This is a genomic window from Streptomyces sp. NPDC047079 (assembly GCF_040643755.1).
In the GTDB taxonomy this organism is placed as follows: domain Bacteria; phylum Actinomycetota; class Actinomycetes; order Streptomycetales; family Streptomycetaceae; genus Streptomyces.
The window spans coordinates 329,826-385,244 of sequence record NZ_JBEYUZ010000003.1; the positions used below are offsets into that span (position 1 = coordinate 329,826).

Genomic DNA, 55,419 nt, shown 5'->3' on the forward strand with positions numbered 1-55,419 from the left:
CGCCGATCCGCCGATCCGCCGATCCGCCGATCCGCCGATCCGCCGATCCGCCGATCCGCCGATCCGCCGATCCGCCGATCCGCCGATCCGCCGATCCGCCGATCCGTGAGTTCGTGAGTCCGTGGTCGTGACCCGGGGTCCGGACCGTCAGCCCGTCGTCGGCACCGGGGACGGGGTGGCCGACGGAGGCGGGGTGAAGCCCGCGGGCGGGGAGAGGATCACCGTGGGCTCGCCGGGCGCAGGGGCGGGCGGGGTCATGCTGCTCTTCGGGAGTTTCGGCGGTGTCGTCTCCTGGAACAGCACGGAGTCGAAGTTCACCAGGCCCGTCTGCTCCAACACCGTGATGTGGTCGAGGACCGTGTCGTTCGCCTGGTCGGCCAGCTGACGGACCAGCGTGTTCTTCGTGGTGGCGCGGATGTTGGCGATGACCGGGAAGATCTGGCCGTGCGTCACACGCAGGATGTTCGCGAGGTCCTGGTCGAACTGCTTGCCCTGGTCGGACGTCAGTGTCGCCACGAACCCCTGCTGCTGCGGGCTCGGCTGGTTCGGCAGCGTGATGTTCAGCTGCGTGGCCACCTTCCGGCAGGTGTCGTCGAGGTTGGCGTGTCCGTTGATCAGGTGCTGCCCGGCGGTGCGCACGGCCGGGATCGTCCCCTTCTTCACGGCCAGTTCCCCGGACGGGAACTCCCACAGACCGGCCGCCCGTACCTTGACGACGAAGTCGCGGTCCGCGTCGGTCAGCGGCCCCCACGAGGTGTTGGCGATCACACGCGAGGGAGCACTCGACACGGTCTGCACGCCCAGCATCGAGGGATAGACGAGAGCCGTCAGCGTCAGCGTCAGGGCGCCCGCCACAAAGACGGTTCCCGCAGCGTTCCGTGAAATGCGCATGGCACCTCCTGATGGTCCGAACGCCCGGGGGTACGCGCGTGGCGGGGCCCGGAACCTTTAGGACCGGCAAAATCCACGCCCGGCTCTGTGGGGGCCGTCACACCGGGCGGTCCACGCGCCCGCCGCGTCCTCCGGGGGGAAGAGGACGCGTGGCTGCCGGGGCGCGTGGCTCGACACCGGCTATGTTCGATCCGAACATCTGACATTCGGGGTTGCCATGCAGAAGACAGACGCAGTGGCCGCGGAGGCGGAGCCGGCCGTCGCGGTCCCCGTGGCGAGCGCCGACGCGCCCGTGCGCGGTCGGCGGCCCCTGCCCTGGCCGCTGCTGTTCGGACCGGCCGTCCTCGCCGGTCCCGTGCTGCTTCTGACCGTTCGATGGCTGGACGAGCCGGCCATGCAGGCGTGGCGGACCGTCTGCCTCGCCATCGTGGTGCAGGCGCTGCCCTTCCTGCTGCTAGGTACCGCCCTGTCCGGCGCGATCAACGCCTTCGTACCGGCCCAGGTGTTCGGCAGGGTGCTGCCCCGCCGGCCCGCGCTCGCCGTCCCGGTCGCCGGCGTCGCCGGTGCCGTGCTGCCCGGCTGTGAGTGCGCGTCGGTTCCGGTCGCGAACAGCCTGATCCGCCGTGGGGTGACTCCGGCCGCCGCCTTCGCGTTCCTGCTGTCGGCCCCCGCCATCAACCCGGTCGTGCTGACGGCGACCGCCGTCGCCTTCCCCGGCAGCCCCGCCATGGTCCTGGGCCGGCTGCTCGCCTCGCTCACCACCGCCGCCGTGATGGGCTGGCTCTGGCTCTGGCTGGGACGCGAGGAGTGGCTGCGGCCCGCCGTGCGGCACACCGGACACCAGCCGGGGCACAGCCGCTGGACGGAGTTCCGGCTCGGCTTCCAGCACGACTTCCTGCACGCGGGCGGATTCCTGGTGGTCGGCGCCATGGCGGCGGCCACCTTCAACGTGGCCGTTCCGCGCTCCGTACTCGACACCTTCTCCGGCTCACCCTGGCTGTCCGTGCTCTTCCTGGCCGGGCTCGCGATCGTCCTCGCGGTGTGCTCCGAGGCCGACGCGTTCGTGGCGGCGTCGCTGAGCGGGTTCTCGCCGACCGCCCGGCTGGCATTCATGGTGGTCGGACCAATGGTCGACCTGAAGCTGATCGCGCTTCAGGCGGGCACGTTCGGCCGGGCCTTCGCGGTCCGCTTCTCCACCGTGACGACCGTCGTCGCGGTCGTGTGCAGCTCGCTGATCGGAGGGGCACTGCTGTGAAACGACCCGTGCAGGTGATCCTGCTCGTCCTCAGCGGACTCGGCCTGCTGCACGCCTCGCTCTTCACCGACCTGTGCCTCAGGTACGTCAAGGAAGGGCTGCGGCCGATGCTGATCGCGTCGGGAGCGCTGCTGCTCGTCCTGGGCCTGGCGGACGCGGTGTGGGGCCGGGGCCGGGGCGATCACGGCCACAGCGGTCAGGGTCACAGTGGCCACGGCCATGACCACTCCGGCGCTCCCCGGATCGCCTGGCTGCTGTTCCTGCCCGTGCTCAGCCTGCTGTTCTACGCGCCGCCGGCCCTCGGCGCCTACACCGCTGCCCGCGAGGCGCCCCATGCCGTCAAGGAGCAGAGGCACTTCGATCCGCTGCCCACGACCTCGCCGGTCCCGATGACCCTCACGGACTTCACCACCCGTGTGCAGCAGGACCGCAAGCAGGCCATCAAGGGGCGCAGCGTGCGGATGACCGGTTTCGTCACGCCCGACAAGCAGGCCGGCAGCTGGTATCTGACCCGGATCATCTTCTCGTGCTGCGCCGCGGACGCGCAGTCCGTGAAGGTGCGGGTGTACGGGAAGCCGGCCCTGTCCGCCAACACCTGGGTGGCCGTCACGGGAACCTGGCATCCCGGCGGAACCCTGGGCACGAGTTCCGCGTCCGCCGCGCTCGACGCCCGTACCGTCGAGCGGATCGTACGACCGGTGAACGCGTACACGGACGACCTGCCGCTCGACCCGTCCCGCTGACCGCGGACGGCGGGACGAGCGGCCTCGGACCCGGGCTCGGCCTCGGGCTCTGCCTTGGCCTCAGGCGGACGCCGACCCAGGGGATCGCGGCGGCTCAGGCCATCCAGAAGAAGACGGCCGTCATGCGCTTGTCCTCCAGGTCGCTTCCCCAGTAACCCGTGGCGCTGTGCATGATGTTGGCCTTGTAGAGGAGCAGTCGGTTGTAGCGCTGCGGCACGCGTACGTCCTCGGTGAACGCGTCCGGTGGGACATAACGCGTGCCCAGCGCCTCGACCAGGTTGGTGTGCGGTGCCTGCACCATGTTGCCGCCGAGGACGCCGCCCGGCAGGTTCTGCCGGTAGAAACTCGTGCCGCAGTCCTTGGGGATGTCCGGGCTGAGGTAGAGCACCGCGGCGTAGCGGCACAGCGCCCGCGAGTCGGTGTGCGGACGCGGTTCGCCCTCGTCTTTGCCGACGACCTGGACGCAGTTGTGATTCAGGGTGCCCCCGCCGGGCGCGGTCCCGAGCCACAGCTTCTGCGCGCCGGTCTCCTTGCGTACGAGACGTTCGACGTGGGCGAGCTCGCCCGGTTCGAGCCCGGGCATCGTCCGCAGCCCCGGCCAGCTCTCCTGGGTGTACGGGTGCCCCTTGGTCCATTCGTCCTCGCCCTTGGCGAGACACCGGGCCCGGACCTCGTCCACGTTCGGCAGGACGCCGTCGAGGATCCAGTAGTCGCGGCCGCGCGTGGGCCTGCGGTACGGGAGCACGGGCAGGCGCGGGGGCTGTGGGGGCATGCGGGTGAACCTACAGTCGGTGTGCGCCACCGTTTCTCTTCGATTGGTCAACCTTGGGTCAACTCAATGTCCCGGAACGGCGAGGGCGTTGAAGGCGACCTGCGCGGTCCACGGTCAGGGCGTCGGTGTGGCCGGGACCGACTGAGTTCCCTGGGGGGTCTCCGCGGAACTGCTGTCCGGTGAGAACACCGCCATGCTCACGAACATCGCCGTGAGGAACAGCGCCGCCGCGGCGATCAGGCCCACGGCACCCGGCCGCCGGGTGAGGAGCGCACGCACCGAGCGCCGCGCCCGTCGCCCGCCGGACGCCGAGCGGTCGCGGTGACCCGCGGTCGGCGGGCGATCCCGGTGGCCGGCCGTGGCGGGGCGTTCCCGGTGGCCTCCCGACGGACGCTGGCGGTGGGCCGCCCGGTGGCCCGGGGCCGGGGTGGCGGTGGGGAGTTTGTACGTCGTCGCCGGGCCCGAGTCCGTGCGGGGGAGCGCCGGCGGTGCCACGGCGATCGCCGTGGCGCGCCCCGGTTCCACGACGACGGCCGGGAGCGGCTCGGGGCGGCCCCGCCAGGCGCCGGTCGCGAACCAGTCGGCGGCCTGCCGTGCGGTGGGCCGGTCCTCGGGGCGCTTGGCGAGGAGGCCCAGCAGGTAGTTCTCGAAGGCGGGCGGCAGCGAGACGCCCAGCTCCCGGGGCGGCGTGGGAGCGGTGTCCAGGTGGTGGTGGAGGATCGCGATCGCCGTGTCCGCGCGGAACGGGGTTCTTCCGGTGAGGAGTTGGTAGAGCACACAGCCCAGCGAGTACACGTCGCTGGGGGGTCCCGCGGGCTTGCCCAGGGCTCGCTCCGGCGCGATGTACAGGCTCGTGCCGACGATCTGCCCGGTCGCCGTGAGGGCACCCGAGGGGTCGTCCATGAAGCGGGCGATGCCGAAGTCGCCGATCTTGACCGTGCCACCCGCGTCGAGGAGCAGGTTGCCGGGCTTGATGTCCCGGTGCACGATGCCCTGTTCGTGTGCCACGGCGAGCCCGGCCGCGGCCTGCGCGGCGATGTCCGCGACGCGTTCGACGGGCAGGGGACCGTCGTCGGCCAGCAGCCGGGAGAGGCTGTCGCCCTCCACCAGCTCCATCACCAGGAACAGCCGGCCCTCGTGCTCGCCGAAATCGAGCACCCCGACCACATGGGGGTGGTGCAGCCGCCCCGCGGTCTGGGCCTCCAGCCGGAACCGGGAGTCGGCGGTGGGGTCGGCGTTCTGCGTGAGCAGGACCTTGACGGCGACGGGCCGGCCGAGCATCTGGTCGTACGCCCGCCAGACCTCCCCCATCGCGCCACGTCCGAGGGTGGTGTTCAGCTCGTACCGGCCCGCGATCAGCACCTGTTGTTACATCCTCATGCCGTGAGACGAATGCCGTGAGACCGCTCGACCGCCGCCGGCCATGACTCCGCCGGGGGCGGGTGATGGTGGGGAGCCGCAGCGGAGCACAGCCTATCGGCACCCTTCCTCGCTTCGATCACCGTCTCCCCTTTGTGGTGACCGAAGGGTGACGATCCGGTCGCGCAATCCCCGTGTTCAGACCGCTTCCTGACGCTCTGTCCATCAACTGGAGCTGTCGGCGCCGCGCGGGTCTCCCCTTCGTTCAGTCGGCCGGAACGGGCCGACCGGGCTCGACGGCGGTGCGGCATCGGAACGAGCTTCCGGTGCGGCATCGGAACGCGCTTTCGGTGCGGTGGTGTGACCGGCGCGGCAGCCCGCCCCTCGGTCGGCGTGTGGAAGGGCGTCCGGTCGGCATGCGGAACGGCATCCCGTTCGTGGGCCGAACGGCATCCCGTCCGTGCGCGGAACGGCATCCCGTCCGTTGCGCGGAACGGCTACGGCCGGAAGTATGAATCGCGTAGCCCGGCCGCCGGACGGCCGCCCTTCCAAGGCGGGCGCCGCAATAGTGTCCCCGCATGACGGAAATCCTGAGCAGGCCCACCATCGGCGAACTTCAAGAGCGTGCCCACAGCGAGGGGCACGACTACGCCAAGGGTTCCCCGCACATCCGGCATCACCACATCCGCGAGCGGGTGATCTCGGGCCTGCACACCCTGGTCGGTGAGGTCACGGACCGCACCGGAAAGTGCCGGGTCCTCGAGGTCGGGGCCGGGCACGGGACCTTCACCGACCATCTGGTGGCGGCCGGGGCGAGGGTCGAGGTGACGGAGATGAGCGCGCCTAGCGCGGAGGTTCTCCGGCACCGCTTCCGCAACAATCCACGCGTCACGGTCACTCACGATCCGGAAGGAAAGGAAATCCTCCGCTCGGAGCCGCTCGACGCCGTGGTGTGCATTTCCGTACTGCACCACATTCCCGATTATCTGGGCGCCGTGGAACACCTCGTCCGCCGTATCGTCCCCGGCGGAGCCTTCTTCAGCGTTCAGGATCCCTTGTGGTACCCGCGCCGGTCCGGTGTCTCGATGAATCTGGACCGTGGCGCGTATCTGCTGTGGCGGCTGGGGCAGGGGGACCTGCGGCGCGGTCTGGCCACCCGGGTGCGCCGACTGAGAGGCCGCTACGACGAGACGAACGAGGCCGACATGGCGGAGTACCACGTCGTCCGGCAAGGAGTGGACGAGATGGCCCTCCAGGGGCTGCTGCGACCCGCCTTCCACCGGGTGGAGTTGCAGCGCTACTGGTCGACGCAGTCGGGTGTGCTCCAGTCGCTCGGGGAACGCTTCGGCCCCGCCACCACCTTCGGCCTCTTCGCCCGCGACCGCAGCGCCGACTGACACGGCGCCGCGCCTTCACCGAGGGGACACCCCTTCACTCCGGGCGCATTCCCACGACCTTCGCGCCGCGGTCGTGGCCGTCCGGACCGGGTTCGGCGATCACGCTCCGAGGCCGGATCCCAGCCCCAAGGGCATCCCGCCCGTGCACCGGCTCGATGGGCTGTCCGGACTCCGGCTCGCGCAGGCACCCCCGGGGGCTCCGGTTTCCGCTGTTGTCAGGACCGGACGTCCAGGACGTACTTGCCCGTGGACGCCCGCGTCTCCAGCAGTTCGTGCGCGTGCGCCACGTCCTTCAGCGGCAGCACCTTCACATCCACGCGGACGGCGCCCTGCGCGACCGACGCCAACGCCTGTTCCAGATGGGCACGGAGCAGGTGCGGGGCGCGGCCCGCGACACCGCCGAGGTTGTAGCCGGCGAGCGAACTGTTCGTGTACCAGGGGTGGTTGCCCTCGAAGGTGACGTCCTCGGCCGCCGCGTTGCCGAAGACGACATGGCGCCCGAACGCCGCCAGCAGGCCGGTCACGGACGACCGGAACGCGCCGCCGACGGAGTCCAGGACCAGGTCCGCGCCCGCCCCTCCGGTCCGCTCGGCGACCTCCCGCTCGATCTCGTCGTACGACACGACGCTGTCGTAGCCGTAGCCGCGCGCGTACTCCGCCTTGGCCGGGGAACTGGTCACGCCGATCACCGTGCCCGCGCCCAGGGACCTGGCCAGCTGCGCCGCGGCCGTACCGACCCCGCCCGCGGCGGCGAGGACGACCACGGTCTCGCCCTGTGCGAGGTGCCCTGCGGAGGTGAGCACGCCCAGCGCGGTGGTCACGTTGCACAGGGCGCCCGCCGCCAGGGCGCCGTCCAGCCCGGCGAGTTCGCCGTCCAGCCGTACCGTGTGCTCGGCGCCGACGGCGACCACCTCGGCGTTGCCGCCACCGCCCAGGGTGAGGGCGGCCACCCGCTCGCCGACGCGCACGCCGGTGACGCCCTCGCCGACGGCGCGTACCGTGCCGACCGCCTCCAGGCCGGGGAAGTGCGGCAGATCCACCGGGAACTGGCCGCGCCGGAACATCACTTCGGCGAAGTTCACACCCGCGTACTCGACGTCGAGCGTGATCTGCCCGGGCCCCGGCTCCGGTACGGCGACCTCCGCGACGGTCAGGACGGACGGGCCGCCGCAGGACTCGAACCGGACGGTACGCATACGGCTCCCGGAGGTGGTGGGGTTCGCGGAGGTCTCAGGGGTGTTCGTCATCGGATTCCTGTCTCGCTGAGGGTGGCGGTGGGGCCGTGTCCGGTGAGCAACCGTGTGTCGTCCGGACAGGTGGTGGCGACCAGGCGGAGCGAGGCCTCCAGGCCGGCCGGGCTCGCCCCGGGTGCGTCCGCGCGCCCCTTGCCGCCGGCGAGCAGGGTGTCCCCGGTCGCCAGCAGCGGGACCGCGTCGCCGTCGAAGCGGAACATGACGGAGCCGCCGGTGTGGCCGGGCGTGTGCAGCACGGTGACGGGGCCCGCCGCGAAGGCCAGTTCGCCGCCGTCCTCCGGGAGGTCGCGCACCTCGTCGGGTTCCCGGTCGGGATGGCCGACGAGGAGCTCGCGTGGGAACGTGTCCGGCAGCCCCTTGGCAGGGGCGCCGAACTGGTAGCGGTCGGCCGGGTGGATCCAGGCCGGGATGCCGTAGCGCCGGGCGAGCGGCACGGCGTCCCAGGTGTGGTCCATGTGGCCGTGCGTGATCAGGATGGCCTCGGGTTCCAGCCGGTGGGCGCGGACGGCCTCGGCGACCGCGTCGGCCGAGTCGTGCCCGGGATCGATGATCAGGCACGGATTGCCGGGTCCCGCGGCGACGAGATGGACGTTCGTGCCGAACTTGCCGGTTGCGGCGGACAGTACGAGCATGACGCGACTCTGTCGGAGTCTTCGTTCATATGTCAATTGCCGTTGTTGAAGCAGAACCCTGGCTCAAGTCTGGCTATAGTGGCGGGTGCCATCGCCCGGTGTGCGTACCGTCGTTGCTCCAGCAGGGGGTTGTAGTGAAGGCCATCGCCATCCAGCGCTACGGAGGGCCGGAGGTCCTGGAACTCATGGACCTCCCGGAGCCGCGGCTCGGGCCGGACGTCGTACTCGTCCGGGTCCGGTACGCGGGCGTCAACCCGGCCGACTGGAAGATCCGGGAAGGCTTCATCGACGACTGGTTCGAGTCGCACTTCCCCATGGTGATGGGCTGCGACCTGTCCGGCGTGGTCGAGCGCACCGGCCTCGGTGTCACCGAGTTCGCCCCGGGGGACGAGGTCGTCGGCTACGTGCGCGCCGACCACATGCAGCGCGGCACCTACGGCGAACTGGTCGCGGCCCCCGTCCGGACCCTGGCGCACAAGCCGCGCGCCCTCGACTGGCGCGCCGCGGCCGGGCTGCCGGCCGCCGGGCTCACCGCCTACCAGGCGCTCCGCCGCCATCTGCGGATCGTCCCCGGTGAGGTGCTGCTCGTGCACGCGGCGGCCGGCGGAGTCGGCTCCCTCGCCGTGCAGATCGGCCGCGCACTCGGCGCGCGCGTCATCGGCACGGCGAGCGAGCACAACCACGAGTTCCTGCGCTCACTCGGGGCCGAGCCGGTGACCTACGGTCCCGGGCTCGCCGACCGGGTGCACGCCCTGGCCCCGGGGGGTGTCGACGCGGTCTTCGACCTCATGGGCGGTGACACCCTGCTCGGCTCGCCCGCGCTGCTGCGTCCGGGCGGCCGTCTCGCCTCCGTCTCCGGTGACGTGACGGGTCTGGGCGGACGGTATGTGTTCGTCCGTCCCGACGCCGCCGACCTCGCCGGTCTGGTGGCGATGGCGGACCGCGGGGAGGTACGGGTCCACGTCAGCGCCGAGTTCCCGCTGGCCGACGCCGCACAGGCGCATGAACTCGTGGGTAGCGGCCATGTGCGGGGCAAGGTGGTCCTGGCGGTCGCGCCGTCCTGAGCCGAAGCGGACGGCGAAGGACGACAAGCAACACCGGCGAACGCCAGGGAACGAAGGCCTGGGACGCCGGGGAACGCGAAGGAACCGTAAGGAACCGTAGGTAACCAGAAGGAACGAGAAGAAGGGCCGTCCCTCATGGGGCGGCCCTTTTCGGCATGTCCGGCGGGCCCCGTCCGCCTCTTCAGTGAAACTCCAGCGGCTCTCGATCCGGACGCGCCGGAGCCGCCGGTCAATCCCTTCGGCGTTCTCAGCCGAACCCACAGAGGCGGCTGGGAGGCTCTTTTCAGGCGGTTGTGACGCCGCTTTCCCGCCCCCAGGGGCCGCCGTAACGAACCCACCGACGAACGGAATCGGGCATGACCATTGCTGAGCGGGAGCGGCCGGAGACCGCTCCGGCCGCGGCCGAACTCGCCTACCAGCGTTCGATGGACCGGGTGCTGGTGCACCGCCGGGCCCTCATGGAGGTCTTCGTCACGGACGCGGCACGGCTCGGCGAGGAGTCGTTCGCCGTGGCCGTCCAGGCGCCCCGCGCGCACAGCTACTACAACGACCACACGCAGCGACCCGAGCTGCTGGACCCGCTGTTCCTGCTGGAGGCCGCCCGCCAGGCGGTCACCGTCGTGGCACACCAGTGGCTGGGCGTCTCGTACGACACATCGTTCCTGATCAGCGACTGGACCACCGAGTTCACTGATCTGCGGGCGCTGCGGGCCCGTGGCGACGCACCGGACGAGCTGGTCGTGGAGGTCACCGCCCGTGACCTCAAGCGGCGCGGCAGCAGGCTGCTGGCCGCCACGCTGGAGTGCGTGTTCGTCGTCGCCGGGCAGCGGGCCGGTACGAGCACCATCGTGGCCGGATACCTCAGCCGCGACGGCTACGGTGCACACCGCGCGAAGAGCCGGGGCGACGTACCTCCGCTCTCCTCCGACATGCCGCCGAACCGTGCCGGCAAGCCCGTGGAGCCCGCGCTGGTGGGCCGGGAGCGGACCGCGAACGTGGTGCTGGTCGATGTGGAACACCCCGGCGGCGCGCTCGCGCTGCGTGCCGTGCTCGACGTTCCGGTGCGGCACCCGGCGATGTACGACCACCCCCTGGACCATGTGCCCGCGATGGCGCTCATGGAGGCGGCCCGCCAGGCCGCTGTCCTGGCCGCCGGGGCGCCCGCGCGGCGACGGTACGCGCACGCCTTCGGCACCACGTTCCGCCGCTTCGTGGAACTGGACAGCCCGGTGACGGTCTCCGTCACGCCCGACGGCGGCGACGGCTTCACCGTCGACTTCCTCCAGGACGGCACCTCCGTCTGCACGGCCACGGTCGGCGTCGCCGAACTTCCGGCGCCACCGGCCCCGGAAGCGGACGGCAGGTGACGGCCCGTGCGACTGGACTCACCGCTCGGGCTGATCGCCACCTCCTGGTATCCGGAGCAGCGGCAGACGGTCGAGGAGGCCGTGGCCGCCGGTGACATCGATGCCCGCACCGCCCGCGAGCTCGGCTACACCGCCCTTCCGGTCAGCGAGCACACGGCGCCCCCGGACATGGCCGTCGAGGCCGCCGCGCAGGCGCTGACGCTCTCCGGTGCCCGGCCCGACGCGCTCTCGCTGGTGCTGCACGCCAGCGTCCACCACCAGGGGCACGACGCCTGGTCGGCCCCGCACTACGTGGCCCGGCGGCTCGGCGCCCACCGTGCCGTACCGATCGGGCTGCTCCAGCAGTGCAACGGCGGCGCCATCGGCATCGAGCTGGCCGCGAGCCGCCTCCAGGGCGACCCGGCCGCCGGGCCCGCGCTGGTGACGACCGCCGACCGGTTCCTGATGCCGAGCTGGCACCGCTGGCGCAGCGACTACGGCATGGCGGCCGGCGACGCGGCCACGGCGGTCCTCGTCCACCGCGTCACCGGGTCGTCCGAGGGAGCGGGAGAGGCGCACGCGCTCGTCCCGGACCTGCTGCTGCACTCCCTGGCGACCAAGGCCGCGGCCGAACTCGAGGTGATGCACCGGGGCGACGACGAGCTCAACGCGACGCCCATGGGTCACAGTCCGATGATCGACGTACGGCGCACCAAGCGCGCCTTCATCAAGGCGTACGGCGTCGACTTCTTCCTCAAGACCGCGGCCGACCGTATCCGTGCCGTCGTCGAGGAGTGCCTGGCCGGTGCCGGGCTCGCCGCCGACGACCCGCGGCTGCGTCACGTCGTGATTCCCCGGCTGGGGAGCAAGGCGATGGCGGAGGCGTATCTCCCGCCGCTGACGGAGGTCACCTCGGCGGAGGTGCTCGACCTCGGGCGCGGCACCGGGCATGTGGGGGCCGGCGATCTCAACGCCTCCCTCGCCGACCTGGCCCGTACGGACCTGCTGGAGCCCGGCGGTTACGCCCTCGTGCTCAACGGCGGCGGCGGATTCACGTTCACCGCGGTGGCCGTCAGCAGAAGCTGACCGCCCGTCAGGCTCCGGCCGCTTTCGCCACCCGCTCCACTCCGGACCGTCCCTTTCAACCGTCCCTTTCCACCGTTTCTCAAGGAGATACCTTCATGTCCGCGCACCAGGACCGTCTCTTCGCCCTCGTCACCGACAAGCTCGGTGTCCTGCCCGAGGAGCTGAACACCACCGCCACCTTCGACAGCCTCGACCTGGACTCGCTCGCCCTGATCGAGCTGAGCGTGATCGTGCAGAAGGAGTTCGGCGTCCAGATCGACGAGACGGCGCTCACCCCCGACAACACCCTCGGCGACGTCCTCGCCACGATCGACGCCAAGGCCGCGGTGGCCTGATGACGGCCATACGCACCGAGCGCCCTCAGGGGCGCACGCAACGCTTCGACGTCGCCGTCACCGGCGTCGGCCTGGTCACCCCGGCCGGCCTGGGCGTCGAGGCCAACGTCGAGCGGGTCTGGTCCGGTGTGTCCACGGCGGCCACCGATCCGGACCTCGCGGGACTGCCCGTCGGCTTCGCCTGCCGCGTTCCCGGCTTCGACGCGGGAGCGCTGCTCGGGCGCCGTGCCGCAGTCCGCATGGACCCCGTCAGTCACTTCGGCGTGGTGGCGGCCCGGCAGGCGGTCGAGGACGCCGGGCTCGACCCGGCGTCCTGGGACGGCCCCCGGGTCGGTGTGGTCGTCGGCACGTCGCTGGGCGGCTGGTCCACGGTCGAGCGGGAGCACGGAAAGCACCTGGCCGACGGCCCGGACTTCGTCTCGCCGCTGCTGATGGTGATGGGGCCGGTCAACATGACCGCCGGCTACATCGCCATGGACCTCAAGGCGCTGGGCCCCAACCAGGTGGTGTCCACGGCCTGCGCGTCCGGCAACACGGCGATCGGGTACGCCCGCGCGCTGCTGGAGGCCGGGGTCTGCGACATCGTCCTCGCGGGCGGCGCGGAAGCGGCCATGTCCCCGACGGCGATGGCCAGCCTGGCCCGGGCCGGCGCGCTGTCCGCGCGCACCGAGGACCCGGCGTCCGCCTCGCGTCCCTTCGACGCCGACCGGGACGGCTTCGTCGCGGGCGAGGGCGCGGCGATCCTCGTGCTGGAGCGGGTCGAGGACGCCAGGGCACGCGGGGCCCGCATCCGGGCCCGGGTGTCCGGCTTCGGGGCGTCCGCCGACGGCCACCATGCGTCGGCGCCCGATCCGACGGGCGGCGGGGCCGAACGGGCCATCCGGGCGGCACTCGCCGACGCCGTGGTCGACCCGTCCGAGGTGGACCACGTCAACGCGCACGGCACCTCCACGCCGCTCAACGACATCACCGAGGCCGGGGTCGTCCGCCGGGTCTTCGGTGAGGGGCCCGCCGTGACCTCCACCAAGGGCGTCGTCGGCCATCTGCTGGGCGCGGCCGGAGCGGCCGAGGCGGTGTACACGGTGCTCGCCGTCGAGCGGCGCCTCGTCCCGCCGACCGCCAACCTCACCAGCCTGGACCCGGGCATCGGGGTGGACGTCGTGGCCAAGGAGGCCCGTCCGATGGAGATCGGCGCGGCCGTGAACAACTCCTTCGGCTTCGGCGGCCAGAACGCGGTGATCGTGGTGACTCCGGCGTGACATCCCATCCGGACACCACCATCGACGCGCCCGCCGGCGAGCCCGGGGGCCGCTCCGTCCTCGTCACCGGGGGCAACCGCGGCATCGGTCTGGCCGTCGCCCGCTCGCTCGCCGCACGCGGCGACCGGGTGGCGGTCACGTACCGTACCGGCGAGCCCCCGGCGGGGCTGTTCGCCGTGCGCTGCGACGTCACCGACGAGGCCCAGGTGGAGCGGGCCTTCAAAGAGGTCGCGGCCGCGCAGGGCGAGGTCGAGGTGCTGGTCGCGAACGCCGGGATCACCCGGGACGGGCTGCTGCTGGCTCTCGACGACGATGCGGTCGACGCTGTGCTCGACACCAACCTGCGGTCGGTGATCCGGGTCGCGCGGCACGCCGCCCGGGGCATGCTCGGCGGGCGCTGGGGCCGGATGGTCCTGATCTCCTCCGCCGTCGCGTTCACCGGCTCGCCCGGCCAGACCAACTACACCGCCGCCAAGGCCGGCCTCGTCGGGCTGGCCCGTTCCCTGGCCTGGGAGCTCGGCAGCCGCGGCATCACCGTCAACGTCGTGGCCCCCGGCCTCGTCGAGACGGACATGCTGCGCGAGGTGCGGCCCGCCCGCCTGGACCAGTACCTGGCGATGACGCCGCTCGGCCGGGCCGGAACCGCCGACGAAGTGGCCGCGGCGGTCGGGTTCCTCACCGGCGAGCAGGCCTCGTACATCACCGGCGCCGTGCTGCCGGTCAGCGGTGGGCTCGGCATGGGTCACTGACGCCCCCTGCCGCCCCCATCACCACGCAGAAAGCACAGGAAAGGGAAATCATGCCAGTCGGTGTCCTGTCGATCGGCTCCTACACCCCGGACAAGGTCGTCGACAACGAGCAGATCAGTGCCTGGACGGGGATGCCCGAGTCCTGGGTGAGCGAACGTACGGGGGTGCTCGAGCGGAGGTACGCCGAGCCGGGCACCACGACGTCCGACCTCGCCGTCCCCGCGGCCCGCGAAGCCCTGGAGGGCGTCGCCGAGGAAGCGCGCAGGCGGCTCGGCGCGCTGATCGTGGCGACCAGCACCCCGGACGTACCGCAGCCGTCCACGGCCGCGATCCTCCAGCACAAGCTGGGCCTGTCCACTCTGCCCGCCTTCGACATCAACGCCGTGTGCAGCGGTTTCCTGTACGGCCTCTCGGTCGCCGAGGGGCTCCTCAGGGCGGGGCGCCACGGCGACCATGTGCTGCTGGTCGGCGCCGACATGTTCTCCACGATCATGAACAGGGCCGACCGGCGTACGGTGAGCCTGTTCGGTGACGGCGCCGGCGCCGTCGTACTGGGCGAGGTGCCCGAGGGCTACGGACTCCAGTCGGTGCACCTGGTCACGGACGGGGAGTTCCACCACTACGTCGGCGTGGAAGCCGGCGGTACCCGCACGCCGTTGGACGCGCGGGCCCGGGAAGCGGGGGAGCACCTCTTCCGGATGGACGGACGCGCGGTGCGGGACTACGCGCTGGCCGTGCTGGCGAAGCTGACCGCCGCGACGCTCGACGACTGCGGGCTGGCCCTGGAGGACGTCGACCGGTTCGTCTTCCACCAGGCGAACACCAGGCTCCTGGAGACCTTCGTGGAAGAGGCGGGGATCGATCCGGAGCGCGTCGCCTACACCGCGCCGCGGCTCGGCAACACCGTCGCCGCCTCCGTGCCGCTCACCCTGCACGCCACGCACCGGGCGGAGCCGCTGCGCCGCGGCGAGCGGGTGCTGCTGGCGTCGGTGGGCGGCGGTATGACGGCCGGTGCGGCGCTGCTGACCTGGTACTGACGCCCGTGCCGCACCCCTCGCGCCCGCTTGCCCACCGGCACACCGATCGGACACGTACACCACACGCAGCAGATGGAGGAGCCATGAGGCTCGACGGACAGACCGCCGTCATCACCGGCGGCACGCGGGGCCTCGGCAGGGCGATCGCCGAGGCCTACCTCGCGGAGGGTGCCTCGGTGGTGGTCGCCGCGCGCAACCCGTACGACATCAAGGAGCTGGCCGACGACCACGGCGACCGGCTGCTCTACCACCACACCGACGTCACCGACGAGGGGTCGGTGGAGGCACTGATGGCCGCCGCCGTCGAGGCGTACGGGGGCGTCGACGTCCTGGTCAACAACGCGGGCGTCAGCCGCGACGGCAAGATCTCGCGGCTCTCGGTGGCCGACTGGAACACCACGCTGGCAACCAACCTGACCGGCGTCTTCCTGTGCACGCGCGCCGTGATCGCCCCGATGACCGCCCCGGGCAAGGCGACGGGCCCCGGCGGCCGCATCATCAACGTCTCGTCCTGCGTGGCCGGACGGGCCGCGATCGGGGCCGCCGCGTACAGCGCGAGCAAGGCGGCCGTGGAGATGTTCACCCGTACGTCGGCGGCCGAGCTGGCGTCCAAGGGCATCACCGTCAACTGCCTCTCCCCGGGCTACATCGACGAGGGCATGGGCAAGGAACTGGCTGCCAACGAGCGAGCCTGGGAGAGCTACCGGGGCCGGCTGCTCTCCGGGCGGCTCGGCCGGCCCGAAGAGGTCGGTGCCACCGCCGTGTTCCTCGCCTCGCGCGACAGCTCCTACGTCAACGGCAGCGTCGTCGAGGTCAACGGGGGCCTGATGTGGGCGGCGTGAGCGAACTGCGGAAGCAGTCGTCCGTGCTGGTCGTCGGGGCCGGGCCGGTCGGTCTGGTCGTCGCGTGCGAGCTGCTCCAGCGCGGTGTCGAGGTACGGGTGGTGGACGCGGGGCGCGGGCACTCGGCGCACTCCCGGGCGAACGTCGTCTGGCCGCGCAACCTCGAGCTGCTCGACCGCATCGGGGTGACCGACGACCTGCTGGGCACCGGCCACCGGCTGGCCGGGACGGCGTTCTACTCGCGTGGCCGACGCCTGGCCACGGCCTGGATGAGCAAGCTGCCGGACTCGCCCTACCCGTTCGCGCTCACCATCTCGCAGAACGACACGGAGCGGGTGCTGCGCCGGCGGCTGGCGGCCCTCGGCGGCACCGTCGAGGAGGGGGTGCGCCTCACCTCCCTGGACAACACGGAGGGCATGCCCGCCGTCAAGCTGGAGCACGACGGCGGCCGGATCGAGGAGCTCCAACCCGGCTGGCTCGTCGGCGCGGACGGAGCGCACAGCACCGTCCGCAAGGAACTGGGCATCGCGTACGACGGCCCGCCGGTCGACGTGTCGTTCGCCATCACCGACGCCCGGCTGACCACCAGTCTCTCCGAGGACCTGTCGCACTACTGCTACGCGCCGAGCGGCGCCATCGTGCTCGGCCCGATGGGCGACGGCGTGCACCGCATCGCCCTGAATGTGCCGCACGACGTCTACGACGAGCACAATCCGCCGCCGCGAGAGATGTTCCAGCAGGTCGTCGACGACCGGGCGGCCGGCCGCAGCCGGGTCGAGGAGCTGCTGTGGAGCGGTTCCTTCCGGGTGCGGGTGAGGATCGCCTCGGCCTTCCGCACCGGCCGCTGCTTCCTGGCGGGCGACGCCGCGCACGTGATCAGCCCGGCCGGCGGCCAGGGCATGAACACCGGCATGCAGGATGCGTTCAACCTGGCCTGGAAGCTGTCCGGGGTCATCCTCGGGGAGTTCGCGGAGTCGATCCTCGACTCGTACGACACCGAGCGCCGGGCCGTCTCGCACGACGTGGCGCGCTCGACCGAGCTGCTCACCAAGGCGGGCCTGGTCAACACGCCCGCGAAGGTGGCGCTGCGCGACGCGGCGTTCATGGCCGCCGACCGGACGGGACTGTTCCAGCGCAAGGTCGCCCCGCAGCTCGGCCAGACGGCCGTCAGCTACGGCGGGGACCGCCACCCCCGGCTGCCGCTGAAGGTGTCCGGTACGAAGGGCGCGCGCGATACGTCGCCCCCCGGCAGCGGCAGCTGGCCGGTGATCGACCGGGACCGGCACACCGTGCTGCTGTGGCCCGGCACGCGTACGCCGCCGTCCGACTGGCAGCGCACACGCGACCGGGCACGCCGGGCGCTGCCCGAGGGCACGCCCGTGCTCGATCTGACCCGTGCGGTCCCGCGGGGCCTGGCCAGGGCGCTGGGCCCGGGGCCGGCCCTGGCGGTGGTCCGCCCGGACGGCCATCTGCTGGCCCGGCTCGAGCCCGGGCGACCGCAGGAGGCCGCGCACCTGCTCGCCCGAGCGGCACACAAGAGGAGCCGGCCATGACCAAGACCCCCGCCCCCGAGCACGTCACCACCGACCACTCCCGCCCGGTGGTGGCCTTCTTCGACGCCGACGAGACGCTCATCGCCATGAAGAGCCCGTTCTCGTTGCTGCGTTACCGGATGCGCCGCCAGGGGGACATCACGGGCGCCGCGTACGAACGGACGGTGGAGCCGCTGCGGCGACTGGCGGCGATGGGCGTCACACCGGTCGAGGTGGTGTCCAAGTTCTACGAGCTGCACGCCGGTCTCCGGTGGGACGACCTGGTCGCCGAGGCCCGCGCCTGGTACGCCGAACTGCGCGAGCGGGGTGCGCCGTTCATCGAGCCGACGGTCGCCAGGCTGCGCCGCCACCAGGAGGCGGGCCACCACACGGTGGTCGTCTCCGGCTCGTGGGCCGCGACGCTGCACCCGATCACCGACGACCTGGGTGTGGACCTGGTGCTGTGCACCGAGCCGGAGCTGGACGCGGACCGGTGCATGACCGGCGGTATCCGGCACGCGATGTTCGGTGCCGCGAAGGCCGTTGCGGTCCAGCAGGCACTGGAGAAGTTCGGCGCCGATCCGGCCGACTGCTATGCGTACGGGGACGACCCGGGCGATCTGACCATGCTGCGCATGGTGGGCCGTCCGACGGTGGTCGGCGCGAACCCGGTGATGACGGCGTACGCCGCCGAACACGGGTGGTCCGTCCTCCCGGCGACGCTCATGGCCGGCACCCAGCGCCAGCCGGTGTGACGTCCTGAAGGACAAAGGTGGGCGGCTTCCCCTCTCCGGCGGGGCCGCCCACCTCCGTACGCCGTCCGCGGCCTCAGCGCGCGCCGACCGCCTCGGGCAGCGCGGCCAGTTCGGCCAGCGCCTCGGAGGACAGCGTCAGCGATCCGGCCGCGACGTTGTCCTCCAGATAGCGGCGGGTCTTCGTGCCGGGGATGACCCCCACGTGCTCGCCCTGGGCCAGCACCCACGCGATCGCCACCTGCGCCACGGTCGCGCCGAGTCCGTCGGCCACGGCCCGCACCCGGTCGACGATGGCCCGGTTCGCGGCGATGGCCTCGGGCTGGAACCGCGGGATCCGGTGCCGTCCGTCCACCTTCGGCAGATCCTGCGGGCCGCTGATCAGCCCGGACAGGAAACCCCTGCCCAGCGGTGCGAACGCGATGAACGCGATGCCCTCGCGCCCGCAGTACTCCACCACCCCGTCCGTCAGGGATTCCCGGCTCCACAGGGACAGTTCACTCTGCACGGAGGCGACCGGGTGGATCGCGTGCGCCCGGCCGATCTCGTCCGCCGACGCCTCCGACAGCCCGAGCGCGCCGAGCTTGCCCTCCTTCACCAACTCCGCGAGCGCGCCCCAGCTCTCCTCCACGGGCACGGCGGGGTCGATGCGGTGCAGCTGGTAGAGGTCCACATGGTCCACCCCGAGCCGCTTCAGGCTCGCGTCCACGGCGGCCCGCAGATACTCCGGCCGGCCGTCCCGGTGGCTGCGGTAGGTGGCCGGGTCGTCCACGACGAGTCCGCCCTTGGTGGCGAGCAGCACCCTGTCGCGGTATCCCTTCAGCGCCTTGCCGACCAGTGTCTCGTTGGTGAACGGGCCGTACTGATCCGCCGTGTCGATCAGGTCCACGCCGAGTTCGACGGCGTGCCGGATGACCGCGACGGACTCGTTCTCGTCCCGGCCCAGCTCGTCATAGCCCCACGACATCCCCATGCAGCCGAGGCCGACGGCCGCGAAGGTCCGCTGCGAGCCGCCCAGTTGGATCCTGCGCATCGCCGTGCGCACCGCCTTTCCCGCTTCGCTGTCCGCTGCGCCTGCCGCCGAGTGACAGGCCATCATCTTTACACAGAACTCTGCCATACGACATTGACACCGGAGGTACTCAGGTCACTAATCTATGCCAGAACCCTGATTCATAGCTGACTACGAACAGACAGAGGTGATCCTCCGTGTCCACCGGCAACCCGCGGGCCACGCTCGCCGCGGCGTGCGTCGTCGGCCCCCTCATGACCCTGGTGGTGACCGGCCCGTCCGTGGCCGTCCCCGACATCGGCGCCGATCTGCACAGCTCACTCGCCGCCGCCCAGTGGGTGGTCGACGGCTACATGCTGACCGCGTCCAGCAGCCTCGCGGCCATGGGCTCGCTGGCCGACCGCATCGGCCACCGCCGGATGTTCACCTGGGGCATGGCCTTCTTCGCCTTCTGGATGGCCGTCTCGGGTCTGGCCAACAGCATCCTGCTGCTCGACCTGGCGCGCGCGATCGCCGGCTTCGGCAGCGGCGCGGCGCTCGCCTCCATCACCGCGATCCTCGCGCAGGCCTTCGACGGCACCGCACGCGCCAAGGCGTTCGGCCTCTTCGGCACGTTCCTGGGCGCCGGTCTGGCCTTCGGACCGATGTTCGGCGGCGTCCTGGTCAACCTGTGGGGCTGGCGCTCGGTCTTCCTCGTCCTCGCCGCGGTCTCCGCGCTGGTGCTGCTGAGCGCGCCGCTGCTGCCCCGTACGGAGCCCAACCGGGGGCCGCGCTTCGACTGGTCCGGCACCTTCGCCTTCGGCTTCGGCGTCGCGCTGTTCGTCCTCGCGCTGGTGGAGGGCCCGGGCCGCGGCTGGTCCGACCCGCTCGTACTCGCCTCGGCCGTCGGCTGCCTGGTGCTGATGGTGGCGTTCGTGGTGGTGGAACGCCGCACCGAGCACCCCATGTTCGACCTCGGCCTGTTCGCCCGCCCGCAGTTCCTCGCCGTATGCCTGGTGCCCCTGGTGCTGGCCTTCAGCTTCGTCGCGCTCGTGATCGTCCTTCCGCCGTACCTGACCTCCACGAGTGGAATGTCGGCGTTCCGTATCGGTCTCGTGCTGCTGCTGCTGACGGGCCCGTCGCTGGTGATGCCCGCCCTCACCGGCATGGTCGCCCAGAAGCTCTCCCAGCGCGTCCTGTTCGTCGTGCTGCTGAGCTTCTCCGGCGTCGGCGCCGCCTGGCTGACCCTGGTGGAGCCCGGCGCCTCGACGGCCGCGCTGGTCGGCCCGCTGCTCTTCCTGGGCATCGGCTACGGCATCTCGCTGGGCATCCTGGACGGCGCGGCGGTCTCCGCCGTCGAGCCGGAGCGGATGGGCATGGCCGCGGGCATGTTCAACACGGTGCGCCTCGCCTCCGACGCGGTCTCCATGGCCGGTCTCGGCACCCTCGTCACGGCGATCACCAAGAGCGCCCTCGACAAGGGCGCGGTCTCCGCCTTCCCGGGCGGCGCCGACGCGCTGACCTCCCGCGCGCTCCAGGGCGGGCTGCCCGAGGCCGCCAAGTCGCTGCCCGCGGGCGCGGTGCGGGACCGGGTCGTGAACGCGATGGCCGACGCCTACGCCACCGGTCTGCACACCACGATGTGGATCGTCGCGGCGGCGTGTGTGGTCAGCGCGGTGGTCGTCGGCAGCCTGCTCTCCGGCAGGAAGCCGTCCGGCGAGGCGTCCGCCGAGGTCCCCGGCGACACGGCGGCGACATCGCCCGAGCCCGCCTCCGCGCACTGAGGGGCCTGCCATGACTCAGACCGCTCTGGGCCCCATCGAGGTCCTGCCCCCCTATGTCGACCAGCAGTTGGTGGAGCGCCTCGGTATCGAGATCGCCGTCTGCGAGCCCGACCTGGTGGTCGGCACCATGCCGGTGGACGGCAACCGGCAGCCCATCGGGCTGCTGCACGGCGGGGCCAACGCGGTTCTCGCCGAGACGCTCGGGTCGCTCGCGGCCTGGGTGCACGCGGGTGCCGACCGGATCATCGTCGGCCAGGAGCTGTCCTGCACCCACCACGCCGGGGCGCGCTCGGGGAAGGTCACCGGCGTCTGCCGTCCGCTGCACCTGGGCACGCACACCGCCACGTACGAGATCGTCATCAGCGACGAGCAGGACCGGCGTACCTGTACGGCCAGGCTCACGTGCGCCATCCCGCCGACCCGGCGCCGGAAGACGCGGTGACGGCCCCCCGGCAGGGGCCGCCGACGGCGGCCGGTACGGCTACGCCATGGCACGTCTACTGCTTCGTCCTCTGTCGTATGCGAGACTATTGATATGGCGAACACGACGGAGACGGTCGCCGCCGGCCGGCTCGGGCACACGATCAAGAGGGCGGAGCAGGCCCTCATCGCGCGCAAGACCCACGTGCTGCGGGAATTCGACCTGACGGTGCCCCAGTACTCGGTCCTGCTGCTGCTGTCGGTCTCCGACGGCATGTCCGCGGCACAGCTCGCACGGGAGTGCATGGTCACACCGCAGACGATGGCCACGGTTCTGACCAACCTGGAAAAGGCCGGTCTGGTCGTGCGCGAGCCCTCGGAGCTCCACCAGAAGGTCGTGGTCAACCGGGCGACCCGCGCGGGCCGCGCCGTCGCGAAGAAGGCCGACAAGGCGGCACTCTTCGTGGAGGGCTCATTGAGTGCTGAATTCACTCCGGAAGAGCTGGCCAGATTCGAGGAGTATCTCGAGCGGGCGATCGCGGTTCTGGGGTCTTTGCACTGATCATTCGGGCGGGTTTTCGTAATTCGGGAACGGCCTGCACATCGGTGAAAGCCACGGCGAGTACGTCCATGGGACGGGTCGCCGTGGCTTTCCTTTTTCCGCCTGCCGTGAGATCGGTAACACCCAACGTTCTCGCAGGTAAACATTGGTGACGTCGTCAAACAAAAGAACGGATTCGAGCCAGGACCCTGATATGGTTGGCTGGTCACTCAGGGTGAGGCTCATGTCGTCACCCTGGGGGCAGAGGTTAGAGCATCCCGCCACTTGCGGGGTGAATGTACCAATAAGGGGGAATGGTGCAGATTCATGTCCTCGGCCCGATGACGGTCTTCGACGAAGAGTCGGAGCCGGTCGTCCTGGCACCGAAGCCACGTCGGCTTCTCGCATTGCTGGCGGTCAACGCGGACCGTGCAGTATCAGTCAATTCGCTCATGCAGGAGTTGTGGGGGAGCAATCCACCCCGGACGGCCACCGCCACGATTCAGACATATATCGGCCAGGTGCGTCGCACGCTCGCAGAGGCGCTCAGGACGAGCGTCGCGGAAGTGGCCGACGAAATTCTGATAACCGAGGGCAGCAGCTATGTGTTGTCCACTTCGCGGGTCGCGCTCGACATCGCGGAGTACGAGCTGCTGGCCGCGGCGGGCAGCACGGCGGTCCAGTGCGGTGATTTCGTGCGGGGATCCGACCTGCTCGGCCAGGCGGTGGCACTGTGGCGGGGCCCGGTGCTCGTCAACGTGGAGGCCGGTGAGCTGCTCAGCGCTCGCATCGTCCATCTGGACGAGTCCCTGCTGTGCGCGGAGGAGCACCGGATCTACGCCGATCTCCAGCGCGGCGCGCACCACACGCTGGTTCCCGAGCTCACCGAGCTGACCGCCCGCCATCCGCTGCACGAGAACTTCCACCGGCATCTCATGCTCGCGCTGTACCGATGCGGCCGGCGCGCGGAGTCGCTCGCCGTCATGCGGCGGCTGCGCACCCGGCTGGTGGAGGAGCTGGGCCTTGAGCCCTCGCCGTTCCTGATCCAGATGGAACAGGACATCCTGCGCGGCGAGCCGTCCTTGGACGGGCCGCGGCTCGGGGCGCCCGACCGGGGTTCGGCGCGGCACCGGGAGAGGAGCGCCGTGCAGAGCCTGGTGCACCGGCTGCCCAGGTCGGCGATGCAGCCGACCGGCTGAACCGTCCGCCCCGTGCACACGCGGGGCAGGTCCACGGGTCCACGGGTCCGCGGGGCACGCCGCCCCGCGGACCCCTTGTGTGGGGTCAGCCTCCGCTCACCAGCAGACACGACCAGGTGAAACCGGCGCCGGCGCTCACCACCAGCGCGTACTGGCCGGGGCCGAGCATCCGCCGGGTGTGCAGCTCCGCCAGGCTGGCCGCCGCGTCCCCGGCGCCGAGGTGCCCGGTGTCGGCGCCGGGCCGCAGCAGCTCCGCCCCGGTCAGCTTCTCCAGCAGCGGCGCATAGGCCAGGTCGACCGTCTTGCGGCCCAGCCGTGGGGCCACCACGTAACGCAGCGGCAGATCGCCCGTGGCCGACATTCCCGCGCCCTCGAGGCACGACTCCACCGCCGACCGCAGTGCCGCGGCACTGGCCGCGGTGAAGGCCTCCAGGCCTTCCGCCTGGAGGAACGCCTTTTTGGTACGGCGGATGTCGACCCGCGGTCCGAGTGAGCGGGCGGCCGGGCTGAACGGGTCGTCCCCGCGGTGCATCCGCTCCAGCCGTGGCGCGGCCACCGTGGAGAGGGAGTGCAGCACCAGGTCGGCGGGCCGTCCGCCCTCGGCGTCTTCCAGCCGGTGCAGCACGAGGGCGGTGGCCCCGTCGCCGTACGCGATGCCGTAGTCCCCGCTCCAGCGGTCGAAGCCGGGCTCGAGGAACGCGTCGGAGGTGGTCACCAGGGCGTGGCCGAGGCCCGGTTCGACGAACAGCCGGGCGGCGGCCAGTTCCACGGCCGCCGCGCCGCCGTTGCACACCTGCTGGATGCCGACCGGCACGGCGGCACCGGCGCCCAGCCGGTCGGCGATGAAGTGGGCCGGGGACCACAGGTCGTGGCCCTGGTAGTGGATCCACGCGTGCAGGACCAGGCCGACGGCGCCGGCGTCCACGCCCGCCGTGGTCAGTGCGTGGCGGCCCGCCTCGACCGCCATCTCGGGCGGGGCCAGGTCGGCCACCGGTAGCTGGGCATAGCCCAGTTCCCCGGCGGTCTCGGAGTCGACCAGCCCCCGCTCGACGGCCTCCCGCGCGCTCTGCCGGCCGGCGGGCAGCCAGAGGGAGGGGCCTGAGATGCCCAGGGGGTGAGGCAGCCGCATCACTTGCCCCGGCCGCCCGTCGTGAGCCCGTTCGTGGCGCAGCCCGGGTCCGGCGCGGGCACGGTCGGCGCGGTGGCGTCCGTGGGCAGGACGTCGACGACGTACAACTCGACGGGCTCGGTGCCGTTGTTGATGCCCATGTGGACGGTGTCGGGGCCGATGGGCTCCACCAGCGCGTCGCCCGGCCCATATTTCTTCACCGAGCAGTCCGAGCCGTCGATCCGGGTGAACGTGCCGGAGTTGATGACCGCGATCTCCTCGCCCAGGTGGTAGTGCCAGCCCGTGGACGCGCCCGGCTGTACCACCGCCTTGCGGTAGAGGACCTTGCGGTTGCCGTTCGCCCTGATCTTGAAGGGGGCCGATGTGACGCCCTGGGTCAGCATCACCGAGCTCACCGGAGCGACCTCCGCCGTGGCGATGGGAGGGGTGGCGAACACGACGCCGAGCGTCGCCGCGGCGACGGCACCGGCTACTGCGACCTTGCTCTTGTTGACCACGGGTCTTCCTCTGCTCACGGGAACGGGGGCGCGGCGGACAGCAGGACGCGGTTCGCGTCCCGTCCGTGGCACATATGTATCAGAGCATTGTCATTCAAGCGAGCCCTGTCGTGACACCCTGTTCTGCCTCTTGCGGGTCTTCAGTCGTTCTCGAGCAGGGCCTCCCGCCCGCCTGCGCCACCCCCGCGGTCCGGCCGTCCGGCCACGCCCCGGCCACCCCGCTGCCCGGCCTTCCACCACCCCGCCGCTGGGTCGCCCAGAGGCGCGTCAGCCTGCCTCGACCAGCGACATCCGCCCCTTCCGCTCGTCCCGCCCCAGCAGTTCCATGACCTTCTCGCGCGTGTCCGTGCCGGCCCGCGCCGTGTGCAGCATCAGCCGGACACCCGGACGGTCCGGGATCTCCAGCACCGAGTGGTCGAAGATCAGGCACCCTGCCCTCGGGTGGTCGATCGCCTTCACGCCCTGGTGGGTCGCCGTGATCTCGTAGCGCGCCCACAGCTCCGCGAACTCCGCGCTCTCCTCGCCGAGTCGGCGCGAGATCCGGGTGAACTCCTCGTCGTCGGGGTAGCGGGCGGCATCCCTGCGGAACTCGGACACCAGACCCGGTGCGACCTGTTCCCAGTAGCGGTGGCGTGCCCGGAACGCCGGGTTGGTGAAGAAGGCCACCAGGCAGTTGGCGTCCCCCTCGCGGAACCCGAAGACCAGCCGGGCCGCCCGGTTGGTCCCCGCGATGTTCCAGCACCGGTCGATCACATACGCCGGACTCGGCATCCAGCCTTCCAGCAGCGCCGTCAGCTGAGCGGTGTCGGACACGTCGTCCGCCGCGCGCTGCGGCGGGTTCATGCCCACCAGCTGGTAGAGGTGGTCCCGTTCCACGGGATCGAGCAGCAGCGTCCTGCTGATGGCGTCCAGGACCTGCCCGGACACCTTGATGTCCCGGCCCTGTTCGAGCCAGGTGTACCAGGAGGCCCCGATGCCGGCCAGCATCGCGACCTCCTCCCTGCGAAGGCCGGGAGTGCGCCTGCGCGTTCCCGGGGGAAGGCCCACGTCCTCCGGGGTCAGACGCTCCCGGCGCGTGCGCAGGAAGTGTTTGAGTTCCTCGCGTCGACGGGGCTCCCGTACTGCGTTGAGGCTGGGTGTCATAAACCCAGGATAAATTCAGGCTCCCCGCCGCAAGGCGCCAACTGCCAGCTTGGCGGCATGACTTACGATCCCGTCGACTCGCCGGCCAAGGTGCGTTTCACCACGCGTCAGTGGCTCATCATCGCCCTCCTGTGCGGCGCGCAGTTCATGCTCGCACTGGACTTCTCCATCCTCAGCGTCGCGCTCCCCGTCATAGGCAAGGACCTCGGGTTCGCGCTCAGCGACCTCCAGTGGGTGGTCACCGCGTTCGCCCTGCCGTCCGGCGGTCTTCTGCTGCTGTTCGGCCGGGCCGCCGACCTCTACGGCCGCCGCAACTGGTTCATCGTCGGCATGGCCCTGTTCACGGTCGCCTCCCTGGCCGGCGGACTCGCTCCGAGCCCCGGCTTCCTGCTCGCGGCGCGCGCGGCCCAGGGCGTCGCCGCCGCCATGCTGACCCCGGCGGCGATGTCCTTGCTGACCACCAACTTCGCCGAGGGCGCGCAGCGCGACCGGGCGCTGGGCATCAACGGCGCCCTGCTGTCGCTCGGCTTCCTGTCCGGCGTGGTGCTGGGCGGTGTCATCACCGATCTGACCAGCTGGCGCGTGACCCTGTTCATCAGCGTCCCGGTCGGCCTCGTGGCCTCCATCGCCGCCCCGATCCTGATCAAGGAGAGCCGCAGCGAGGTCACCCCGAGGCTGGACGTGCTCGGCGCGGTCACCGTCACCGGCGGCCTGCTGTCGATCATCTACGGCATCACCTCGGCCGAGCGCAACGGCTGGAGCGCCGGTACGACCCTGCTCGCACTCGCGGCCGGCGTGGTGCTGCTGATCGCCTTCTTCGCCGTGGAGTCGCGCGTGGCCTCCCCGCTCGTCGACCTGCGGGTGCTGAGCCGTCGTACGGTCAGCTGGGGCAACACCACCGGTCTGGTCACCTTCGCGATGATGACCGGCATGGTCTTCCTGCTCACGCTGTACATGCAGCGGGTCCGCGGGATGAGCCCGCTCAACGCGGGCTTCACCTTCTCCGCGCTCGGCGTCGCCGCCGTGCTCGGCGGCGCGTTCGCGGCCCGGATCATCGGAAAGATCGGCGTGCACCGGGCGCTCGTCTACGGTCTGCTCCTTCAGGCGGCGAGCACGGCCGTGCTGTTCCTCCTCGACACCGAGGGCGGCATGCCGCTGCTTCTCGTGGCAACCGCCGCGGGCGGCTTCGGCCACCTCCTCGCGGTCGTCGGCTACATGATCACCGCCACCTCGGGCCTGCCGGACCACGAGCAGGGCCTGGCCACCGGTCTCGCCTACACGGGCCAGCAGCTCGGCGTCACCGTCGGCACCCCGGTGCTGGCCACGGTCGCCGCCGCCGGTATCGCCTCCTCCGGCGGCAGCGGACCCGCCGCGGTCCTCCACGGTGTGCAGAACGGCCTGCTGACCGCGGCGGCCGCGCTGCTCGCCGCCGGCCTCGCCGCCATCGCGTTCCTGCGGCCGGGGCAGACCGCCGTGGCCGGGGCCCCGGTGGCCGACGAGCCCGTCGTGGCCGACGCGCACTGAGACCGGAAGGGCGGCGATCCCCATGCGTATGCGCTATCTGGGCCGTACCGGCCTACAGGTCTCCGAGATCTGCCTCGGCACCATGACGTTCGGGGGCCGGCACGGCTTCCAGCACATGGGCCAGCTCACCACCATCGAGGCCCGGCGGCTCGTCCACCTGAGCATGGACGCGGGCGTCAACTTCTTCGACACGGCCGACATGTACTCCGCCGGACAGGCGGAGGAGGTCCTCGGCGCGGCCCTCGCCGGCCGGCGCGACGACGCGATCATCGCGACGAAGGTGCGCTGGCAGATGCCGGACGGCAGCAGCGGCCCGAACGACCGGGGGCTGTCCCGGCACCACATCGTGCGTTCGGTCGAGGCCAGTCTGCGCCGTCTGGGCACCGACTACATCGACCTCTACCAGACGCACGGCTGGGACGGCCGCACACCGTGGGAGGAGACCCTGCGGGCGCTGGACGACCTCGTACGGTCCGGCAAGGTGCGCTACGTGGGAGCGTCGAACCTGACGTCCTGGCAGCTCACCCGGGCCCTGGCCACCAGCGAGCGGCAAGGCCTGGAGCGGTTCGCCTCGCACCAGATCCAGTACAGCCTGGCCGCTCGCGAGGTCGAGTGGGAGCTGCTGCCCATGGCCGAGGCCGAGGGCGTGGGCGTGATGGTGTGGAGTCCGCTGGCGGGCGGCCTGCTCAGCGGTCACCAGGAGCGGGGCGCCGCGCCGCCGACGGGTACGCGGCGGGCGGTGGGCTGGTTCGAGCCGGTCGATCCTGAGCGTACGTTCGACACCATCGACGTCCTGCGGAAGATCGCGGACGAGCGGCGGGTGTCCCCGGCCCAGGTGGCGCTGAGCTGGGTGCTGGAGGGGCGCGGTGTCACGTCGGTCGTCATCGGTGCCCGCAACGAGCGGCAGCTCTCCGACAACCTGGCCGCGACGACCTGGTCGCTCGCGCCCGAGGAGCGGGCCGCCCTGGACGCGGTCAGCAGGCCGCCGCTGCCGTATCCCTACTGGCACCAGGACTACTGCGATGCCGACCGGCTCAGGGAGACGGACCGGGACTGACCGTCCCGGCCCGCGTCCCGCCGGGTTCCCCCACCGGCCACCACGGCGAGAAGGGGGAACGGCGTCGTCCGTCGGCTCGGGGTGAGCTGACGGACGACGCCGTACGGGGACGCCTCAGGCGCCGCGACCAGCCGAGCCGTGCCCCGGCGGTAGCCCGCCCGTACGGGCGGACTCGGCATGATCTGCCCGGCGGTCACCGGGTCACGGAACGTACCGGGCGATCCCGGTCACCCCGCTCATCAGCCGTTCGAGGGGCCCTCGCCGGAAGAAGCGGGACCAGACGGTGGCGAAGGCGCCGACGGCCACGATGAAGGCGAGCAGGACGAACAGCGGCGGGCCGGGCAGTTCGTCGATGTCGATGTCCAGGAGCTGGATGGCGACGATGTGGGCGACGTACGCCGTCAGCGACATCGAGCCGACCGCGATGGCGGGACGGGCCAGACGGCGCAGGCGGGGAAGGGCGTCCATGGCGGCGAGGCAGGCGGCCAGGACGGTGATCGCCACACCCGTGTTGGCGATGATCGACAGGGTCGTCTCGCTGTGCGGTGAGGCGGCCAGCAGCCAGGCCGGGGTGCTTCCGTCCGGATAGCCCGCGTTGTCGGACCACCAGGCCGACAGGGCCGCACCGCCCGACCCGGAGGCCGCGATCGCGTCGGTGGCCCCGGGGACGAGGTGCAGTGCCAGCCACGAGCCCCCGTAGCCGACGACCGCGAGCGCTATACCGGTCAGGGCCATACGCGTACGGACGGCGGCCGAGGCCAGGTCGAGGCGGGCGACGGCCATGCCGGCCAGGACGAACGGGATCCAGCTCAGGGCCGGGTAACTGCCGGTGAACAGCAGGGAGACGAGGCCGTCGGGCTCGCCGTCGGAGGGGGACGCGCCGGCGCCGACCAGCGGCGTGAGGACGTAGAGCAGCTGCGGGAACACCAGGGCCGTACCGGCCGCGAGCGCCGCGAGCGGCCCCGAACCGAGCCGGTAGAGCGGCAGCACGAGCAGGAAGAACAGCCCGTAGAAGGCCAGGATCACGTCGATCGGCGTGCCCCACATGGTCAGGGCGCTGCCCAGGGCCAGCAGGACCAGGGCCCGGATGATCACCTTGGCGACGGCCTGGCGGCCGGCCCGCCCGGTCTTCGGTTCCCGGCGCCCGGTGATGAGCACGACCGCGAAGCCGGCCAGGAAGGCGAACAGGGCGGAGGACCTGCCGTGCGCCAGCTCCATCAGGAAGCCGACGACACCGCCCTGGCTCGGGTCGGCGCCGACATGGGCCGCGAACATACCGAACACGGCCAGGCCGCGGGCGAGGTCCACGCCGATCAGGCGGCCCGTCGAGGGCCTGGCGCTCCCGCGTGCTCCGCTCTCCTGTATTCCGTTGGTGCTCTCCCCTGCTCCGGTCGCGCTCTGCGGCATTCGGGGCGCGGGCACCACGAGAACTGCGTCGTGTGTCATGACTCCAGACTGGAAAAGCACTGGTCAGCGGGGTACCCGGCGGGAGTCCTCGGCATCCCCGCCGACCGGCGGTCATCCACCCCCCGATCGGCTGGAGGCGGGGCTCACGACACCACGCCGGGCGGCGGCGCACTAGGGTCGACAGGAGCGGGGATTCGAGCGGCAGGGTGGTGCGCACGTGATCCGGGTGGCGGTGGTGGACGACGAGGCACTGGTCCGGTCCGGCTTCAGCCTCATCCTGAACGCGGCGGACGACATCGAGGTCGTCGCGACCTCTACGGGCGCGGACGCCCTGGCCGCCGTCCAGGAGCACCGGCCGGACATCGTCCTGCTCGACATCCGGATGCCGGACGTGGACGGGCTCACCGTTCTGCGGCAGCTGCGCGGGCTGCCGGAGCCGCCCGTCGTGGCGATGCTCACGACCTTCGACACCGACGAGTACGTCCTGACGGCCCTCCACTCCGGCGCGGCCGGCTTCCTGCTCAAGGACACCGAGCCGGACCAGCTGGCCCAGCTGGTCCGCACGCTGGCCGCGGGCGGAGTGGTGATGTCCCCGAAGGCGTCCCGGACCCTGCTGCACACCTACCCCGGCACCGCCCCCGCTCCCGTCGACGAGGAGGCGGCCCGCGTCGAGTTGCTGACCGACCGGGAGCGCAACGTGCTCGTACTGCTGGCGGAGGGCCTGTCCAACGCCGAGATCGGAGCCCGCTTGCACCTGGGCACCGGCACGGTCAAGGATCACGTCAGCGCCATCCTCACCAAGCTGCGCGTGGCCGGCCGGGTACAGGCCGCTCTGCTCGCCCAGCGGGCCGGGCTGCTGGACGCCGACGGGGAAGGGCGGTGACCGAGATGACCGGGACCACCGGGACTGCCAGGACGACCGCGAGGCTCGAGGGCAGGCAGCTCTGGGAACGCGTACCTGCGCCCCTGATCGACGCCGGCCTGGTCGCCCTCGCCGCCCTCGACCTGTTGCTCAACCTCTCCGACGACACACCGCCCGGCCTGGCGCTGGCCGCCGTCGCCTGCGCCGCCCTCGCGGTGCGCCGGCGGTTCCCGCTGGTGGTCTTTCTGCTCACCCTCCCGGCCACCCTCGTCCAGGACACCCTCGTCGCCCCGATCACCGCCCTGTACACCCTGGCCGAGCGGTCCCGGGACCGCCGTCTGCTCGCCGTGTGCGCGATCCTGTCGGCGCTCGCCACGGCGATCCCCTGGCCGCCGGACCGCGGCGGGTGGCTCGGCCGGACCTGGACCCTGCTCGACTTCGTCTACACCCTGGCGACCGCCGCCGCCCCCGTCCTGCTCGGCCAGCTCGTCCAGGCCCGGCGGGACCTGTCGCAACGCCTGGTGGAGATCGAGGAGGCCAGGGAGCACGAGCGCGCCCTGCACGCGCAGGCCGTCCTCGCCCGCGAACGCGCCCAACTGGCGCGGGAGATGCACGACGTCGTCTCCCACCAGGTCAGCCTGATCGCCGTCCAGGCCGGAGCCGTCCAGATCGCCGCCAAGGACGCGGAGACCCGGGAGGCCGCGCGCACCATCCGCTCCCTGAGCGTCGGCACGCTCGACGAGCTGCGCAGCATGGTCACGCTGCTGCGCGCCTCCGGCGGCGACGTCACCGAGCTGACCCCGCAACCCACCCTGGCCGACCTGCGGAAGCTGGTGGCGTCCAGCGGGATCGAGGCGGAGCTGAAGGGCGAGCTCTCGCCCACCGTGGGCACGCCCGCGCAGCGGGCGCTCTACCGCACGGTCCAGGAGGCACTGACCAACGTCCGCAAGCACGCCCCAGGAGCCCGGGCGACCGTGGAGCTGTGGCACGGCGGCCCCGAGGTCGGGGTGACGGTCACCAACACCGCGCCGACCCGCCCGGCCCTCCCCCTCCCGGGCGCCCACCAGGGCCTGGTGGGGCTGAAGGAACGCGCGGACATCCTGCACGGCACCTTCGAGTCCGGCCCGACGAGCGACGGGGGCTACCGGGTGCGGATGCGGATCCCGGCCCACGCGGAGTGACTCGCCCGCACCGGCCCGGGCCGAGGCGGGGCCCCGCGGGTGAAGCCGTGTCAGGCACGGCCGCTATTGTCCGGCTTGCTTGTTCACTCTTTCCCCGGGAGCTTCATGCGCCTCAAACAGGTCTCCCTCACGGCGGCGATATCGCTCGTCGCGGGGCTGACCACTGCCACCGTCGGCCTCAGCGGCTCCGCCGCCTGGGCCGACAGCACGGCGGCGCTGCCGCTGTCCCATTACTCCCACATGCTGGTGGACTCCGCTCACCAGCACATCTTCTTCAGCCAGGGCGCCGGCTCGACCGGCATCGTGGTCACCGACCTGTCCGGTGACCCCGTCACCACCATCGAGGGCGAGCAGGGCGCCACCGGTCTGGCGCTGTCCGCCGACGGGGGGACGCTCTACGCGGCGCTGGCGGACGGTGACGCGGTCGCCTCCGTCGACACGGCGGCGCTCACCGAGTCCACCCGCTGGCCGACCGGGACGGGCAGCGCCCCGGCTTCCGTCGCCGTGGCGGGCGGCAGGGTCTGGTACGGCTACACGGCCGACGGCATGGGTGCCATCGGCTCGGTGGATCCGTCCGCCGCCGACCCGGCGGCCACCCCTCAGCCCGCGATGTCGCACTGGTCGGCCGCGCCGCTGCTCACGACGGGCGGCGGTGTCCTCGCGGCCGCGGAGCCGCAGCAGAGCCTCAGCCATGTGGCCACCTTCGACGTCTCCTCCGGGACGGCGTCGGCCAAGGCCGACACCCTGGTCGGCGGCGGCACGGCGACCGGGTTCCAGGTCACCGGCGACGGCACGACGGTGCTTGTCGCCGCGCCCCAGCAGGCCGCCCTCCAGGCCTACCGCACCTCGGACCTCGCCGGCGCGAGCCCCTCCGTGTACTACACCGGCGGGTCCAACTCCGGGCCGAACTCGCTGGCCGTGGACGCCGACGGGACGATCGCGGTCGGCAGTACCTCCGGACCGGCCGCCGGCGTCCACCTCTACGCCGGCTCGCACACGCTCGCGGAGAACCACGTCGGATTCCCGTCCGGAACCGTGGCCCCGGACGGCCTGGAGTGGGGAGCCGACGGCCTGACGCTCTACGCCGTCACCAGGGACTCCTCGGGGGCCTACACCCTCGACGTGCTGAGCGATCCCAAGCTCAGCGACACCCAACTGACCCTGGACCCCCCGAAGTACGCGGTCCCCACCCAGCAGTACGGGGTCACCGGATCGCTGAGCACCAGGGGCCTCCTCCCGGCCGGCGCGTCGCTCCAGGTCACCCGCGACGGCACGGCACTGCCCGACGCCACCGCTGGCAACGACGGCTCGTTCACCATCAGCGACACCCGCCAGGACGCGGGCGCGTACACCTACCAGGTGACATACGCCGGTGATGCGACGCACCGGGCCGCGACGGCCTCGCTGACGGTGTATGTGGCGAGGCTCCAGACCACCCTCGTGCCGCCGGAGGTCAGCTCGGCGAAGCCCGGTTCGGTGGTCTTCACCGGCTCGCTCATGAGCCAGCTGGGTCTCGGCAGCCTGCCGCAGGGCACCACGGTCCAGGTGTCCAGGACCAACGAGGACACCCAGGAGACGACGCAGCTCCCGTCGGTCGGCGTCGACCCGGCCACCACCGAGTTCACCGTCACCGATGCCCCAGGCGTGGCCGGACGGTTCACCTACCACCTGTCCTACGCGGGTGACGCCACGCACGAGCCGACGGTCTCCGACCCGAGCATGCAGGTCTCCCCGTACGCCCCGGCCCTGACCCTGAAGGCCCCGACGACCGCCACGCGCGGCGCCGCGCTGACCTTCACCGGAACGCTGGGCGACGCGCCGTACGGCAGCGGGGAGACGGTCACCGTGTCCCGCGCGGACGGCGCGCACACGACGACGCCCGTGAAGTGGACCGTGCCCGTGGGAGCCGACGGCACGATCACCGTCAAGGACACGCCGTCCATCGGCGGCGCCAACACCTACACGGTCAGCTACCCGGGCGACGCCGCCCACCAGCCGGCCACCGCGTCCGCGATCGTCCAGGTGTCCCGTACCGCGACGGCCGTGTCCGTCACCACCAACGCGTCCTCGTACGCGTACGGCGCGACGGCCACCGTCACCGCCCACCTCGGCACGACGTACAACAGCCGTACGGTCTCGCTCTACGCGCAGCCCTACGGCGGCAACAAGACGCTGGTCAAGACCGGAACCGTGGACAGCCACGGCAACCTGTCGGCCACGTACAAGCCGACCCGCAACACGACGTTCACCGCGGCCTTCGCGGGCGACTACCGCTACGCCCCGGCCACGGCGAGCCGCACCGCCTACGACCAGGTGAAGATCGCCCAGACGCTGGGCGGCTACTACACGAGCACCACGTACGGCGGCACCACCTACCGCGTCTACCACCACACCGCGAAGCCGCGGGTCACCGCCACCGTGACGCCGAACAAGTCCGGTCAGTGCGAGCACTTCCAGATCCAGGAGTACTACGGCGGCGCCTGGCACACGCTCAGCACCTCGGGTTGCCTCTCCCTCGACCGGAACAGCACCGCGGCGGCGCAGCTGACCCTCAGCCACGCGGTCGACCAGCGGTTCCGGGTGCGCTCGGAGTACGTGCACAGCACGAAGGACAACACCAACCTGAGCACGTGGAGCGGCTGGCTCTACTTCACGGTCAGGACCTGAGCCCCTTCGACGGCGGCCGGGCCGGACACCCGCGGCGGTGTCCGGCCCCTGCGAACTGTCACGGGAGCCCGGCGCCGTGGCGGGGATCGAGGGCGATCCACAACACGAGGAAGGCGATCCAGATGATGAGTGCGGCGAACACCACGTAGGTCGCGTACTTCTTCATCGGGGGACTCCTCTAAGCGTGGCCGTGACGCACGCTCGGTACGAAGGTTGCCCCGTCGACCGGTTGCTCCGTCACCGTAGGACTTGCGGGAAAGCCTGATCCGCCCGGCGGATCGCGGGTACCCATTCGACGTGGCTGCAAGTGTGGACGCGTTGCGTGCCTTGCCGGGGCGCTTGGCCCGGACAACTCCCCTGGGCGAGGCGCGCGGGGCCCTGACTGCGGTGACCTCCGCGGGGATCACCGGTGCGCGGACCCTGGGCAGGGTGGGCGCCCTCACGGCCGGAGTCGCGGGGCTGGCGGCGGTCAGGACGGGCGGCGGTGCGACGACCGGGGTGACCAGGGCGGGACTGCGCGCCGCCGGCTGGGCGGGGCGTGCCGGGATGTCGGCCGCCCGGCACGGGGTCTTCGCGGCAGCCGGGACGCCCGGAGGGTTCATCCGCCTGGGACGTGCTCTGGTCGATCTCCATCCGCGGCGGCACCGCCGTCGTGTCTGGACCGGTCACGGACGGGCGCACATCGAGATACGCGGGCTGGAGCACGGTGGACTTCGACGGGAGCGGCTGGTCCGTGCCGTGACCGGGTCGCTGCGCGAGCTGAGCGGGGTGCGGTGGGCCGAGGTCAACGCCGTGACCGGTGCGGTGCTGCTGGCGTTCGACGAGAGCGACGTCGGCATCGAGCGGATTCTGGACGTGATCAGGGCGGTCGAGGAGGCCGAGGGCGTACAGGACGAGGCCTTCGCCTGGGCCCTGCCGGTGACGCCGGGCGACGATGTGCCGGTTGCGGCCGTGGCGAGCGAACTGCTCGTCGACGGCGCCGCGGTGACCGCCGCCGCCGTCCAGAAGATCTTCTGTCTCCCGCCGCTGCCCCGGCCGGTCTCCGCCGCCGTGGCCGCGCTGGAGCTGGAGCGGCAACTGCGCAGGCCCCTGGTTCGGCGCATCGGGCCGTTCGAGACCGATCTGCTGCTGTCGTTGGTCAGCGCCACCGTCAACGGGCTGCGCGACGGCATGGCCATGCCGTTGGTGGACGCCGCGAGCAGGATGCTCCTGCTCGGCGAGATCCGCGCCCGGCGCCAGGTCTGGGAGCGGCGCGAGAGGGACCTGTGCCCCGGCCCGTCCTGTGTGCCCGGCACACGGCCGGCACGGCATCTGCGCGCCAGGGATCCGCGGCCCGGGCCGGTCGAGCGGTGGGAAGAGCGGCTGGCGCCGTTCGCTCCCGTCGCCGCGGCCTCGGTGCTCGCGCTGACGGGCAGCCCGGGCCGGGCGGCGGACGCGCTGCTCGCCACCGTGCCCAGGGCCGCCCGCTACGGGCGGGAGGGTTTCGCGGCGGCGGTCGGACGCGATCTGGCCAGGCGTGGCGTCGTACCGCTCGACCCCGCGGCACTGCGTCTGTTCGACCGGGTCTCCGCCGTGGTGATCGACGCGTCGGTGCTGGTGGACGACAGCCAGGAGCCGGAGGGCGGCCCGGATCCTCTGGCCGCACCGGTGCTGGCCGCGGCCCGCGGTCGCGGAGCGAGTGTCTGGCTCTCCGATGACGAGCGTGTCCGCGAGCTGCTGTCCCCCTCCGACCAGGTCCTCGGCGCGGGCGAACGCCTCGCCGACCGGGTGAGCGCTCTCCAGAGGCACGGCGAAGGGGTTCTGGCGGTCTCGGGCACCGACGCGGAGGCGCTGGCCGCCGCCGACATCGCGGTCGCGGTTCCTCGCGGACCGGGTGCCCGGGCGTCCTGGTCGGCGGACCTGGTCTGCGCGAACGGTCTGGAGGACGCGTGGCGCATCCTGCGTGCGGTGACCGCGGCCCGCGCGGTCTCCACGCGCTCCGTACGGCTGGCACTGGCGGGCTCCGCGCTCGGCATCCTGTTCGCCGTCGTCGGATGGAGGCGCGGCGTCCACGCCCTCACCCCCGTGCACGCGGCGAGCCTGGCAGCCCTTGTGTGGGCCGCCGCAGCCGCTCGCGGCGCTACCCGCGCCCCCGTCGGCGCAGGCTCGAACGGCGGAAGGGCGTGAGGCGCCGGCTCGAACGGCGGGAAGGCGTGGGGCCGGCGGCCGACCGTGCGGGCCGACCGTCGGCCGAACGGTCAGCCGAGGCACACCACCAGCAGACAGAGGTGCGCCGGCGAGGTGGCCGCCGGTGACGAGGGGTTCGCCTGCGGGGCTCCCGGGTCGGTCCCGCCGGTGGCCGGGGGCGTGGACGCGGGCGGGGGCGGGGGCGGCGGCGTCGAGGGCTGCTGCGCCGCCGTACCGGTGCCGCTGGACGCCGTACCACCGGTGACGGCCGAGGCGGTCTGCTGTCGACCGGATGAGGTCGTTACGGGACGGGAAGTGGCCGCGGCGTCCGGCCGGGTGTCCGGCGTCGCGGTACGGGGCGCGGTGACGACGCCCTGCCGGCGCGGGGCACCGGTGGCGGACGGCTGGGCGGGGGAGGCGGTGTGCGGGGACCGCGGCGACGGCGAGTACCGGTGCCTGCCGGGCGGTGCCGACGCCGGGTCGCTCGGACGGACGTCCTCAGCGGTCTGTTCCCCCGCGGCGCCCATGGTCCGGTCGTCCGGTGCCGTGGCCGCCTGCGCCCGGTCGCCGGACTGCCGGTCCAGCGCGGTCATGGTCAGACCGCCGCCGACGAGTGCGACGGCGGTCGCGACCGCGGCCCGCCGCTTGTTCTTCTTCCAGCGGGCCAGCTGGCGGCGCCGCGCCGCCCGGCCCTGCGATGCCGTGGGAGGGCCGTCCACGTCGCCGGACGGGTGGAAGGGCGGGGCCGCGTCCGAATCGGGCCGGGTCGCCTCCTCGCCGCGGGGGTCGCCGGGGTGCCGCGTACCGGGGAAGGAGGTGAACTCCCGTGCCTCCGCCGTGGTCATGGCCGCGCGCGGTCCCGGTGCGACGGCGCTCGAGGTCGTTCGGGGAGCGATGTCCGGGGCGTAGGCGCCGCACCCAGGACACACCAGGGCGCCATTGAGATGCCGACGGCACGAGGAGCAGTAGTCCATTTCGGGTCTTCCTGAGTCGACTGCGCCTGCGGCCTCGGCCGCGGCCTGGCCACGTTCGCACGTGGGATCGAGCGGCCAGCAACGCTAACGCGGCTTTCCGAAGACCGTGTGCGGCCTGTGTGTCACTCGTGGGTGAGTTTTCTGTGGGTTCTCTGTGGTTCGTGGGTGTTGTGTGACGGCCCTCACCGCCACTCAGGGCCGCCTCCACCCACTTGGCACGCCACTCCGCCTGCTTGGCGCGCCGCTTCCGCCCACGCGGCAACCGGCGCCCCTTTCGCCCCGAGGGGTGGTGGGGCCTGGTGAGCCGTCCGCGGCTCACGGCATCCAAGTCCCGGCGCCGAGAGGGACGTCGGCAGTGGACGGGTTGATACTCAAAAGTGTGAGTGGTTGAGTACTCACATGAGGAACGACCGTCCCGCCAGCTGTCCACCGCTGAGGAGCGCCGCGAGACGGTGCTGCGCACCGCGATCGGCGCCTTCGCCGCCCGGGGTTACCGGGGCACCACCACGGCCGAGGTGGCGAAGGCGGCCGGCATCTCGCAGGCGTACGTCTACCGCCTGTTCCCGAGCAAGGAGTCGCTGTTCACGGCGGTGGTCGAGGCGCCGCCACCCGAACCCGCTGCTGCCGCCCCGCCTGTTCCGCACCGGACGGCCCCCGGCAACGTGCTGATGGCCCTGCTGGGTTCAGTGTGGATCGCGCTGTTCTTCTTCCTGCCTCTCTACCAGCAGCAGGTCCTCGGCTCCAGCCCGCAGGTAACCGGAGTCGGCCAACTCCCCCTGGCCTTCGCCAACATGCTCGGCTCCACGCTGGCGCCGCGGATCCCCCGCCGTATCGGCTCCACCGCGACCGTCATCGGCGCGCTGCTGACGGAGTCGGCCGGACTGCTGTGGCTGTCCCGGATCAGCCCCGACGGCAGCTATCTCGCCGACGTCCTCGGCCCCAGCATCCTGATCGGCCTGGGCCTGAGCATCGCCTTCGTCCAGCTGACCACGCTGTCCGTCGAGGGCGTCCCCCAGCAGGACGCCGGTCTGGCCGGCGGCCTGGTCAACACCACTCGGCAGGTCGGCGGCGCGATCGGACTGGCGGTACTTGCCACCCTCGCCGGCACCACCACCGCCCACGCAGCCGGCCACCGGCCGCACCTGGAAGCGCTCACCGCCGGCTACCGCACCGCCTTCGGCGCCTCCGCCGCCGCCCTCGCGGCCGCCGCCGCCCTCGCCCTGCTCCTCACTCGCCGCACTGCGGCGCCTACGCGTGGCACACGCCGTGGTTGACCATCTGGATGTGGCGTGCGACCACCGGACGCGCGCTCTTGGCCAGGGACTTCACGAGCGGGTTGGTGCCCGAGCCGATCTCCTTGTCGATGAGCGCGAGGGTGTCCACGTGGGCGGGGTACTGGGCCTTGAGCCACGCGGCATCGTACGCGGGCGTCCCGGCAAGGGACTTGAGGGCGGCGGTCTGCCTCAGCTGCTCGGCCGTTTGCCCGGACGGCAGTGCCACGCCGAGTTTTCCCGCGGTCTTGACGACACCGGCATCAAGGGCGGTGTGGTCGTGGACGAGGTGGGCGCCGACCCGCTTGACGCAGGCGGTGGTCGCGGCGCTCTGGGCTTGCTGACCGGTCGCGATCTCCCACAGGTTTCCCTGGTGGGCCGCGGTCAGGAGCTGCCTGTCCAGGGCGGAGAGCGCCGACGGCGACGACGAAGCGAGGGCCGGGAGCGATGTGGCACCCATGACGCACAGGGTGGTGGCGCAGACGGCGGCGAAACGGGCACGGGATCGAGTCGTGTACATGAGTCCTCCACAGGTCGCACGTGCAAGCCTCGACGAAACGCCCCTCATTGCTCGAAGCGTGAGGAAACGCACCTATGTCATGGTCAACCCAGTTGGGTCCCTCGGCAACCGAGGACCCGGGCGCCCCTATCAGCTTCGGTGGGTGCAGGGCGTCGATCCTCGGCGGCCGCACTTGGCGGGGTCCTCGTGATCCGGGCCCCCAGCAGTCCGCCGACCATGGTGTTCCCCGACCGGCTGATCCCGGCGAACAGGGCCGGAGGCTGCAACAGGCCGTTGACGCCGGCCTCGCGGTAACTCAGCGTTTCCAGCCGCCGGTTCCAGCGGAGCCGCCGGCGGAGCCACCGGTGCCTGGCGGAGCGCTCAGCCGGCGCCGGCGGTCTTCAGCAGGAGGTGGAGGTCGTGGGCGGCCTCGGCGGTGGCGAGCGTCGCGGCGGTCAGGACGGCCGCGGTTGCCGCGGTGAGGGCCGGGTGACGTCCCAGCGGCGGCGCGAGGAGGGCGGCCACGCGGCGGGGGACCGGGCCGGCGCCGGCGGATCGGCCACGCCGGCCGAGGATGCCGAGGGCGGCACCCGCGGTGCGGGCGAGGGCCGTGGTGCGGTGGGCGGCGAGGGCGGCCTTGCCGACGGTGCGGGCGACCTGCTTGCGGTCACCGGTCGAGGCGGCCGCGTTCTCGTCGGCCCAGCGTTCGATGGTGTAGGTGACGGCGGTGGCAAGGGGGCGCAGCAGGGGGTTGGCGGCCGCGCCGAGCTGCGCGAGGGCGACGAAGGCGTAGTGGTGGGCGGTCAGGTGGGCACGCTCGTGGGCGAGCAGGACGTCGTGCTCGGTCTCGTCCAGGGTGTGCAGCATGCCGGTGGAGACGACGACCCGGCCGGGCAGTCCGGGGATGGCGTAGGCGTCCGGGGCGTCGTCGTCGACGACGACCAGGCCGTCGCGCGCGGGCATGCAGGCGGCCTCCCATGCGGCGGCGGCCAGTGAGCGAGCACGTCGCCACAGCATCCGGGCGGCCATGAGCACGGCGCCGCCGAGCAGCAGTCCGGCCACCAGCGAAACGGACAGCGCCGCGGGGTCGTCGTGCTGCGCGGTGTGTGCCGACCAGTGGCCCAGGGCGGCGAGTTGGGGGATGCGGATCAGACCCGCCACGGCCAGCAGGCCCAGTGAGATCGTGCTCGCCGTGCCCAGGACCAGGGCCGAGGCGGTGAGCAGCCAGGTGGCGAGGCGGGGTTCGCAGCGTTCGGCCAGCGGGCGGGCGCCCAGCGGGGCGATGAGTGAGAGCAGCAGCGGCAGGTAGACGGCGACGTGCATCCGAGCGGCTCCCTTTCCTACTGGCCGGGGTGTGGGTCGGGGTCCAGCAGCTGGCGCAGCAGCTCGGCGTCCGTGTCGGACAGGCCGTCGGCGAAGCGGGCGAGGACGGCCTCGCGATCGGGCCGCTCCTCCAGGACGGTGCGCATACGGCGGGCGGCGAAGCCGGCCTCGTCGGTGACGGGGGCGTAGGCGTAGGCCCGGCCGCGGGGGGTGCGGGTGAGCAGCCCCTTGGTGTGCATGCGGGTGAGGATCGTCACCACGCTGCTGTACGACAGGTCGTCGCCGAGCCGCTCGGCGACCTCCCCGGGGGTCAGCGCGCCGTCGGCCCGCTGCAGCAGACCGAGAATCTCGGCTTCACGCACGCCGTTGGCCCGCTTGGGGCCGCGTCCCTGTGTGTGGGCGCCCATGGGTTTGTCGTTCTCCCGCCCGTCTTCTACAGTCGTGTAGAACTTCTACGACCGTGTAAATGCTGTCGTCGTCCGAGTGTGCCATGCGTCCGGGCCCGAGGACAGCAGAGGCAGGCTTCACCCCACCCGCCGCAGAAAAGGACCCCTATGAGCGCCATCAGCCTCGGTCAGGCCGTCGTCCTCGGAATCGTCGAGGGGGTGACCGAGTTCCTGCCCGTCTCCTCCACCGGGCATCTGAAGATCACCGAGGGGCTGATGGGCATCCCGGTCGACGACACCTCCGTGGTCGGCTTCACCGCCGTCATCCAGGTAGGCGCCATCGCCGCCGTGCTCTGCTACTTCTTCAAGGACATCGTGCGGATCGTCTCCGCCTGGGGCCGCGGCATCGTCAACCGCGAGGAGCGGTACCACCACGACTACAAGTTCGCCTGGTGGGTCATATACGCCACCATCCCGATCGTGGTCGTCGGCCTGGCCGCCAAGAAGCTGGTCGAGGGGCCGCTGGGCTCGCTGTGGGTGGTGGCTGGTTCGCTCATCGTCGGCTCCGGTGTGATGTGGGTGGCCGACCAGATGGGCCGGCACAAGCGCGGCGAGGACGACACCACGCTCAAGGACGCGATGCTGGTGGGCAGTTCGCAGATCCTCGCCCTGCTCTTCCCGGGCTTCTCCCGCTCCGGCGCCACGATGTCCACCGCGCTGATCCTGGACCTGGACCGGGTGGCGGCCACGCGCCTGTCGTTCTTCCTCGGCATCCCCGCCCTGACCGGCGCCGGCCTGTACGAGCTGAAGGATGCCGTGGGTGCCGGGGTCGGTGCCGTACCGCTGGCCGTCGGCACCGCCGTCTCCTTCGTCGTCGCCTACGCCTCCATCGCCTGGCTGCTGAAGTTCGTGGCGCGGCACTCCTTCAACGCCTTCGTGATCTACCGCATCGTCATCGGCGTGGCGCTGCTCGGCCTGCTGACCACCGGGGTGCTGAGCGCCTGACGCCGCCGACCGCCACCACGCACCCGTCACCGTACGGCCCGGACACCGGGCCGCGTTCCCGGGCCGGGGCTGGTGGCGGTCGCCTGCGCCGGGGTCCATGTTGGATCACCGGTCGGACGGTCGGCGGCATCGCCCGTCTTCGTCCAGGTAGTGGCTGACGACGGTGAAGCGGGCGGGCGCATCGGTGTAGGCGTAGGCAAGCGGGGCGGCGACGCCCGGCGAGACGGTGACCGCCGCCGTGGCGGCCGTCTGACCGAGCCGCCGCCGGACCGGGCGGCGCGCCGCGGTGGACCGTGCGGGCGGTGTGAGCTCTGCTTCGGTTCGGGCGGCGATGGCAGGCACGGGGCCGGGGGCGGTGCGGTGCAGGGCGAGCCCTGCCGCACGCTGTGCCTGGCCGCGCGGTCCGTGGAGCAGTTCGGCGAGCACCGGGCCGAGCAGCGCGGTGTCCATGGAGCGGGTGGCTCGGCGACGAGCGTCGGACCTTGCCTGCGGGCGCAGAGCAACGCCGCCAAAACACGTCCGTCGGCGGGGAACTCATCGCCCTCCTCTTCCGACTCCTCTCCGAGAACGGACAGGAGGTGGGATGGACGGTCTGGATGTGCGCATGCGCCAGGTCGCCTGTCGGCACGGCCGACTCGAGGCCGTGCGCGATGTGGATCTCGACATCGCGGCGGGCGAGCGGGTGGCGCTGACCGGCACCAACGGGTCGGGCAAGACCACGCTGATACGTGCCGTGCTGGGCCTGCACCGCCAGGCGGACGGGCAGATCCTGGTCGGCGGCCGGGGCACCGGCACGGCGGCCGAGTGGGCGTGGCGGCGCCGGGCGTGTGCCTGGATTCCGCAGAAACCCGCGGTGGGTCGGTTCCCCTTGCTGGCGGGCGAGCTGCTGGCCAGCAGCGGGGCACCCCGCGCGGCGGAGGAGGCGGCGGAGAAGCTCGGCGTCGGGCCGCTGACCGGACGCCCGCTGCACACGTTGTCCGGAGGTCAGCTGCAGCGCATGTATCTGGCCCGTGCGGTCGGCTGTGTCGCGGCCGGGGCGGGTGTGCTGCTGGCCGATGAGCCCACCGCCGCTCTCGACTTCGCCGGGCAGGAGGAGGCCGCCGACGTCTTGCTGTCGCTGCCGGTGACCGTCGTGGTGGTCACGCACGACCGGGCACTGGCCGACCGCTGCGACCGGGTACTGGAGATGGCCGCCGGTCGGCTGAGGGAGGTCGCGTGAACAGCCTTGCCGCTGCCGACCTCGGGCAGATGCTCCAGCTCGTGCCTGTCCAGCGGGCCGGTTTCGCCCTGCTGTTGGCGGCTGCCGGCCTTCCGGTGATCGGTGTCGTGATCGTCGGGCTCGACATCATGCCGGTGCGGTTCGCGATGATGCACGTGGCGCTGCTCGGTATCGCGGTCGGGCTTCTGACCGGGCTGGATCCGATGCTGTGCGCGCTGGTCGCCTGCGCCCTGGCGGGCGCCGGTGTCGCGCCACTGGCCCGCACCCCGGACGGTCTCTCCGGCGCGATGGGCCTGCTGATGAGCCTGGCGATAGCCGCCGCGCTGTTGGTCCTGGCCGTGTCCGGGGTCAACGCGCAGGGCGCGTTCGCGCTGCTGTGGGGCTCGATCCTGTCGGTGGGCACGTCCGACCTGTGGCTGCTGGGCGTGCTCGCCGTCGTCGTACCGGCCCTGTTCTGGTGGCGCCGCCGCGATCTGGCCCTCCTCCTCTACGACCGCGAACTCGCCCTCTCCTCCGGGGTGCGCGTCGATCTGCTCACCGTCCTGCTGCTCGGCCTGGTCGCGGTGTCCGTCGCCGGGGCCCTCAAGCTGACCGGCGCGCTGCTCGTCGACGCGCTGACCTTGCTGCCCGCGCTCGCCGCCCGGCGGCTGGGCACGTCCCTGAAGTCCATCACCGTCTGGGCGGTCGGTATCGGCGTCGCCGTGAACCTCACGGGGTTCCTGGTCGCGCTGAAGCTCGACTGGCCGCCCGGGCCCGTGCTCGTCCTCACCGCCGGGGCCCTCGTCCTGGTCGTCCATCTCATCCCCGAACGGAGAATCCGCTCATGGCGCGCACCAGCGTCCGCATCGTCCGTGTCCCTCCCGTCCTCGCACTGAGCCTGAGCACCGCCCTCGCGCTGACCGCCACCGCCTGCGGCTTTGACAAGGCCGACAGCGGCGACAAGAGCCCGAACAAGGACGGCAGTGCTCCCGTCGTCGTGGCCACCACCACCTGGGAGGGCGCCCTCGCCAAGGCCGCCGGCGCCAAGGACGTGAAGGTCATCGTGCCGTCGTCCGTGCAGCACGCCCCGGACTACGACCCCAAGCCGTCCGACCTCGCGGCGGTCGCGGACGCCGACTTCGTGCTGTACGCCTCCTTCGAGCCGTACGCGAAGAAGATCAAGGACGCCGCCGGGTCGAGCGCGAAAATGGTCGAGGTCAACCTCGACAACGACACGGACAAGGCGAGTGCCGAAGTCACCCGGCTGGGCAAGCTGTTCGGTACCCAGAGCGCCGCCACGAAGTGGGACACGTCCTTCAAGAGCGAGTACGGCATGCTGCAGAAGGAGCTGAAGGCCGCGTGGCCGGGCGGCAAGGCGCCGGCCGTCGTCGCGCAGCTCTTCTCCGTCTGGTCGGCGAAGATGGCGGGCGCGGAGCTGCGCGGCACGTACGGCCCTCAGGCCGTGACCGCCAAGCAGCTGTCGGACCTGGAGAAGAAGAAGCCCGCGTACGTGCTCGACAACGTGCACATGACGTCGGGCACGGTATTGCCCGACTCGGGGGCCAAGCAGGTGGAGATCGTCAACTATCCGGGCAAGGACCTGGACCTGCTGGCGGTCTACAAGAACGCCGCGGAGACCATCAAGAAGGCGATGGCCTCCTCCTGACGCGCTTGTCGTGACGTGAGTGCGGGCCGCCCGGGGATTCCGGGCGGCCCGCACTCGTACGGTCAGACGGCCTGTGTGAGGGACTCCTGCGTCTGTGCGGTGCACCGCCCACGCAGTAGCGCCCGGTCCGGCTTGCCCGCCGGAGTGAGTGGCAACTCCGAAAGCAGCAGCAGGCGTTCGGGGTGCTTGCGGCGCTCCAGGCCGCGCGCGTCCAGGTGTGCGCACAACTCCTTGAGCGAGGGGGCCTGCCCGCGCGGTACGACGCAGGCGGCCAGCCGCTCGCCCATCAGCGGATCGGGTACGCTGACGCACACCACGTCCCGTACGAGCGGATGTGCCGCCAGCTCGATCTCCACCTCGGCCGGGCTGATGTTGGCCCCGCCCCGGATGACGACGTCCTTCAGGCGCCCGACGATCCGCAGGCTTCCGTCCTCCTCGATGAGCCCGAGGTCGCCGGTGCGCACCCAGCCGTCGGCCGTGCGGTAGCGGGCGTCGAGGTCGGGGGCGGCGACGTAGCACAGCGGGGTCATCGGGCCACGGGCGACGATCTCACCGACGGAGCCGCGCGGCGCCTCCTCCAGTTCGGATGTGCCGGGGACGGCGATGCGGATGTCGGCGACGTGCGGGTCGGGATGGCCGGCGAGGACGCCCGGCCCCCTTCCGCGCAGGGGCTCGTCGGACAGTCCGGTGTGGCAGTTGACGCCGTCGGCCGAGCCGTAGAGGTTCACGACCGGGCAGCCGAAGACCTGGCGGGCTTCCTCGGCCGTGGCTTCGTCCAGCGGCGAGCCGCCGACGATGACAGCCGTCGGGGGACTGAAGGTAGGATGGTGCCCGTCTGCGATCCGGTCCAGCATCATCCGGATCATGGTCGGCACGCCCAGGATGTGGGTGGGCTCGTGCGCGGCGAGGGCGTCCAGGGCGGCCTCGGGCGTGAAGTGGTCGAGCAGGATGAGCGTTCCGCCGTGTCTGGCGAGCGTGACGGCGGTGCCGTTGCTGCCGAAGGCGGAGGCCAGCGGCACGAGGAAGAGGCAGCGCGGCGGCTGCTCGTCCGGCATGAGCGAGGCGAGGAAGTTGCCGCGGCCGCCGGCCAGTGCGTTGTGGGAGTACGCCACCATCTTCGGCTCGGCTTCGGAGCCGGAGGAGACGAGGATGCGGGCGGCGGAGTCGGGGTCGGGGCGGGCCGGGACGAACGACTTGGGATCGGTGCGCAGCAGTGCGGAGAAGGAGACCGCCCTTTCCGGGGCGCCGGGCCCGGCGGCGATCACCGTGCGCAGTGCGGGGAGCTCGGCGGCAAGCGTGAGCAGGTCGGCTGCGTGGTGGTTGCCGCGGTGCTCGGTGGCGGCGATCACCGCGACCGCTTCCGACCGGCGCAGCAGCGAGGCCGCCTCGCGCCCGCCACGGCCGACCGGGAAGGGGAGCGCGATGGCGCCCAGGGCGGCCAGGGCGAGGTCGGCGATGACGGCGCCTCGTCCGCTGGGGAGTTGTATGCCGACCACGTCACCGGCGCGTATGCCGAGCCCGGACAGCCCTGCGGCCAGACATCGCGCCTTGCGGTCGAGGGCGGTGTAACAGAGGTTTCCCTTGGCGTCGATGACCGCGGTGCGGTGCAGGTCGGCGATCTGGCGGGCGCGGTAGAGGCTGTAGAGGTCCAGGTCGGGGCAGGTGCCGTCGACGGCCCAGGTGCGGCGCAGCTCGGCGGGCAGCAGGTCGTGCAGGTCCACGGTCATGCGAAGCTCCAGGGGTCCGGGACGGCGGGGGCGCCGTGCGCGTCGCGGCTGATCGGGCCGGAGGAGAGCAGGTCGGCGAGGTCGGTGACGACTGGGACGGCGGCCAGGCCGCGGTCGCGCAGCCGTTCCAGCGCCTGCTCGGTGGACAGGTCGTGCACGTCGTACGGGATTGCGGAGTGGTCGGCGAGGGCGATCCAGCCGTCGGCAGTGGGGAGGGGGCGGCGGAATCCGGCTGGTCGGCGCGGGTCGAGCCCCTGCGAGGCCCGGGCCCGGTTGGGTGCGGTGAGCACGTCGGCAGCGCCGAGCAGCGACGAGTCGACGCGTACGCCGTGCCCCGTTCGCTCCCGCAGCAGCAGCCCGGCCAGGATCGCCTCGGCGCCGAGCAGGCCGCCGAGCACGTCGAGCAGCGTCATCAGGGACGGTGCGGGTTCCTCGTCGGCCGGTCGTACGGCCTCGCCCACCCCGGTCCGGGCCTGGACCATGAAGTCGGTGCCCATGGGGGCGCCGGGCAGCCGGTCGGCCCAGCCGCTGGTGTACGCGTAGACGAGCGCCGGGTTGGCGGCCGTCAGGTGCTCGTGGTCGAGGCCGAGCTGGGCGGCCTTGCCCGGCGCCCAGTTGTGCAGGAACACGTCCGCGTCGGCGGCCATTCCGCGCAGCAGTTCCCGGTCCGCTGCGGACTTGATGTCCACCTCTACGGCCTTCTTGCCCCGGTTCAAGGCCAGCCAGCGCGCCGAGACGCCCGAGCACGCGGGCGGCATCCCGCGCAACGGGTCGCCGCCCGGCGGTTCGATCCGGATCACCCCGGCGCCCAGCAGGCCGAGGAGGTGGGCGGCGAGCGGAGCCTGGATGCGCCGCCCGGCTTCCAGGACGGTGAATCCGGCGAGGGGCAGGTCGACGGCGGTGGCTCCGCCGGGGGTGTACGCCGCCGTGGTGTGCGGGGTCAGCTCCCAGGGCGCCGCGCCGTCGTACTCGGCGGCGCGCTCGGTGAGCGAGCGCAAGGGGCACAGATCGGCGCCGGACACCTCGGCGGCGTACCGGATCCGCTCCCAGGAGTGCGCCCGCACCGTCTCGTGCAGCGCCTGTGGGAAGGGCGCGCAGGCCGTGGCGTACCGGAACTGGAAGGGACGCCACCCTCGGCGTATCGATTCTTCGGGAGCGTCCAGGGTGCGCCAGAACGCCGCCCACACGCCCGGGTCGAGCGTCTCCAGCTCGAAGACGACCCCGTCGGCCGATGTGAACGGCGGCCCGCCGGGGGCGAGTTCGGCCGCCTCGTCCTCCTCCGCCCCGGCAGCGGCCAGGTACTGGGAGACGGTGAGCAGCCCGGCCCGCTCCGCGCTGACCTCGACCTCGGCGACGTTCCGGCCGCGCGCCCGCGCCAGCAGGCCGGCCAGCAGACCCTGCACCGTCAGGACACCGGTGGCGGTGGCGGCGTAGTCGACGGCGAGGCCGCGTGGGGTGCCGTCGCGGCGGCCGTGCACGGCCATGATGCCGGCGGCCGCCTGGGCGGTGGCCTCGTCGGCTGCGGTCTCGCCCCACGTGGTGCGGGCGGTGAAGCCGCCGATGTCGCGTCCGGTGACGGTGAGCCGGCCGCCGGAGCCGCCGTCGGTCTCGGCACCCAGCAGTCGCAGATGCTCCGCGACGAGGCCGTCTGCCGGGCCCGGCGGACCGGAGCGCTCCAGACGAAGGCCGTCGAGTGGGCCGGCCGTCCGCGCGACGGCCGGTATGGCGGGAGTTGCCATGCCTCTCCTTTCCTGACGCGCGGGAACCCGGGGACGGTCGCCCCCGACCTGTTCCACGGAAGAGGGAGTCGGACGGCGTGCGGCCCGGGTTCCCGCGGACTTCGAGGAAAGTGACGGACACCCGCATGGAGGCCATCACCGGAATGCCCCAGTGCCCGGCGGAGACGGCAGAGGTGAGGGATCGCGTCGCGGAGTTCGTGCGCGGGCGGGTGGTGCCTTGCGAATCCGTTCTGGACGCCGGCGGCGCGGAGGCCGCCGCCGTGATGCGCAGGCTCCAGGACGAGGCGAAGGCCGAGGGGCTGTGGGCGCTGCCGCTTCCCTCGGAGCTCGGCGGACAGGGTTTGCCGTTGCGCTCCTACGCTCATGTCGCCGAAGCCGAGGGAGCCAGTGACCACGGCCCGGCCGCTCTCGGCTCGGCCCCCCTCCTCGACGTGCTGATGCTGCGGCGGCACGGCAGCCCGGCCGTCCGTGAGCAGTACGCCGAGCGCCTGGTCGCCGGGGACATACGGGCCTGCTACGCCATGACCGAGCCCGAGACGCCCGGCACCGACCCCTTCCTCACCACCACGCGTGCCGTACCCGGAGACGACGGCACATGGCGCGTGAGCGGCCGCAAGTGGTTCACCAGCGGGGCGGCCGACGCCGACCTCGTCACGGTACTCGCCCGCACGGACGGCACACCGCCGGACCGCGAAGGGATGTCGCTGTTCCTGGTGCCCAGCTGCTCGCCGGGCTTCCGCGTCGTCCGTGAGCTGCCGGTGCTCGGCGCGGGCGGGCAGTGGGAGATCGAGCTGGACGAGGTCGCCGTCGACGGCGACCATCTCATCGGCGAGCGCGGCAAGGCCCTGGCTGTCGCGGGCGAGCGGCTGCAACTCGGCCGCACTCTGCGGTGTCTGCGCTGGCTGGGGCAGGCGGGGAGGGCGTTCGAGCTGATGCGCTCGCGCGCGATGACCCGTACCCGCTCGCGCGGCCCGCTCGGGGACCTCCAGCTCGTCCAGCGCCACGTCTTCGAGTCGCTGCTCGCCCTGCGCACGACCCGCCCGCTTGTGTACGAGGCCGTGGCACGGCTGGACGCCGGTCTCGACGCCCCTGTGGAGGTGGGCCTCGCCAAGGTGGCCGCCGCCCGCACGCTCCAGCAGGTGGCCGACGCGGCGATCCAGGTGCACGGCGCCGCGGGCCTCGGCCCGGACACCGCCCTGCCCTCCCTGTTCCGCACCGGCAGGGCGGCCCGGATCCTCGACGGCCCGGACGAACTGCACATCACCTCGGTCGCGCGACGGGTGCTCCGAAGCACCTAGGCTTCGTGCGGGCCGATCAGGCCGGTGACCGCGGCAAGGGCCTGAGCGAGGAAGAAGTTCCCCCAGATCAGCTCGTGTCGAGTCGCCGTACCGGAGGCGAGGTCGTAGCAGCCGTCCAGGAGACCGCCGTCGGCCGAGAGATGGGCGTGGACCAACTCGTCGAGCAGTGCGACGGCCCTGTCCGTGTGGCCGAGCTTGAGCAGGGCAACGGCGGTGATGGCGGCGGCAGAGGTGTCGAGTGGGCTCTCCGGGTGCCCTTCGTCTGCCGGTGGTACGGCACGCATGTCCGCGAGGTGGCGTACGGCGTCCTTGAGATCGTCGGCCTCAAGGTGGTGTACGGCGTCGGCCACGGCCAGCAGCAGCCAGGCCGGGCCCCGGCTCCAGCCGGGCGGTGGATCGTCACAGGGCGTCCAACTCCCCGGGCGCTCGTACCGCCAGGACCAGCTGATGGCGTCTTCGTCGAGGCAGAGTTCGAGGTGGCGGCGTAGGTGGGATTCGGCCGCCCGCGCGTCCACCGTGGCCAGCAGGGGCACCACGCCGGGTACGCCGTCCACGCGGGCCAGGAGGCGGGGGCCGCCGAACGCCGAGCCCCAGGGGACCAGGCCGAGTTCACCGTCGTACGCGTGCCGGCAGGCGTGAGCCGCCCGGCCTTGCAGGACGGCGGCCTCCGAGGTGTCGGCGAGTGCGGTGCCGTACCAGAGGATCAGTCCGCGCGTGGCTGTGTCGGCGTCCACCCAGTCCGTGAGCCGGTCGGTGCAGCGCACCGCGGCCTCGCGGTCGCCCGTGTCCCCGGTATATCGGGCGCGCAGCCACAGCAGCCCTGCCCAGAAGCCGCCCGTCCACGAGCCCCGGCCCGTCGTTGTCCACCGGCCGGTGCCGGGATCCGCGAACAGCGGGAAGCGATCCGCGACTTGGGCGCTCGTGACCGCGGCCCGTTCGAGGACGGACTCCAGCGCGGTCCGGGTCCAGCGCGGAACGCCGACTTCGCTGCATGGCTGCGACGCGCTCATCGCCGTACGTCCGAACGCCGGTCCCGCACCGCCCACACCAGCGCCACCGCACACGCGCCCATGAACTCGCCCGCGACCAGCAGCCACCCCGTTCCGTACCGCCCGGCGTCCGCCAGCAGCCCGAACAGGGGCGGGCCGGTCGCGAACCCCGCGAAGAACCCGGCCGAGACCAGCGCCGAGTCCTGTCCGGCCCGGCCGGGCGCCGCACGCTGCATCACCAGGACCATCGAGACCGCGTTGGCGGACACAGCGAAGGTGCCGACGGCCACCGCGGCCACCCAAGCGAGCGGGTGCGCGTACGCCGAAGCCGCCAGCAGCAGCGCGGCTCCCACCGCACCGGCGGCCAGGCCGCCCGGCAGCCACACCGCCCGGCCCGGCTGCCCCGCCACCTTCGACCAGCCCACCCGTCCGGCGATGCCCGCGATGCCCAGCACCGCCACCAGCCCGGCGGCCGTCGTCGCCCCGAGCCCGAGCCTCCGCGTGCCGTACAGCGCCATATACGTGTTAACCGACGCGATGCCGCAGCCCAACAGCAGAGAGAAGACGGCCAGCCAGGCGATCATGCCGCGCGGGACCCACACGGCCGGCGCGGCCTTCGGTGGCGGGTCGGCGGGCAGGGTGCGAGCCGCCCAGACCGCCGCCACCACGGCCGCCGCAGCCGCCGTCCACACCGCACCCCGCCAGCCGGCCGCCCCGGCCAGCGCCGCCAGGGGCAGCCCGGCCGCGAACGCGCCCAGCTGCACCCCGGACTGCTTCATCCCGGTCACCGAGCCGCGGCGCTCCGCCGGTACGGCGGCCAGGATCGCCTTGTTCGTGGCGGGGTTCGCCAGTGCCTGCGGGAGTCCGCCCAGCGCGACCGCCGCCAGCAGGAACGCGGCGCCCGGCGCCGACCCGATCAGCGCCAGCGCCACCGCCGACACCAGCAGCAACGCGACGAGGCAGCGGCGTGGACCCAGCCGGTCCACCACACGGCCGCCCACCGGCGAGAGCACCGCCGCGGTGCCGAAGCCGACGGTGGTCGTCAGCCCCAGCACGGTCGGTGACACCTTCAGGTCGCCCACGAGCCTCGGCCCGAGCGCGCCAAGCAGGAAGAGCTGCATCATCGAGAAGGCCATCGCGCAGGTCAGGAGTGCGGTCATGGCGCCGGTGGCTCGCGGCGGGCCGCTGCCGGCCGCCGTCCGGACCGGGCTCTGGGGCTGACTCTGATCAGCGGCCACCGTTCCTCCTCCTGCCCGGAAAGCATCGGGGCTTCGAGAGAGGTCGGGCCCAACCACGGGCGAGTTCCAGGCTGTTGCTGTGGCCTGGATCACATGGCAGGGTGTGAGGGCGCATCAGATCGGTTTTCGTACCCACCGGTGACCATGGAAGCGCGGATGCGAGGATGGGGCCGCCATGACGACAGGGTGGTGTTCTCGCACGGTACGGGCCGCGGTGTTCGCGGCCACCTGTGTGCTGCTCGCCGCCCTGGGCCACATCGTGATGTCGGGAACCGCGGTGCCCTGGTGGGCCATGGCCGCGGGTGCCGTGGCGACCGGCGGTACGGCCTGGCGGCTGTCCGACCGGGAACGCGGACCGCTGCCCGTCGTCTGCGTCATGGTGGCCGCCCAGGCCGTACTCCACTCGTCGTTCGCTCTCGCCCAGGCCGTCGTACACCCGGCACCGCCCGGTGGGGCATCGCTGGCCCGGCAGTGGGCCACCTACCTCCTGTGCGGCCCGATGCCGTCGGGATCGGGCGCGGGGTATCACGCCATGTCGGGGCCGATGGGCTCGATGAACCACGGAATGCAGGCCCCGCACTCCATGGCTTCCATGCGCTCCACCGGCTCGATCGATCACATGGGCGCGATGGACCACATGGGCGCGATGGACCACATGGGGTCCACAGCCTCCCTTGGTCATGACATGGGCGGAACGTCCGCGACCGGCATGCTCGCCGCCCACCTGCTGGCCGCGCTGCTGTGCGGCCTGTGGCTGGCCCACGGCGAACGCGCCGCCTTCCGGATCCTGCGGGCCTTCGCCGGCTGGCTCTTCGCACCGCTGAGCCTGCTGTTCCGGTTGCCCGTGCCGCCGCACCGGCCGCGCATCCGCGCCCGCCGAGCGAGGTCGGATCGGGCGCCGCTCCGCCTTCTCCTCTCCCACGCGATCACTTCTCGGGGTCCGCCCGCCGGGGTCGCTGTCGCCTGACGACAGCCGGTTCCCCGAGGCCCCTGTACCCACAGCCGTCGAGCTGTCGGCTTTCCGCCTCGGGCACCGGCCATGCGCTCCCGCGCTCGGCCGTCCACCCCTTCACCGGTTCCGCCGTGCTGCCCGCTGCCCTGCGGCGCGCGCCGGCCGGACACCGGCTACCTGATTCCCGAGAAGGACAGACACCAGGTGATCACTCCTGCCCTGGCTCCATCGCGCGAACAGTCGAGAACGGACTTGAGAGAAGAATCGATCACGGCATGGGCGCTCGCCGCCCGCAACGGTGACCCCGACGCCGTCGATCACTTCGTACGCGCCCTGCACCGAGACGTCCGCCACTACGTGACGTACCTCGGAGCCGACCCCCAGAGCGCCGAGGACCTGACCCAGGACACCTTCCTGCGGGCCCTGGGCAGCCTGCACCGGTTCGAAGGCCGCTCCTCGGCCCGCACCTGGCTGCTCTCCATCGCGCGCCGCGCGTTCATCGACAGCATCCGCTACAGCTCCTCCCGCCCCCGTCTGTCGGACACGGACGACTGGGAGTCGGCCGCCGAACGCACCCAGCCGCGCGGCCTGCCCGGCTTCGACGACGGCGTCGCCCTCACCGAACTGCTGGACACGCTCCCCGACGACCGCCGTGAGGCGTTCGTCCTCACCCAGATGGTGGGCCTCCCCTACGCGGAGGCGGCCCTCGTCAGCGACTGCCCGGTGGGCACCGTGCGCTCGCGCGTGGCCCGTGCCCGCACCTCGCTGATCGCATGGCTGGACGAGGCCGAGCATCTGGCCCCGGTGGCCGCCGCGGCAATGCGGGCAGCCCGGCCCGTATCGCGGTCACCGAGAGCCGGGTGCTCCTGCCCTACGGCGACAACCGGGACACGGCGGCCTTCTTCCGGATCACCAACAGCGGGGGCTCGGCGGACCGGCTGCTGAAGGTGACGTGCACCGAGGCCGACGGTGCCATCGCGCTGAGCCGCCACCGCATGACCGGCGGCCGCTCGGCCTCCGCTCAGACGGTGGCCTCGGCCACCGTCCCAGCCGGCGACAGCCTGGCCATGTCCCCGGACAGCCTCGACGTCACCGTGCCGGCGAAGGCCGGCTGGCAGTCCGGTGACCTCGTCGCGTTCACCCTGCACTTCGAACACAGCGGGGCCGTGAAGACGCTCGCGGTGGCGGTGCGCGCAGGCCGGGAGGGAACGTGACAGCAGCGGTCCGGAAAACGTGCCGCTGGAGCGCCGGCCCTTAGGACGCTGCCAGACGTCGGGGCCGCGGCCCTGCGGGTTCCGGCCTGCGGTGGCGGTGAAGGACTTCCCCGCCACCCGGATCGAACGCGATTGCGGAACTGCGCCGACCGGGCGGAGGAGGGATGGCCGGATGCCGGGTCCCGGACGAGTGCCGAGGAAACGGTCTCGGTCCTCGCAAGTCGCACCTCAGAGGCCCTGGTGCTGCGGAGGTCAGACGGCGTCTACGCAGACGCCGCTGATCAAAACGCTGAGGAACACGCGGAGCGGCACCACCCGCCCGCCTGCCGCGGGACCTGATCCGCCGCAGCTCCCCCGCCAGTGCACGGGTATCACGCAGGGGTCGCGGTCAGCCGGTCCAGGGCACCGGCCTTGGCCTGGGCGACGAGGTCGGCGAACTGCTCCTCGCTCATCTGCACCTGCTGCCCGAAGTCGTCGGTGATGCGCACGCGCCTGTCCTGGGGTGCGTCCGGGTCGAGAAAGAGCTGGGGACAACCGCAGTTGCAGTTCCCGCAGAAGGTCGCGATCGGTTCCGGCCTTGTCTCGGGCATCTGTGCACCTCGTCGCTTCCGGCGCGCCGGTGGGTCCGGCATTTCAACGATGCCCGGTGCACGAGGTCCGTGAAACGGGCCTAACTCATGAGAGACGTCACGCGACTTGGCGGGAACTCGGCGGCCCTTTCCAACGACTCATGGCACGCGCGGTACGTGCGAAGAAGCACGAACGGGGTGCCAAGCCCGGCCAGTCACCCGGTCCGGCGTCGCCTCGGCGGGGGCTCATCGGGCGGACATCCGGGTTTGCGGAGGGCTGGAAAGCCCATGCCGACCCGGCTCAAGCACCAGCTCGACGGTGACACCCCGGCCGGCATGAACCGCTTCGGCTTCCACGTCGAGGACACGGGGGCCACCTCCGAGGCCCTGTTGGTCGCCGGCATTCCGAAACCGGCCGAATGCTTCACCGACCGTCCCTTCGCCGAGTACCGGCCGGGCCATGGACCCGGAAGGCAACTGGTTCGGCCTTTCGTAACAC

51 protein-coding genes and 1 pseudogene are annotated in these 55,419 nt (G+C 72.2%); 32 read left to right on the forward strand and 20 right to left on the reverse strand.

Annotated features, from left to right (window positions below; genetic code table 11):
• Positions 1–147 precede the first annotated feature (147 nt).
• Complete coding sequence (locus ABZ823_RS06365) at positions 148–891, reverse strand: DUF4142 domain-containing protein (protein ID WP_361654384.1); 744 nt, start codon at positions 889–891, stop codon at positions 148–150.
• A 217-nt stretch (positions 892–1,108) separates the two neighbouring features.
• Here ABZ823_RS06365 and ABZ823_RS06370 point away from each other — a divergent pair, with 217 nt between their 5' ends.
• Together ABZ823_RS06370 and ABZ823_RS06375 are read left to right on the forward strand one after the other, a co-directional pair.
• The gene (locus tag ABZ823_RS06370; protein ID WP_361654387.1) at positions 1,109–2,146 is read left to right on the forward strand and encodes a permease; all 1,038 of its coding nucleotides are present in this window, start codon (positions 1,109–1,111) and stop codon (positions 2,144–2,146) included.
• The gene (locus ABZ823_RS06375) at positions 2,143–2,889 is read left to right on the forward strand and encodes a TIGR03943 family protein (RefSeq protein ID WP_361654390.1); all 747 of its coding nucleotides are present in this window, start codon (positions 2,143–2,145) and stop codon (positions 2,887–2,889) included. Before ABZ823_RS06370 ends, ABZ823_RS06375 begins: the two co-directional genes overlap by 4 nt.
• 94 nt (positions 2,890–2,983) lie before the next feature.
• Here ABZ823_RS06375 and ABZ823_RS06380 read toward each other — a convergent pair whose 3' ends face one another.
• Both ABZ823_RS06380 and ABZ823_RS06385 read right to left on the reverse strand, forming a co-directional pair.
• Complete coding sequence (locus tag ABZ823_RS06380) at positions 2,984–3,661, reverse strand: DUF6445 family protein (protein WP_361654393.1); 678 nt, start codon at positions 3,659–3,661, stop codon at positions 2,984–2,986.
• Positions 3,662–3,775: 114 nt separating this feature from the next.
• Positions 3,776–5,023: a protein kinase gene (locus tag ABZ823_RS06385; protein WP_361654396.1), complete on the reverse strand. Its 1,248-nt coding sequence runs from the start codon at positions 5,021–5,023 to the stop codon at positions 3,776–3,778.
• Positions 5,024–5,598: 575 nt separating this feature from the next.
• Between ABZ823_RS06385 and ABZ823_RS06390 the strand changes: the two genes are divergently transcribed.
• Positions 5,599–6,417, forward strand: a complete 819-nt coding sequence (locus ABZ823_RS06390; RefSeq protein ID WP_361654399.1) for a class I SAM-dependent methyltransferase — start codon at positions 5,599–5,601, stop codon at positions 6,415–6,417.
• A gap of 215 nt (positions 6,418–6,632) precedes the next feature.
• On the opposite strand, the gene ABZ823_RS06395 is transcribed toward ABZ823_RS06390, so the two are convergent.
• Together ABZ823_RS06395 and ABZ823_RS06400 are read right to left on the reverse strand one after the other, a co-directional pair.
• On the reverse strand, positions 6,633–7,664 hold the full coding sequence (locus ABZ823_RS06395) for a zinc-binding dehydrogenase (protein ID WP_361654402.1): 1,032 nt from the start codon (positions 7,662–7,664) through the stop codon (positions 6,633–6,635).
• Positions 7,661–8,302 carry an MBL fold metallo-hydrolase gene (locus tag ABZ823_RS06400; RefSeq protein WP_361654405.1) on the reverse strand — a complete coding sequence of 214 codons (642 nt, stop codon included), beginning with the start codon at positions 8,300–8,302 and terminating at the stop codon, positions 7,661–7,663. The genes ABZ823_RS06395 and ABZ823_RS06400 overlap by 4 nt, the downstream gene beginning before the upstream one ends.
• A 134-nt stretch (positions 8,303–8,436) precedes the next feature.
• Between ABZ823_RS06400 and ABZ823_RS06405 the strand changes: the two genes are divergently transcribed.
• The 10 genes from ABZ823_RS06405 to ABZ823_RS06450 all read left to right on the forward strand — a co-directional run bounded on the left by ABZ823_RS06405 (position 8,437) and on the right by ABZ823_RS06450 (position 18,307).
• Positions 8,437–9,366 carry an NADP-dependent oxidoreductase gene (locus tag ABZ823_RS06405; RefSeq protein ID WP_361654408.1) on the forward strand — a complete coding sequence of 310 codons (930 nt, stop codon included), beginning with the start codon at positions 8,437–8,439 and terminating at the stop codon, positions 9,364–9,366.
• A 356-nt stretch (positions 9,367–9,722) separates the two neighbouring features.
• Positions 9,723–10,733 (forward strand): ScbA/BarX family gamma-butyrolactone biosynthesis protein, encoded by a 1,011-nt coding sequence (locus tag ABZ823_RS06410; RefSeq protein ID WP_361654410.1) that lies wholly within the window; start codon positions 9,723–9,725, stop codon positions 10,731–10,733.
• A 6-nt stretch (positions 10,734–10,739) separates the two neighbouring features.
• Positions 10,740–11,798: a ketoacyl-ACP synthase III family protein gene (locus tag ABZ823_RS06415; protein WP_361654413.1), complete on the forward strand. Its 1,059-nt coding sequence runs from the start codon at positions 10,740–10,742 to the stop codon at positions 11,796–11,798.
• A gap of 95 nt (positions 11,799–11,893) precedes the next feature.
• Positions 11,894–12,133 (forward strand): acyl carrier protein, encoded by a 240-nt coding sequence (locus ABZ823_RS06420; RefSeq protein WP_361654416.1) that lies wholly within the window; start codon positions 11,894–11,896, stop codon positions 12,131–12,133.
• Positions 12,133–13,392 (forward strand): beta-ketoacyl-[acyl-carrier-protein] synthase family protein, encoded by a 1,260-nt coding sequence (locus ABZ823_RS06425; RefSeq protein ID WP_361654419.1) that lies wholly within the window; start codon positions 12,133–12,135, stop codon positions 13,390–13,392. The genes ABZ823_RS06420 and ABZ823_RS06425 overlap by 1 nt, the downstream gene beginning before the upstream one ends.
• A complete protein-coding gene (gene fabG / locus ABZ823_RS06430) occupies positions 13,389–14,141 on the forward strand; it encodes a 3-oxoacyl-ACP reductase FabG (RefSeq protein ID WP_361654422.1) in 753 nt (250 codons plus the stop codon). The genes ABZ823_RS06425 and fabG overlap by 4 nt, the downstream gene beginning before the upstream one ends.
• A 50-nt stretch (positions 14,142–14,191) precedes the next feature.
• A complete protein-coding gene (locus tag ABZ823_RS06435; RefSeq protein WP_361654425.1) occupies positions 14,192–15,178 on the forward strand; it encodes a ketoacyl-ACP synthase III in 987 nt (328 codons plus the stop codon).
• A gap of 83 nt (positions 15,179–15,261) precedes the next feature.
• Positions 15,262–16,020, forward strand: coding sequence for an SDR family NAD(P)-dependent oxidoreductase (locus ABZ823_RS06440; RefSeq protein ID WP_361654428.1), 759 nt, complete (start codon positions 15,262–15,264; stop codon positions 16,018–16,020).
• A complete protein-coding gene (locus tag ABZ823_RS06445; protein ID WP_361654431.1) occupies positions 16,017–17,573 on the forward strand; it encodes an FAD-dependent monooxygenase in 1,557 nt (518 codons plus the stop codon). The genes ABZ823_RS06440 and ABZ823_RS06445 overlap by 4 nt, the downstream gene beginning before the upstream one ends.
• On the forward strand, positions 17,570–18,307 hold the full coding sequence (locus ABZ823_RS06450; RefSeq protein WP_361654434.1) for an HAD-IB family hydrolase: 738 nt from the start codon (positions 17,570–17,572) through the stop codon (positions 18,305–18,307). Before ABZ823_RS06445 ends, ABZ823_RS06450 begins: the two co-directional genes overlap by 4 nt.
• 73 nt (positions 18,308–18,380) lie before the next feature.
• On the opposite strand, the gene ABZ823_RS06455 is transcribed toward ABZ823_RS06450, so the two are convergent.
• On the reverse strand, positions 18,381–19,337 hold the full coding sequence (locus ABZ823_RS06455) for an aldo/keto reductase (protein ID WP_361654437.1): 957 nt from the start codon (positions 19,335–19,337) through the stop codon (positions 18,381–18,383).
• 176 nt (positions 19,338–19,513) lie between these two features.
• On the opposite strand from ABZ823_RS06455, the gene ABZ823_RS06460 reads away from it, so the two are divergent.
• The 4 genes from ABZ823_RS06460 (at position 19,514) to ABZ823_RS06475 (ending at position 23,239) form a co-directional block, all read left to right on the forward strand.
• On the forward strand, positions 19,514–21,079 hold the full coding sequence (locus ABZ823_RS06460; RefSeq protein WP_361654440.1) for an MFS transporter: 1,566 nt from the start codon (positions 19,514–19,516) through the stop codon (positions 21,077–21,079).
• 10 nt (positions 21,080–21,089) lie between these two features.
• Entirely contained in the window at positions 21,090–21,521 is a 432-nt protein-coding gene (locus ABZ823_RS06465) for a hotdog fold thioesterase (RefSeq protein ID WP_361654443.1), read from the forward strand.
• A gap of 93 nt (positions 21,522–21,614) precedes the next feature.
• The gene (locus ABZ823_RS06470) at positions 21,615–22,061 is read left to right on the forward strand and encodes a MarR family transcriptional regulator (RefSeq protein WP_361654446.1); all 447 of its coding nucleotides are present in this window, start codon (positions 21,615–21,617) and stop codon (positions 22,059–22,061) included.
• 293 nt (positions 22,062–22,354) lie between these two features.
• Positions 22,355–23,239, forward strand: a complete 885-nt coding sequence (locus ABZ823_RS06475; protein WP_361654449.1) for an AfsR/SARP family transcriptional regulator — start codon at positions 22,355–22,357, stop codon at positions 23,237–23,239.
• 85 nt (positions 23,240–23,324) lie between these two features.
• On the opposite strand, the gene ABZ823_RS06480 is transcribed toward ABZ823_RS06475, so the two are convergent.
• From ABZ823_RS06480 to ABZ823_RS06490, 3 genes are all read right to left on the reverse strand, one after another.
• Positions 23,325–24,368, reverse strand: coding sequence for a 3-oxoacyl-[acyl-carrier-protein] synthase III C-terminal domain-containing protein (locus ABZ823_RS06480; protein WP_361654452.1), 1,044 nt, complete (start codon positions 24,366–24,368; stop codon positions 23,325–23,327).
• A complete protein-coding gene (locus tag ABZ823_RS06485) occupies positions 24,368–24,865 on the reverse strand; it encodes a cupin domain-containing protein (protein WP_361654455.1) in 498 nt (165 codons plus the stop codon). The genes ABZ823_RS06480 and ABZ823_RS06485 overlap by 1 nt, the downstream gene beginning before the upstream one ends.
• Before the next feature lie 267 nt (positions 24,866–25,132).
• Complete coding sequence (locus tag ABZ823_RS06490; RefSeq protein WP_361654458.1) at positions 25,133–26,008, reverse strand: helix-turn-helix transcriptional regulator; 876 nt, start codon at positions 26,006–26,008, stop codon at positions 25,133–25,135.
• 57 nt (positions 26,009–26,065) lie between these two features.
• Between ABZ823_RS06490 and ABZ823_RS06495 the strand changes: the two genes are divergently transcribed.
• Both ABZ823_RS06495 and ABZ823_RS06500 read left to right on the forward strand, forming a co-directional pair.
• Complete coding sequence (locus ABZ823_RS06495; RefSeq protein ID WP_361654461.1) at positions 26,066–27,532, forward strand: MFS transporter; 1,467 nt, start codon at positions 26,066–26,068, stop codon at positions 27,530–27,532.
• Positions 27,533–27,554: 22 nt separating this feature from the next.
• Positions 27,555–28,589, forward strand: coding sequence for an aldo/keto reductase (locus ABZ823_RS06500; RefSeq protein ID WP_361654464.1), 1,035 nt, complete (start codon positions 27,555–27,557; stop codon positions 28,587–28,589).
• Between the two features lie 201 nt (positions 28,590–28,790).
• On the opposite strand, the gene ABZ823_RS06505 is transcribed toward ABZ823_RS06500, so the two are convergent.
• Positions 28,791–30,035, reverse strand: a complete 1,245-nt coding sequence (locus ABZ823_RS06505) for a DUF418 domain-containing protein (protein WP_361654467.1) — start codon at positions 30,033–30,035, stop codon at positions 28,791–28,793.
• Positions 30,036–30,213: 178 nt separating this feature from the next.
• Here ABZ823_RS06505 and ABZ823_RS06510 point away from each other — a divergent pair, with 178 nt between their 5' ends.
• The 4 genes from ABZ823_RS06510 to ABZ823_RS06525 all read left to right on the forward strand — a co-directional run bounded on the left by ABZ823_RS06510 (position 30,214) and on the right by ABZ823_RS06525 (position 36,872).
• A complete protein-coding gene (locus ABZ823_RS06510; protein WP_361654471.1) occupies positions 30,214–30,879 on the forward strand; it encodes a response regulator transcription factor in 666 nt (221 codons plus the stop codon).
• Positions 30,880–30,884: 5 nt separating this feature from the next.
• Positions 30,885–32,039 carry a histidine kinase gene (locus tag ABZ823_RS06515; protein WP_361654778.1) on the forward strand — a complete coding sequence of 385 codons (1,155 nt, stop codon included), beginning with the start codon at positions 30,885–30,887 and terminating at the stop codon, positions 32,037–32,039.
• A 105-nt stretch (positions 32,040–32,144) separates the two neighbouring features.
• Entirely contained in the window at positions 32,145–34,706 is a 2,562-nt protein-coding gene (locus ABZ823_RS06520; protein ID WP_361654473.1) for a hypothetical protein, read from the forward strand.
• A gap of 429 nt (positions 34,707–35,135) precedes the next feature.
• A complete protein-coding gene (locus tag ABZ823_RS06525) occupies positions 35,136–36,872 on the forward strand; it encodes a hypothetical protein (protein WP_361654476.1) in 1,737 nt (578 codons plus the stop codon).
• 71 nt (positions 36,873–36,943) lie between these two features.
• Here ABZ823_RS06525 and ABZ823_RS06530 read toward each other — a convergent pair whose 3' ends face one another.
• Positions 36,944–37,717: a hypothetical protein gene (locus ABZ823_RS06530; RefSeq protein WP_361654479.1), complete on the reverse strand. Its 774-nt coding sequence runs from the start codon at positions 37,715–37,717 to the stop codon at positions 36,944–36,946.
• A gap of 512 nt (positions 37,718–38,229) precedes the next feature.
• On the opposite strand from ABZ823_RS06530, the gene ABZ823_RS06535 reads away from it, so the two are divergent.
• Positions 38,230–39,120: an MFS transporter gene (locus ABZ823_RS06535; RefSeq protein ID WP_361654482.1), complete on the forward strand. Its 891-nt coding sequence runs from the start codon at positions 38,230–38,232 to the stop codon at positions 39,118–39,120.
• Here ABZ823_RS06535 and ABZ823_RS06540 read toward each other — a convergent pair.
• The 3 genes from ABZ823_RS06540 to ABZ823_RS06550 form a co-directional block, all read right to left on the reverse strand.
• A complete protein-coding gene (locus ABZ823_RS06540) occupies positions 39,095–39,637 on the reverse strand; it encodes a DUF4142 domain-containing protein (RefSeq protein WP_361654485.1) in 543 nt (180 codons plus the stop codon). The genes ABZ823_RS06535 and ABZ823_RS06540 overlap by 26 nt on opposite strands.
• 360 nt (positions 39,638–39,997) lie before the next feature.
• Positions 39,998–40,939, reverse strand: a complete 942-nt coding sequence (locus tag ABZ823_RS06545) for a M56 family metallopeptidase (protein ID WP_361654488.1) — start codon at positions 40,937–40,939, stop codon at positions 39,998–40,000.
• A 17-nt stretch (positions 40,940–40,956) separates the two neighbouring features.
• Positions 40,957–41,346: a BlaI/MecI/CopY family transcriptional regulator gene (locus ABZ823_RS06550; protein WP_361654491.1), complete on the reverse strand. Its 390-nt coding sequence runs from the start codon at positions 41,344–41,346 to the stop codon at positions 40,957–40,959.
• Positions 41,347–41,493: 147 nt separating this feature from the next.
• Here ABZ823_RS06550 and ABZ823_RS06555 point away from each other — a divergent pair, with 147 nt between their 5' ends.
• The gene (locus ABZ823_RS06555) at positions 41,494–42,330 is read left to right on the forward strand and encodes an undecaprenyl-diphosphate phosphatase (protein WP_361654494.1); all 837 of its coding nucleotides are present in this window, start codon (positions 41,494–41,496) and stop codon (positions 42,328–42,330) included.
• 105 nt (positions 42,331–42,435) lie between these two features.
• Here the strand turns inward: ABZ823_RS06555 and ABZ823_RS06560 are convergent, their stop codons facing one another.
• The gene (locus tag ABZ823_RS06560) at positions 42,436–42,780 is read right to left on the reverse strand and encodes a hypothetical protein (RefSeq protein ID WP_361654497.1); all 345 of its coding nucleotides are present in this window, start codon (positions 42,778–42,780) and stop codon (positions 42,436–42,438) included.
• A 133-nt stretch (positions 42,781–42,913) separates the two neighbouring features.
• Here ABZ823_RS06560 and ABZ823_RS06565 point away from each other — a divergent pair, with 133 nt between their 5' ends.
• Genes ABZ823_RS06565 through ABZ823_RS06575 form a run of 3 tightly spaced genes read left to right on the forward strand, consistent with a single transcriptional unit; the run spans position 42,914 to position 45,194 of the window.
• On the forward strand, positions 42,914–43,549 hold the full coding sequence (locus ABZ823_RS06565; protein ID WP_361654500.1) for an ABC transporter ATP-binding protein: 636 nt from the start codon (positions 42,914–42,916) through the stop codon (positions 43,547–43,549).
• Positions 43,546–44,424 (forward strand): metal ABC transporter permease, encoded by an 879-nt coding sequence (locus tag ABZ823_RS06570; protein ID WP_361654503.1) that lies wholly within the window; start codon positions 43,546–43,548, stop codon positions 44,422–44,424. The genes ABZ823_RS06565 and ABZ823_RS06570 overlap by 4 nt, the downstream gene beginning before the upstream one ends.
• Positions 44,373–45,194 (forward strand): zinc ABC transporter substrate-binding protein, encoded by an 822-nt coding sequence (locus ABZ823_RS06575; protein ID WP_361654506.1) that lies wholly within the window; start codon positions 44,373–44,375, stop codon positions 45,192–45,194. The genes ABZ823_RS06570 and ABZ823_RS06575 overlap by 52 nt, the downstream gene beginning before the upstream one ends.
• Positions 45,195–45,256: 62 nt before the next feature.
• Here ABZ823_RS06575 and ABZ823_RS06580 read toward each other — a convergent pair whose 3' ends face one another.
• Both ABZ823_RS06580 and ABZ823_RS06585 read right to left on the reverse strand, forming a co-directional pair.
• Entirely contained in the window at positions 45,257–46,921 is a 1,665-nt protein-coding gene (locus ABZ823_RS06580; RefSeq protein ID WP_361654509.1) for a class I adenylate-forming enzyme family protein, read from the reverse strand.
• Positions 46,918–48,660, reverse strand: coding sequence for a CoA transferase (locus ABZ823_RS06585; protein ID WP_361654511.1), 1,743 nt, complete (start codon positions 48,658–48,660; stop codon positions 46,918–46,920). The genes ABZ823_RS06580 and ABZ823_RS06585 overlap by 4 nt, the downstream gene beginning before the upstream one ends.
• A 125-nt stretch (positions 48,661–48,785) precedes the next feature.
• Here ABZ823_RS06585 and ABZ823_RS06590 point away from each other — a divergent pair, with 125 nt between their 5' ends.
• Complete coding sequence (locus ABZ823_RS06590) at positions 48,786–49,958, forward strand: acyl-CoA dehydrogenase family protein (RefSeq protein WP_361654781.1); 1,173 nt, start codon at positions 48,786–48,788, stop codon at positions 49,956–49,958.
• Here ABZ823_RS06590 and ABZ823_RS06595 read toward each other — a convergent pair.
• The gene (locus ABZ823_RS06595; protein WP_361654514.1) at positions 49,955–50,968 is read right to left on the reverse strand and encodes a sugar ABC transporter permease; all 1,014 of its coding nucleotides are present in this window, start codon (positions 50,966–50,968) and stop codon (positions 49,955–49,957) included. The two genes, ABZ823_RS06590 and ABZ823_RS06595, sit on opposite strands and share 4 nt — an antisense overlap.
• Positions 50,965–52,107, reverse strand: a complete 1,143-nt coding sequence (locus ABZ823_RS06600) for an MFS transporter (RefSeq protein WP_361654784.1) — start codon at positions 52,105–52,107, stop codon at positions 50,965–50,967. The genes ABZ823_RS06595 and ABZ823_RS06600 overlap by 4 nt, the downstream gene beginning before the upstream one ends.
• Before the next feature lie 253 nt (positions 52,108–52,360).
• On the opposite strand from ABZ823_RS06600, the gene ABZ823_RS06605 reads away from it, so the two are divergent.
• The 3 genes and pseudogenes from ABZ823_RS06605 (at position 52,361) to ABZ823_RS06615 (ending at position 54,351) form a co-directional block, all read left to right on the forward strand.
• Positions 52,361–53,152, forward strand: a complete 792-nt coding sequence (locus ABZ823_RS06605; RefSeq protein WP_361654517.1) for a hypothetical protein — start codon at positions 52,361–52,363, stop codon at positions 53,150–53,152.
• A gap of 189 nt (positions 53,153–53,341) precedes the next feature.
• Positions 53,342–53,929 (forward strand): annotated as a pseudogene (locus ABZ823_RS06610) (sigma-70 family RNA polymerase sigma factor); the annotation flags it as partial.
• Complete coding sequence (locus ABZ823_RS06615; RefSeq protein ID WP_361654520.1) at positions 53,911–54,351, forward strand: copper chaperone PCu(A)C; 441 nt, start codon at positions 53,911–53,913, stop codon at positions 54,349–54,351. The pseudogene ABZ823_RS06610 and the gene ABZ823_RS06615, both read left to right, overlap by 19 nt.
• 371 nt (positions 54,352–54,722) lie before the next feature.
• Here the strand turns inward: ABZ823_RS06615 and ABZ823_RS06620 are convergent, their stop codons facing one another.
• Positions 54,723–54,941, reverse strand: a complete 219-nt coding sequence (locus ABZ823_RS06620; protein WP_361654522.1) for a hypothetical protein — start codon at positions 54,939–54,941, stop codon at positions 54,723–54,725.
• Between the last annotated feature and the right edge of the window lie 478 nt (positions 54,942–55,419).

Excerpts from the sequence above, each read along its gene's own strand:
- ABZ823_RS06365 (WP_361654384.1), bottom strand. The coding sequence starts at position 891 with ATGCGCATTTCACGGAACGCTGCGGGAACCGTCTTTGTGGCGGGCGCC.
- ABZ823_RS06370 (WP_361654387.1), top strand. The coding sequence starts at position 1,109 with ATGCAGAAGACAGACGCAGTGGCCGCGGAGGCGGAGCCGGCCGTCGCG.
- ABZ823_RS06380 (WP_361654393.1), bottom strand. The coding sequence starts at position 3,661 with ATGCCCCCACAGCCCCCGCGCCTGCCCGTGCTCCCGTACCGCAGGCCC.
- ABZ823_RS06390 (WP_361654399.1), top strand. The coding sequence starts at position 5,599 with ATGACGGAAATCCTGAGCAGGCCCACCATCGGCGAACTTCAAGAGCGT.
- ABZ823_RS06395 (WP_361654402.1), bottom strand. The coding sequence starts at position 7,664 with ATGACGAACACCCCTGAGACCTCCGCGAACCCCACCACCTCCGGGAGC.
- ABZ823_RS06400 (WP_361654405.1), bottom strand. The coding sequence starts at position 8,302 with ATGCTCGTACTGTCCGCCGCAACCGGCAAGTTCGGCACGAACGTCCAT.
- ABZ823_RS06410 (WP_361654410.1), top strand. The coding sequence starts at position 9,723 with ATGACCATTGCTGAGCGGGAGCGGCCGGAGACCGCTCCGGCCGCGGCC.
- ABZ823_RS06420 (WP_361654416.1), top strand. The coding sequence starts at position 11,894 with ATGTCCGCGCACCAGGACCGTCTCTTCGCCCTCGTCACCGACAAGCTC.
- ABZ823_RS06425 (WP_361654419.1), top strand. The coding sequence starts at position 12,133 with ATGACGGCCATACGCACCGAGCGCCCTCAGGGGCGCACGCAACGCTTC.
- ABZ823_RS06435 (WP_361654425.1), top strand. The coding sequence starts at position 14,192 with ATGCCAGTCGGTGTCCTGTCGATCGGCTCCTACACCCCGGACAAGGTC.
- ABZ823_RS06440 (WP_361654428.1), top strand. The coding sequence starts at position 15,262 with ATGAGGCTCGACGGACAGACCGCCGTCATCACCGGCGGCACGCGGGGC.
- ABZ823_RS06450 (WP_361654434.1), top strand. The coding sequence starts at position 17,570 with ATGACCAAGACCCCCGCCCCCGAGCACGTCACCACCGACCACTCCCGC.
- ABZ823_RS06455 (WP_361654437.1), bottom strand. The coding sequence starts at position 19,337 with ATGCGCAGGATCCAACTGGGCGGCTCGCAGCGGACCTTCGCGGCCGTC.
- ABZ823_RS06465 (WP_361654443.1), top strand. The coding sequence starts at position 21,090 with ATGACTCAGACCGCTCTGGGCCCCATCGAGGTCCTGCCCCCCTATGTC.
- ABZ823_RS06470 (WP_361654446.1), top strand. The coding sequence starts at position 21,615 with ATGGCGAACACGACGGAGACGGTCGCCGCCGGCCGGCTCGGGCACACG.
- ABZ823_RS06475 (WP_361654449.1), top strand. The coding sequence starts at position 22,355 with ATGGTGCAGATTCATGTCCTCGGCCCGATGACGGTCTTCGACGAAGAG.
- ABZ823_RS06480 (WP_361654452.1), bottom strand. The coding sequence starts at position 24,368 with ATGCGGCTGCCTCACCCCCTGGGCATCTCAGGCCCCTCCCTCTGGCTG.
- ABZ823_RS06490 (WP_361654458.1), bottom strand. The coding sequence starts at position 26,008 with ATGACACCCAGCCTCAACGCAGTACGGGAGCCCCGTCGACGCGAGGAA.
- ABZ823_RS06495 (WP_361654461.1), top strand. The coding sequence starts at position 26,066 with ATGACTTACGATCCCGTCGACTCGCCGGCCAAGGTGCGTTTCACCACG.
- ABZ823_RS06500 (WP_361654464.1), top strand. The coding sequence starts at position 27,555 with ATGCGTATGCGCTATCTGGGCCGTACCGGCCTACAGGTCTCCGAGATC.
- ABZ823_RS06505 (WP_361654467.1), bottom strand. The coding sequence starts at position 30,035 with ATGACACACGACGCAGTTCTCGTGGTGCCCGCGCCCCGAATGCCGCAG.
- ABZ823_RS06515 (WP_361654778.1), top strand. The coding sequence starts at position 30,885 with ATGACCGGGACCACCGGGACTGCCAGGACGACCGCGAGGCTCGAGGGC.
- ABZ823_RS06520 (WP_361654473.1), top strand. The coding sequence starts at position 32,145 with ATGCGCCTCAAACAGGTCTCCCTCACGGCGGCGATATCGCTCGTCGCG.
- ABZ823_RS06530 (WP_361654479.1), bottom strand. The coding sequence starts at position 37,717 with ATGACCACGGCGGAGGCACGGGAGTTCACCTCCTTCCCCGGTACGCGG.
- ABZ823_RS06540 (WP_361654485.1), bottom strand. The coding sequence starts at position 39,637 with ATGTACACGACTCGATCCCGTGCCCGTTTCGCCGCCGTCTGCGCCACC.
- ABZ823_RS06545 (WP_361654488.1), bottom strand. The coding sequence starts at position 40,939 with ATGCACGTCGCCGTCTACCTGCCGCTGCTGCTCTCACTCATCGCCCCG.
- ABZ823_RS06550 (WP_361654491.1), bottom strand. The coding sequence starts at position 41,346 with ATGGGCGCCCACACACAGGGACGCGGCCCCAAGCGGGCCAACGGCGTG.
- ABZ823_RS06555 (WP_361654494.1), top strand. The coding sequence starts at position 41,494 with ATGAGCGCCATCAGCCTCGGTCAGGCCGTCGTCCTCGGAATCGTCGAG.
- ABZ823_RS06560 (WP_361654497.1), bottom strand. The coding sequence starts at position 42,780 with ATGGACACCGCGCTGCTCGGCCCGGTGCTCGCCGAACTGCTCCACGGA.
- ABZ823_RS06565 (WP_361654500.1), top strand. The coding sequence starts at position 42,914 with ATGGACGGTCTGGATGTGCGCATGCGCCAGGTCGCCTGTCGGCACGGC.
- ABZ823_RS06575 (WP_361654506.1), top strand. The coding sequence starts at position 44,373 with ATGGCGCGCACCAGCGTCCGCATCGTCCGTGTCCCTCCCGTCCTCGCA.
- ABZ823_RS06580 (WP_361654509.1), bottom strand. The coding sequence starts at position 46,921 with ATGACCGTGGACCTGCACGACCTGCTGCCCGCCGAGCTGCGCCGCACC.
- ABZ823_RS06585 (WP_361654511.1), bottom strand. The coding sequence starts at position 48,660 with ATGGCAACTCCCGCCATACCGGCCGTCGCGCGGACGGCCGGCCCACTC.
- ABZ823_RS06590 (WP_361654781.1), top strand. The coding sequence starts at position 48,786 with ATGGAGGCCATCACCGGAATGCCCCAGTGCCCGGCGGAGACGGCAGAG.
- ABZ823_RS06595 (WP_361654514.1), bottom strand. The coding sequence starts at position 50,968 with ATGAGCGCGTCGCAGCCATGCAGCGAAGTCGGCGTTCCGCGCTGGACC.
- ABZ823_RS06600 (WP_361654784.1), bottom strand. The coding sequence starts at position 52,107 with ATGACCGCACTCCTGACCTGCGCGATGGCCTTCTCGATGATGCAGCTC.
- ABZ823_RS06605 (WP_361654517.1), top strand. The coding sequence starts at position 52,361 with ATGACGACAGGGTGGTGTTCTCGCACGGTACGGGCCGCGGTGTTCGCG.
- ABZ823_RS06615 (WP_361654520.1), top strand. The coding sequence starts at position 53,911 with ATGGCTGGACGAGGCCGAGCATCTGGCCCCGGTGGCCGCCGCGGCAAT.
- ABZ823_RS06620 (WP_361654522.1), bottom strand. The coding sequence starts at position 54,941 with ATGCCCGAGACAAGGCCGGAACCGATCGCGACCTTCTGCGGGAACTGC.